Source organism: Streptomyces sp. NPDC005752, assembly GCF_040630715.1.
In the GTDB taxonomy this organism is placed as follows: domain Bacteria; phylum Actinomycetota; class Actinomycetes; order Streptomycetales; family Streptomycetaceae; genus Streptomyces.
On sequence record NZ_JBEXYB010000002.1, the window covers coordinates 112172 to 167757 of the forward strand.

The following is a 55586-nucleotide window of genomic DNA, read 5'->3' on the forward strand; positions in this document are numbered from 1 at the left end:
GGCCGAGCCCGCGCCCGGCCCGGCGGAACCGGACGGGCCGGCCGAGCCCGTGAAACCCCGCGCCGCGGGCGCTTCGGACGAGGGCGCGGATCCGGTCAGAGCGGGCGCACCCGACCGGGACGGCGGACAGCGCGACGCGGGGGTGCGGGCCGATCCGGACGATCCCGGTGCGGCCCGGGCGGCCCTCGCCCCCCGCGGACAGGTCGTCTCCGAGCCGTCGCCCGGCGGATCCGCGAGGCGCGCCGCCCCCGGAAGCCCCGACGTGACCGTCGGTCGCTACGGCCCGGCCGGGACCGCATCGCCCGTCCCCTCCATGCCACCGATCCCGTCCATGCCGCCCACCTTCTCCATCCGGCTTTCCCTCCCGTCCGTACCGCAGACACCACCCGCACCACCCGCACCACCGGTGACGGCCGCACCGGCTGCCCTGCTCACACCACCCGTGACGGCCGCACCGGCTTCACCAGCCGCACCAACCCCACCGCAGCCACGGAGCGCCCCGGCGGTCCTCCCCCGCGCCTCCTCACGTCCCGGGCCGCCCGTGCTCACCATCGCCGCCGACCACGCGTACGCCGCACGGCTCACGACGTCCGGGGAGACGGCAGGACCGGCGTGGTACCCCGAGCGCTGGACGCTGGACGGCCCCGAGCCCTACGCCGTGCCCCTCCCCCTCGACCAGCCGGAGGAGGCCGACTCGGACGTGCTGCCGCTCTCGGACGGACGGGTCCTGATCCGGCGACGGGTGGCCGCGGACCGGCACACGTTCTCGCTGCTCTATCCGACCGGGCCGGGCACGGGCGAACTCTTCCTGGGCTCCCTCGACTGCCCGGAACTCGCGCTCCTCCCCCCGTCCCCGGACGGCATGAGCGTCTTCGCCCTGCTCCCCGGTGCACGCTCCACCGGCATCTGGCTGGTGGCGGGCGGCGCGTTCGGCCCCGAGCACGTCGCGGACGTTCCCGGACGCTGTTCGGGCGGTGCCTGGCTCGACCGGGAGGGCCGGCTGCTCGCCCTGGACCGGCGGATGCCGGGCGGCGGCCCCGTGAAGACGGTCGTCGTGGACCTGGGGCGCGGGGGCGAGGTGACCCCGCTCCTGCAGATCGCGCCGGAGAGCGACGACCGGCTGCTGCTGGCCGACGCCGACAGCGGCCTGCTGCTGGTCCGGTCGGACGCGCCCGGCCGGGACCGGCTCGGCTGGGGCGTGCTCGGCAGCTGTCTGCCGGTGCGGTTCCCGGAGTGCCTGCGCGCACAGGACGAGACGTTGACGCCGTTCGCGGTGCAGCCGGGCCAGATGCTGATGCCCGAGAGCTGCGCGGTGGCACTGCGGATCGATGGCGCGGCGGGCAGCTGGGTGGGGCTGTGGCGTCCTGCGGGACGGCGGCTGCACCAGTTCGCGGCACCCGGCGGGTGGCTGGCGGGATCCGGTTTCTGGACCCGGGAAGGGGTGTTGCACCTGCCGTACTCGCAGGAGGGCGCCGCCTGCGCGGTGGCCTTGCTGGAGGCTCCGGTGGACGAGCCCCGCCCGGCCGTCACGAAGGGGACGGACGCGTCCACGGCCACGCCGGCCTTCGGTGTGTGTAAGCCCGTTCCACTGGGGCAGGCGCCTCTCACCGGACGCACCGCACCTGGATAAACTCTGCTCCGGGCTCCGCAGCCGTTCCGCGCGGGCGCCGAGGGTGAGCGTGCCGGACGACCGCGGGCCGCGACACACACGTAAGCGATTGCAACGGGGAGACTTCCCACATGCCTGAGGCCCGAACCGACACGACCCAGACGCGTCCGCCCGAGGCGGACACGGAAGGTGCCGACGCCGGCTACGGAAAGCACCGTGGAGGCGCGTCGGCCGAGAGCGTGCCCGCGCAGCCGCACGGCCGCCACCGCCGTCCCTCCCAAGGGGGTGCCGGCGCGGCGGCCTGAACCACTCCGCGACGCGTGGGCCGTCAACAGCCGTCCGGCTGTGACGGCCCACGCGTCGTACGGCAGCCGCAGCCCGCTCCCGAGAGCCCACGCACCCATGACATTTGTCCTCGCGGAGTCCGTACACACGCCCCTGCCACGACGGGCGCCCGTTCCGTAGCGTCGTCGTCATGACACGGACAACGGGGACCACGATGACCGGCCCTGCGGTGGAATTCACCGCGGCGGTCAAGACGTTCGGGAGGGCGGGACGCACCGTCCGGGCACTCGACGGCATCGATCTCACCGTCGCGCGGGGCGAGACCGTCGCCCTGCTCGGCCGCAACGGCGCGGGCAAGTCCACGGCCATCAGCCTCCTGCTTGGGCTGGACGAACCGGACTCCGGCACGGTGCGCCTGCTGGGCCGCGCCCCCGGCCGGGCCGTCCGCGCCGGGCTGGTCGGCGCCATGCTCCAGGACGGCCGTCCGATCCCCCGGGTGACGGTGGGCGAACTGGTCCGCTTCGTCGCGGCCCTCCACCCGCGTCCGCTGCCCGTGACCGAGGCACTCGCCCTCGCCGGGATGACGGAGTACGCGGGCCGCCGCGTCGACAAGCTGTCCGGCGGCCAGATGCAGCGCGTCCGCTTCGCCGTGGCACTGGCCGGGAATCCCGAACTGATCGTGCTGGACGAGCCGACGGCCGCGCTGGACGTGGAGGCGAGGCACGCCCTCTGGGGCTCGATCCGGTCCTTCGCCGAACGCGGCGCCACCGTCCTGTTCTCCACCCATCACCTGGAGGAGGCCGACGGGAACGCCGGCCGGATCGTCGTCCTGGACGGCGGCCGGATCGCCGCGGACGGCAGCGGCGAGGTGATCAAGCGCGCGGCGGGTGGCGGTGTGGTCTCCATCGACCCGGCCGGCCGGCCCGCCGCGGAGCTCGAGTCGCTCCCCGGAGTCGTGGGTGCCGAGGTGCGTGGGGGCCGTGTCCTTCTGCGTACGCACGACTCGGACGCGACCGTCGTCGCACTGGCCCGGATCGGTGCCGTGCGCGGCCTCCAAGTGGGCAGGGCCACCCTGGAGGACGCCTTCCTCTCCCTGACCGCGCCCGGGCCGGCGACCGCCGCGGCGTCACCGGCCGTCCCCGCAAGGGCCGTTCCCCGGAAGGAGGCCGCGTGATGTTCCCGTACATCGCCCTCGAGATCCGGCGGACCCTGCGCGATCCGACGTTCCTGGTCTTCGGGACGGGCATGCCGGTCATGATGTATCTGCTGTTCACGAATCTGGGAGGGGGCGGCACGTACGACGACTGGAAGGCGGCATCGATGGTCGGTATGGCGGCGTACGGGGCGCTCGGCTCCTCCATGGCGATCGGTACGGGCATCGCGTCGGACAAGTCCCTCGGCTGGCTACGGCAGTTGAGGATCACCCCGCTGGACCCCCGACGCGCGGTGGCGGGCCGGGCGATCAGCGGTTCGGTGACGGTCCTGCCGACCGTCCTGACGGTCCTGCTGGCCGGGGCACTGGTCAACGGGGTGCGGCTGGCGCTCTGGCAGTGGGGGGCGCTGGTGGTGCTGCTGTGGATCGGCGCGCTGCCCTTCACCCTGCTCGGCATCGGCAACGGTTACCGGCTGACCCCTCAGGGCACGGGCGTGGTCAACGTGGCCTGTCTGATGGGCTTCGCGGTCGTCGGCGGACTGTGGTTCCCGCTCGGCATGTTCCCCGGATGGCTGCGCGCCGTCGGCGAGTTCACCCCGGCGTACGGGTTCGCCGACCTGGGCTGGTCGACGATCGCCGGGCACGCCCCGCCGGCCGGCTCCCTTGCCGTGCTGGGTGTGTGGCTGCTGTTGTCAGGCGGCTACGCCGTGCTGTCCCACCGTCGGTCGGCGAGGACGGTGTGAGCGGAGTGGCGATGCCCCGGAGGACGGCGAGGATCAGACGGCCCGGACCGTACACCCTGCTGCCCACACTGCTGTTGGGCCTCGGCGCGTTCTCCAACCTCTGGCAGGGCGAGACACCGAACCCCTGGGTCGGCGCACTGGGACTGCTGGCCTTCAACTCCCTCTACATCTCGGTGATGTTCCGGGGTTTCGACAGGCGGGCACGGGAGACCGCCACGTCCTACGCGCTGCTGGCCGCGATGGGTGCCATCACCTTCGGTCTCGCGATCGGCTACGGCGGCAACTGGCTGCTGTTCTTCCCCCTGTTCTCACTGGCCTGCGGCACGATCCTGCGCGGCCGGCGGCTGGTCGTCGGCCTGTTCGTCCTGGCCGCGTGCGCGTGCGCGGTGGCGGTGTGGCGCGGCGATCACGTGTCGGAGCCCTGGACGATCGGCTACGGAACGTTCATCTCCGGGGGCGTGACGGCCGCGATCCTGACCCTGTCCGAGACGGTGACGGAGTTGCGGGCGACCCGGGAGGAACTGGCCCGCAGCGCGGTCGAGCAGGAACGGCTGCGCTTCTCGCGTGATCTGCACGATCTGCTCGGCCACACCCTGTCGGTCGTGGTCGTCAAGTCGGAGGCGGCGCGCCGGCTCGCTCCGCACGACATCGACGCGGCGGTCGCGCAGGTCTCCGACATCGAGTCCGTGGGCCGCCAGGCCCTCACGGAGATCCGTGAGGCGGTGACCGGCTACCGGGAGGGGAGCCTGGCCACCGAGCTGGACCGGGCACGCCCGGTGCTGACCGCCGCCGGGATGGAGACGGTCGTCCACCGCTCGGGCCCGCCGCCCGCCCCGCGGGCTGACGCGCTGCTGGGCTGGGTGGCGCGTGAGGCCGTCACCAACGTCGTACGCCACAGTGGCGCGACGCGCTGCGTGTTCGCGCTGGACTGCACACCCGAACGGATCAGGCTGACCGTGACGGACGACGGTTCCGGCACCGGGCCCGGACAGCCGGCGGGACGGGTCGGCGGTACGGGGCTGAAGGGCCTGGCCGAGCGGCTGGCCGCCGAGGGCGGCTCGCTGGAGTCGGGCCCCGGCGCGGGCGGTGGCTTCGTGGTGGCGGCGGAACTGCCGGCCGGGGCGTGGGGCGCCTCTGCGGAGGCCGGGGCGGGGCGTGCCCCTCGGAGGGGGGACTGGGCGGGGCGTGCCCCTGGGAAGCGGGACTGCGGCTGAGGTCGGACGGGCCCGCGAGGCCTGCGCTTCGACCTCAGGAGCCGGAAGCCACGCTCCGGCTTCGGCGGAATGAGCTGCCGTCAAGACATCCGGCGTCCGGGTCCTCGGTCGGGCACATCACGAGGTCGTCCTCGTCACCGAAGAAGTAGGCGACCACTTCGCAGTCGTCGCCGGAGAACGTCAGCGACATCATGCTGCCGTGCGTGGCGGCCTCGTCGGCCTGGACCGAGGAGTAGAAGGCCCAGCGGCCGGACGAGGGGTTCCAGCACTCGGACGCGACGGGCAGTGCACCGAAGTGCCCGGCAGTGAAGGTGTGGTCCTCACGGAAGGTCAGGGAGGTGCCCGCGTCGTTGTCCCATCGGCCCTCGACCTGCTCCGCCGACACCTCCGCGCCATAGATCGCCGCGGCCCAGCCGCAGGACGCCGTCAGCGCCACCGCCACCCCTGTGCATACGACCGAGTGCCACAACTGTCGGCTCACGCCGTCCCCTCCCCGTGACCCCGGGCAGCCCGCCCCCCATATTTGAACGCGCTCAAAATAGCACGGTGCACCGCCGTCAGCCGGTGCCCGTCACAGAGGCCGAGCCGGAACCGGGAGGGACGGACGGAGCCCGCTGGGCGCCCGCACGCGCCCCGCCGCGTCGCGCCGCCGCAACAGGCCGACGGCAATACCCTGTTGCTCGTGAACGAGATGCCGCAGGACCACCGCCCCACGGCTTCGGTACGCATCCTGCTCGCCGAGGACCAGGGCATGATGCGCAGCGCGCTCGCCCTGCTGCTCGGGATGGAGCCGGACTTCGAGGTGGTCTCCCAGGTGGCCACCGGGGACCGGATCGTTGACGAGGCACTGCTGTCCCGCCCGGACGTGGCACTGCTGGACATCGAACTTCCGGGGCGCAGCGGCCTGGACGCGGCCGCCGATCTGCGCACGGAGGCGCCGGACTGCCGGGTGATGATCCTGACGACCTTCGGCCGGCCGGGTTATCTCCGGCGTGCCATGGAGGCCGGGGCTTCGGCCTTCCTGGTCAAGGACGGTCCGGTCGGGGAACTGGCGAAGGCGATCCGGCAGGTGCTGGGCGGCGAGACGGTGATCGATCCGGCGCTGGCCGCGGCCGCGCTGGGCGCGGGCCCGAGCCCGCTGACGCCACGGGAGCGGGACGCGCTGAACGCGTCCGTGGACGGTGCGACGGTCGCCGACATCGCCGCGCGGCTGAGCCTGTCGGAGTCCACGGTCCGCAACTACCTTTCCTCGGCCATCGGCAAGACGGGTACCCGCAACCGCATGGAGGCGATGCGCGCGGCACGTCAGCAGGGCTGGCTCTGACGCCCGTGGGCCTGTCGCGGCCGCCGTGCCCCTCGCATCGGGAGGAAGGCCCTACGCCTCCGGCGAGTACAGCGCCGGTGCGGGTTCGCTCCCGGGGCGTGCCGCCCGGCCGCCGGCCGGCACGTCCGGCCGTCCGCCGGTCTTCTTCCCCACGCGTCGTCCAGGCAGCCAGAGCAGCATCATCACGGCTCCGGCCACCAGCACCACGGCGGAGGCGCGGAAGGCCAGCGCGTATCCGGCCGTGATCTCGGCGGCCCCTTCGGAGCCCGCCGTACGAGCCGCGGCGACCGTGGAGAGGATGGCGAGGCCCAGCGCGCCACCCATCGTGCGGGAGGTGTTGACCAGCCCGGAGACGAGTCCGGCGTCGCCGGGTGCCGCCCCGGAGGTGGCGAGCGTGGCCAGCGGGGTGGAGGCCAGTCCGGCCCCGGCCATCATGAGGACACCGGGGAGGCAGACCGAGATGAGGTAGGAGCCGTGCTCTCCCATGGTGGACTGCCAGCCGAAGCCGGCGGCGGCGACCAGGGCACCGGCGACGGCCAGGGGTTTGGCTCCGGTCCGCGCCATGATGACGGGGGCGGCCTTCGCTCCGACGAAGACGGCGGCGGAGCTGGGGACGAGTGCGAACCCGGCCTGCAACGGCGTGTAGCCCAGCACGTTCTGGGCGTAGACGGTCATGAAGTACCACATGCAGAAGGTCGCGGAACCCAGCAGCAGCATCGACACGTTCGCCGCCGAGACGGCGCGAACGCCGAGGACCCGCAGCGGCATCAGCGGCGCCGCCACCCTCGCCTCGACGAGGACGAACACACCGAGCAGGGCCAGTCCGCCCAGCAGGGGCACCAGGGTGGCGGCGGCTGTCCAGCCCGAGGCCTCGGTCTGCACTATGCCGTACGCGGTGGTCGCCAGGCCCGCCGTGACGAGCAGCGCGCCCAGCAGGTCCACGCGGCGCCGGTCGCCCGCCCGGCCCTCGGCCAGCCACACCGCCGCTCCGGCGAGGACCAGGACGCCGACCGGTACGTTGATGAGCAGGACCCACCGCCAGGAGAGGGCGTCGGTGAGTACCCCGCCGATCAGCCCGCCGGCCGCGCCGCCTCCCGCGCCGACCGCCATCCAGGTGCCGATCGCCCTGGTCCGCGCGGGGCCCTCGGGGACGGCGGCGGTGAGGATCGTGAGCGTCGCCGGGGACAGCACGGCGGCGCCGAGTCCCTGCCCGGCGCGGGCCGCGAGGAGCTGCCAGCCCTCCTGGGCGAATCCGCCGGCCAGTGAGGCCGCGGTGAAGAGGCCGAGTCCGGTCAGGAACATCCTCTTCCGGCCGTATATGTCCGCGGCCCGGCCGCCGAGCAGCATGAAGCCGGCGAAGGCGATCGAGTAGGCGTTGACGACCCACTGCAGTCCGGGTGCGCTCAGGCCCAGGTCGGTGCGCATGGACGGCAGCGCCACATTGACGACGGACACGTCGAGGACGACCAGGAACTGGCCGGTGCAGGCCGCGGCGACCACGGCCCACGTACGGGTCCTGGACCGGGCGGGCAGCGGCGTGGGCGGGGAGACGTCAACCATGGGTGTCATACTCGCAGGCCACCCGTGCCCCGTACATCGGTTTCGGGTCCCCCTCCCACCCCCCTCGGCCCGCCGCCCCTGGTCGTAGGACCTTCGCCGACTTTCCTCTTTTACGCCGCGTTCACCGGAATAACGCGGGCGTACGGAAGCGTTCAGCATGCACACACTTGGCGGTCGGCGCTGCCCGCAGGCATGCCGCCGCACACGCACGACCCCGCTCGAACTCCCGCTTCTCCCCCCGCCCCGGAGGCCACACGTATGCAACGGACGACGAACGGACAGCACACGGGAGAGCTCTCCGATCCGCCCAGGACCAAGGGCGGCGGGGTCGTTCCGGTGCTCGCGTTCGCGGGGATCACCGTCGCGGTGATGCAGACCCTGCTCGTCCCCGTCATCAAGGACCTGCCGTCCCTCCTCGGCACCGACCCCGCGAACGCGACCTGGGTGATGACCGCCACCCTCCTCGCCGGGGCCGTCGCGACGCCGATCATGGGGCGGCTCGGCGATCTGTACGGCAAACGGCGGATGCTGCTGGCCAGCCTCGCCGTGATGGTCGTCGGTTCGCTGGTCTGCGCCTCCACCGACAATCTCGTGATCATGATCGTCGGGCGGGCGCTCCAGGGCTTCGCCATGGGGGCCATCCCGCTGGGGATCGGCATCATGCGCGACGTACTGCCGCGCGAGAAGCTCGGCTCGGCCATGGCCCTGATGAGTTCCTCCATAGGCGTCGGCGGCGGACTCGCACTGCCCGCCGCCGCGGTCATCGCCCAGCACGCCGACTGGCACGCGCTCTTCCTCGGTTCGGCCGTGCTGGGGGTCCTGGCCATGACCCTGACCGTCCTCGTCGTGCCGGAGCCTCCGCTGCGCGCGCCCGGACGCTTCGACCTCGTCGGTGCGCTGGGGCTCTCCCTCGGCCTGGTCTGCCTGCTGCTGCCCGTCACCAAGGGCGGCGACTGGGGCTGGACCTCTCCTCTGACCCTCGGACTGATCGCCGCGTCCCTGCTGATCCTCGTGCTGTGGGGCGTGTTCGAGCTGCGCTCACCGGCGCCGCTGGTCGATCTGCGGACCAGCGCCCGCCGTGAGGTGCTGCTCACCAACCTCGTCTCGATCATGGTCGGGGTCGCCTTCTACGCCGTGTCACTGGTCCTGCCGCAACTGCTCCAGCTGCCCGAGTCGACGGGCTACGGCCTGGGGCAGTCCATGGTGACGGCGGGGCTCTGCGTGGCGCCGCTGGGTCTGACGATGATGTTCGTCGCGCCGCTGTACGCCCGGCTCTCCGCCCGCCGCGGCCCGAAGGTGACCCTGATACTGGGCATGCTCGTCATCGCCGTCGGTTACGGCGCGGGGCTCGGCCTGATGAGCGCCGCCTGGCAGACGGTGGTGATCGCGGTCGTGCTCGGGGCGGGGATCGGGCTCGCGTACTCCTCGCTGCCCGCCCTGATCATCGGGGCGGTCGACGCGTCCGAGACCGGCGCGGCCAACGGCCTGAATACGCTGATGCGGTCGATCGGCACCTCGATGTCGAGTGCGGTGATCGGCATGGTGCTGGCGAACACCTCGGTGCGGATGGGGTCGGTCGAGGTCCCCACCATGGAGGGCTTCCGGACCTCGTTCGTGATCGCCACGGGGGCGGTGCTGATCGGCCTCGTGCTGGCCGCGTTCCTGCCGGCCCAGCGGCCGCCCCGTCCGGTGCTGCTGGCCAGCAGCGCGGGCGACGCGCTCGCCGCGGCGGAGCGGGCCCCGGTCACCGTCGAGGCACCCGTGCGGCGCTGACCCGGCCGCTTCCCGTACGCCCCGCCGATCCGTACAACGGGGGCGTACGGCACCATGGGACGCCGTCCGATCCACCGCCCCACCAGGAGGAACCCCGTGGCCGCCGAGTCCGCCGCCCGTCCCGAGCCGGAGGTCCTCGCCGCCTTCGAGGCCGCGAAGGGCTTCATGCCGGTCCACGAAGGGCTCGCCCTGTACGCCGCCGCCGCGGAGGCAGCGGCACTGGGGCTGCCGCTCCTGGAGGTCGGCACCTACTGCGGTCGGTCCGCGATCCTGCTGGCGGACGCCGCCCGGGCGGCCGGGCTGACGGCCCTGACCGTCGACCACCACCGGGGCAGCGAGGAGCAGCAGCCGGGCTGGGAGTACCACGACCCGTCGGTGGTGGACCCGGAGACCGGCCTGATGGACACGCTGCCCACCTTCCGGCGCACCCTGCACCGGGCGGGCCTGGAGGAGCACGTGGTGGCGCTCGTCGGACGGTCCCCGCAGGTGGCGGCCGTCTGGGGCGGGTCGCTCGGCCTCGTCTTCATCGACGGCGGGCACACCGACGAGCACGCGAACGGTGACTACGAGGGCTGGGCCCCGAAGGTCGCCGACGGCGGTCTGCTGGTCATCCACGACGTGTTCCCCGACCCGGCGGACGGCGGCCAGGCCCCGTTCCGCGTCCATCAACGCGCCCTCAAATCAGGTGCGTTCACCGAGATCTCGGTGACGGACTCACTGCGCGTACTGCGGCGCACGGGGACGGGCGTCTGAACGTCACGAGTAGCATCGCGACGTGCGTAACGCAGACTTCGTTCCCCCCACACCGCGCCCGGACACGCGCCGGAGGCCCATGTCCGTGGTCGCGGCCCTGGCCTGTGCCTGCCTGACCGCCGCGGGGTGCGCGGGCGACGGCGGGCAGGGCCCCGCCGCCGGACCGGGGACGGCGACCCGGACCGGATCGCCCTCGCCGTCCTCCTCCCCCTCGTCCGCGACTCCGCAGGCTCCGGCCACGAGCCCGTCCGCCGAGCCCCTGCCCCGGGGTCCGCTCACGGGCCGCACCGTGGTGATCGACCCCGGGCACAATCCGGGCAACCGCGATCACACCCGGGAGATCAACAGCCAGGTGGACATCGGCACCGGGCGCAAGGAGTGCGACACCACGGGAACGGCCACCGACTCCGGTTACGCCGAAGCCCGCTTCACCCTCGACGTCTCCCGGCGGCTGCGCACGCTGCTGGAGGAACAGGGCGCCGAGGTCGTCCTCACCCAGGACGGCGACCGCCCCTTCGGCCCGTGCGTCGACGAGCGGGCGCGGATCGGCAACAAGGAGCGGGCCGACGCGGTCGTCTCGGTCCACGCGGACGGTTCCGCGACCGGGAACCGGGGGTTCCACGTCATTCTCCCCGCCGCGGTGGACGGAGGCGGTGCGGACACCGCGAAGATCGTGGCCCCTTCGCGTGAACTGGGAGAACGGATCGCCGGAAATTTCGTACGCGTCAGCGGAAGCGCCCCTTCCAATTACATCGGCGGTGGCACCGGGCTGGACACCCGTGACGATCTGGGCGGCCTGAATCTGTCGACCGTGCCCAAGGTGTTCGTCGAATGCGGCAATATGCGTGATCCGCAGGACGCCGCCCTGCTCACCAGCGCGGGCTGGCGCCAGAAGGCGGCTCTCGGCATCGCCGGGGGCATCAGCGGCTATCTGAAGAAGTAGTTCTGCGCGAACGGTGATGACATCGGGCGGAAAGCCGTTCCGAGGTCCGGGCAGCATCACAACCCGCCCGGGCAGACGATAGATTCAATCCCTACGATGGGGAGCCGCCCCCGAGCTTCGCGCCGTACCCGCCGTTCAGGCGGCATCGACGACCGCCCCGACGAGACGACCGACTAAGGACCTTCACGTGAATATCCGCTCCCTCTCCCGAGGCGACGGCGTGGTGATCGGAGCAGCGGTCGTGCTGTTCATCGCCTCTTTCCTCGACCTCTCCGGCTACGACTGCCCCTCGGACGTGGACTGCTCGGGCTACAGCGCGAACGCCTGGGACTCCCTTTCCGTCCTGATGGGCATCTACCTGGCCGGCATCATCGGTGCAGCGTTGCTGATCGTCAGCCGCGTGATGCCGGGCCGCAAGGTGGTCGGCTTCGAACTCGGCCAGTTCGGCGCCGCGTTCACCGTGTTCTCCCTGTGGACCATGTTCTGGACAATCATCGACGCCGGTGACGCGGGCGCCGGTCTGATCCTCGGCCTGCTGGCAACCCTGGTGCTGGCCGGCGGTGCCGTGGCCACTCCGCTGGTTCCGGCACTCAAGGCCCCGCTGATGGGTGCACCGCGCCCGGCGCAGGCCGTACAGCCGGCCTACGGCCAGCACCCCGGCCAGGGCTACGGCTACCCCGGTGGCCAGCAGACGTTCGGCGCCCAGCCGGGCCAGCAGCAGCCGTACGGCACCCAGCAGGGTCAGCCCGGCCAGCCCCAGCAGCAGGCGGCGGCGGCTCCGCAGAGCGGTGGAGCGCCGGCCGGTGACTTCACGCCCTTCTGGTTCGCGGTACCGGTGGCCCGCCCGCTGCACGGCGAGGACGGCGCCCCCAACCCGATCGCCGAACTCGCACCCGGCACGTGGTACCTCGCGGTCGAGCAGCGTGGCTCCGGGCTCATCGCCCAGACGCAGGACGGCCGCCGTGGTGTCCTCCAGGACACCTCCGGCATCCAGCGCGGCTGAGCCGTCGCTCGGCAGTGGCCCCCGCCCGGAAGGGCGGGGGCCACTGGCGTACCCGGCCGTGTGCCGCGTTCGTACCGGCTCTGTCAGCCGAAGGACGACCTGTCCAGCCAGAAGTCCAGCAGCTCCCGGTCCCCCAGGATCTCGAGTCGGCCCGCGTCAGGCTTCTGCCTGCGGTTGAAGGCCAGCATCAGTTCGGTCAGCGGCCCCCGGAGGGCGACGGTCGCCTTCTCGTGGGAATGGCGCCAGGTGAAGGCGTCCTCGCCGAATTCGATCAGCCACTCCGCCGCCGGGACATCCGTGGCGTGCAGGTGCAAGGTCCTTCCGCCGCCGCGCAGTTCGGCGGCCTCCGGGTCGCCCTTCGACTGGACGAAGGCGACGATCTCCAGCCATTCGGTGATCGTGTCGGCGGCCAGGTCGGGTGCGACCTCGAACGCCGCCCCCGTGGCGAGGGTGGCGTCCGCCCGGTGGACGACGGTCTCATGTGCCATGCGCCGGGCCCAGAAGGCGGTCCGGCGTTCCCATCCCCAGGTCCACACCTCGGTGTCCGGGCCCGCCTCGCGGAGAGCGTCCACGGCCGCGGCGGCACCCGCGGTCAGCCATCCCGCCAGGGCGGCCGCGTCAGCGCCCGCCGGGCCCGCGGCGTCGGCGACCTGGCCCTCCGGGAGCTCCTCGGCGGCCCTGCTGCGGACCATCTCACCGACCCAGCGGTGCGCACCGCCGACGTGGACGACGAGTTCGCGCAGGTTCCAGTCGGGACAGCTCGGGACCCGGCGCGTCAGGTCGGTGTCCTTGACCAGCGCGGCCAGCAGGTCGGTCTGGACGAGGATCTCGTCGCAGTAGCGCTCGTGCGCAAGGAGAGTCATCGTCGCACCCTATGCGGCGTCCGACGATCTGTTCAGCCGGTTTTCGGGGCATGACCCGGATACGGCAGGGACCCGCGCACAGGATGCTTTTGGCGTTGGGGCCGCCGCCTGTGCGCCCACCGGGTGCGACGGGCACCAACTACCCGAGGCCTTCTCGCTGTTCATCCACCCGCATGGAAAACATGACATGAGGGAGCGCATGCTCGGCCGCGGAACCGCCATGACGCTGCACCTGGCGACGCCTCATCTGACGGAGCCGTTCCTCTCCGCGTGACGCGCAGGGGTGCTTCAGCGGGGCCGGGTTCACCCGGGGAGGAGCGGTACGCAACCCGGCGCCATCCGCAGGGTTTCACTTTCGGTTAAGCGGCAATCCGGAGAGCATGTCTCCAAGAACTGGCACAGGAAGCAGTACCGCCGCACGCGTCATAGCCGTCGTCGCGGACATCATGGCCTTCATCATCATCCTCTGGATCCTGATGTACCTGCTCGACGCCAACCGGGGCAACGACCTGGTGCAGTTCGTCCAGGAGTCGGCCCACTGGCTGGCCGGCTGGTCCTACGACCTGTTCACCTTCGACGAGGCGTGGGCACGCGTCGTCACCGGTTACGGTCTGGCCGCCGTCGTCTACCTGTTCATCGGACACGCCGTGGCGGGACGCCTCCGCCGCTCCTAGCCGACGGGCTCCTCACGGCAGCAGTCCGGTTCCAGTCCCGCCGGCAGCCGTTCGCCGCCGAAGACCGCGGTGGTCGCCTCGTCCCCCCCGAGCGCGGCCACCGCGAGGAGCAGTGATCCGGCGGTCCAGGTGGTGAGTTCCTCCGGCCATACGGCGCGGTCGCCCTCGAAGACGTATCCCGTCCAGTAGAGGCCGCCCTCGGCCCGCAGGTGCTGGATGGACTGGAGGATCTCCAGAGCGCGGTCCGACTCCCCCGTGACCCAGAGCGCCAGGGCCAGTTCGCAGCTCTCGCCGCCCGTCACCCAGGGGTTGGGGAGCACGCAGCGCACGCCGAGACCCGGGACCACGAAGCTGTCCCAGCCCTCCGCGATCCGCCGCGTCGCGGCCGTGCCGGTCACCGCGCCGCCGAGGACCGGGTAGTACCAGTCCATCGAGTAGCGGCTCTTGTCCAGGAAGCGCTCCGGGTGACTGCGGATCGCGTGGCCGAGCGCACCGGCCGCCAACTCCCAGTCCGGCTGCGGTTCCTCGCGTCCCTCGGCCAGCGCCAGCGCGCAGCGCAGCGCCTGGTGGATGGAGGAGGAGCCGGTCAGCAGGGCGTCGGTGACGGGGGTGCCGTCGGGCTCGCGCTTCCAGCCGATCTCGCCGCCCGGCTGCTGGAGCCGCAGCACGAACTCGACAGCCGCGTAGACCGTCGGCCACATCCGGTCGGCGAACGCGTCGTCGCCGGTGGCGAGGTAGTGGTGCCAGACGCCGACGGCCACGTAGGCGCAGAAGTTGGTCTCGCGACCGAGGTCGGTCGGCCGGTCGGGGTCGCCGTCATGGTAGGCGGCGTACCAGGAGCCGTCCTCGTTCTGATGGCGGGCCAGCCACGCGTAGGCACGGGCGGCGGCCTCGTGCTCACCGGCCGCGTCCAGCGCCATCGCGGTCTCGGTGTGGTCCCAGGGGTCGAGGTGGTGGCCGCGGAACCAGGGCAGCGCCCCGTCCTCGCGCTGCACCGCGAGCAGCGCGGCCACGGTCTCGGCGGCCTGTTCGGCCGTCAGGACACCCGGCAGGACGAGGTGTTCGGTCTGCTCCGGCGTGCTCACGCCTCGGCCTTCGGCAGGTGCGGCTTCGTCGCGTACGCCACGAAGCTCTTGCCGACGACCGGGTTGAGCAGCTGCTCGGCGACCCGGGTGGCCAGGGGCTTCTTCATGATGTCCCAGACCAGCAGCTTGTGGTAGGCGCGCACCGGCAGCGCCTTCTCGTTGTCCACGCCGAACGCGCACTTCAGCCACCAGTAGGGACTGTGCAGTGCGTGCGCGTGGTGGGTGCCGTAGGGCTTGAGACCGGCCTCACGGATCCTGCCGAGCAGTTCGTCCGCCTTGTAGATGCGGATGTGGCCGCCCTCGACCTCGTGGTATGCGTCGGAGAGCGTCCAGCAGACCTTCTCGGGCCCGTAGCGGGGCACGGTGATCGCGATCCTGCCGCCGGGCTTCAGCACGCGGACCATCTCGGCGAGCACGCCCTTGTCGTCGGGGATGTGCTCCATCACCTCGGAGATGATCACGACGTCGAAGGACGCGTCGGGGAACGGCAGGTTGAGGGCGTCGCCCTCCATCGCGGTGGCGGTCGCGCCCGCGGGTGCCTCTCCGGCCTCCTTCATCGCGGCGAACCACTTCGCGACCTCGCGGATCTCCTCGGCGTTCTGGTCGAGGGCCACCACCTGGGCGCCGCGCCGGTAACACTCGAAGGCGTGCCGGCCGGCGCCGCAGCCCAGATCGAGCACCCGGTCGCCTGCGGCGAGCGGGAAGCGGGTGAAGTCGACGGTCAGCACGGGGGCCTGCCTTCGAGGTCGGAGGTACGGATTCCGGGAGTCGCGGGGGCGCTCACCTGCGGGCTCCCCGGGCTGCGATCGACTGACGGTACAGCTCGACGGTGCCGAGGGCGGCCCTGGCCCAGGTGAAGTTGGCCAGCACCCGGGCTCGGCCCGCCTCGCCGAGGCGGGCACGCAGTCGACGGTCGCCGAGGAGCCGGCCGAGCGCGGCGGCCAGGGCCCCCGCGTCGCCGGGCGGCACGGCCAGGCAGGTCTCCCCGTCGGGCCCGGTGACCTCGGGGATGGCGCCGCCGGTGGTCGCCACCAGCGGGGTCCCGGTGGCCATGGCCTCGGCGGCGGGCAGCGAGAAGCCCTCGTACAGCGAGGGGACGCAGGAGACCTGGGCGCTGCGGACCAGGTCGACGAGCTCGGCGTCGCTGATCCCCTTGACGAACTCGACGGCGTCCTGGAGTCCGTAGCGCTCGATGGCCTGGGCGACGGGACCGTCCTCGGCCCGCTTGCCGACGACCACGAGGTGCGCCGCCGGGTTCTCGGTACGGAGCTTGGCGAGGGCCTCCACGAGGTGGACGAGGCCCTTGAGCGGGACGTCCGCGCTCGAGGTGGTGACGATCCGGCCGGGGATCTCGGCGACCGAGGGGTCGGGCGACCAGAGGTCGGTGTCGGCGCCGATGTGCACGACCTGGATCCGGTCGCGCCGCACCCCGAGGTGCTCGGTGATCTCCTGCTGCGACGAGCCGGAGACGGTGAGGACGGAGGGCAGACGGCGGGCGACGCGCTTCTGCATCCGGGTGAAGCCGTACCAGCGGCGCACCGAGAGCCTGCGGCGCATCGACTCCGCGGCGTCCAGGTCCAGTCGGCGGTCGACGGTGATGGGATGGTGGATCGTGGTGACCAGGGGCGCGCCCAGGTCTCCGAGCAGGCCGTAGCCGAGCGTCTGATTGTCGTGCACGACGTCGAAGTCACCGCGCCTGGCGAGGAGATGACGCCGCGCCCGCAGGCTGAACGTGAGCGGCTCGGGGAAGCCGCCGGTCCACATGGTGGCGACCTCGGCGAGGTCGATCCAGTCGCGGTACTCCCCGCGCCCCGGGGTGCGGAACGGGTCGGGGTGACGGTAGAGGTCGAGGCTCGGCAGCTCGGTGAGCGGGACGCCCTCGTCGAGTACCGGGTAGGGCTGGGCGCCGATCACTTCGACGCTGTGGCCGAGGCGGGCCAGCTCGCGTCCGAGGTGGCGGACGTAGACGCCCTGGCCTCCGCAGAAGGGGTTGCCCTTGTACGTCAGGAGTGCGATGCGCAACGGCCGGTCACCGTCGGTGTCCGACGCGCCACCGCCCGCGAGGGGGCCCGACTCTATGGCCTCAGCGGTCACACTCGGCCCCCTTCATCACTGCGTTTTCGCCGGAGCGTAACCGGTCGCGCTAATCTAGAACAAGTTTCAGACTCGTTCGTTCAACCCGCACCGAATCTACCGGCAGGTAGCGTCGGCGTGACGGCCGGATCAGGTGATTCGCGCCACGACGGACGCCCTGGCATGCTGTGCGCGCCCGGATGCCGGCGCCCGACCGGACAGGGAACCGGTTCTCACTCTGCGACGGGGACAGACGGGGATGGGGACAGATGACAGCGGAAGCCAGGCCGGCAGCGCCTCCCCTGACGGAACGCCAGGAGGCCCGCCGCCGCAGCATTCTGCGGGCCGGCGCCCAGCTCGCCGGGCGGGGCGGCTTCGAGGCCGTTCAGATGCGCGAGGTGGCGGACGCCGCCGGAGTCGCCCTGGGCACGCTGTACCGCTACTTCCCGTCGAAGGTCCATCTGCTGGTCGCGATCATGCAGGACCAGCTCCAGCACCTGCACGTCACGCTCCGCAGGCAGCCGCCCGCCGGGGACGACGCCGCCCGGCGGGTCGCCGAAACCCTGATGCGGGCGTTCCGGGCGCTCCAGCGCGATCCGCATCTGGCGGACGCGATGGTGCGGGCACTGACCTTCGCGGACCGCGGGGTGAGTCCCGAGGTGGACGCCGTGTCCCGGCTGACGACGGCGATCGTCCTGGACGCGATGGGTCTGAAGGACCCCACGCAGGAGCAGCTGTCCGTGGTCCGCGTCATCGAGCACACCTGGCTCTCGGCGCTGATCACCTGGCTGTCGGGGCGGGAGTCGATCGCGCAGGTGAAACGGGACATCGAGACGGTCTGCGGGCTGATCGACCTCCCGCCCCGCACGCGCTGACACCGTCTCGCGCCCGCACCCGCCGCGACGCACCCATGTGCCGTGCGCACACCGGCACTTGCCCAGGTGAGGTTCCCTGCACCATGTCGACGGCGCCACGGTGTTCGTACGGTTCGGCCGACATCACCCGAACCCTCCCGAGGAGCCGGTCACCATGCGTCGCAGAGCCGTAGGCACCGCCCAGAGAAATTCCCTGACCGCCCTCACGCTCGGCGCCGCCGGCCTGCTCCTGGTCGGATGCACCGCCGCCGGGCAGGCGGGCGAGGGCTCCGGTTCGGGCAAGGGCGGGGACGAGGCCGTGAAGGTGGGGCTCGTCTACTCCCGTACGGGACTGCTCGCCGCGTACGGGAAGCAGTACCGCGACGGGTTCATGGCGGGCCTCGACCACGCGACGAAGGGCACCGGCAAGGCGGGCGGCCATCCGATCGAGGTCACCGAACAGGACGACGCGGGTGACCCCGGCAAGGCGGTCTCCGCCGCGAAGAACCTGATCGGCAAGGGCTACAAGGTGCTGGCCGGCACCACCGACTCCGGCGTCGCGCTCCAGATGGCCCCGCTGGCCGCCCAGAACAAGGTGCTCTACGTCAACGGCCCGGCCGCCACGGACGCAGTGACCGGGATCAACGACTACACCTTCCGGTCAGGACGGCAGTCCTACCAGGACATCCTCACCGCGGGCACCATCCTCGGGGACCCCAAGGGCAAGAAGGTCACCGTCCTCGCTCAGGACTCCACCTTCGGCCAGGCCAACGTCGCCGCCGTCAAGGCGGTCCTGGGTGCCCGGGGCGCGACGGTGGGCTCGGTGCTGGCTCCGCCCAGCGCGACCGACCTGACGCCCTTCGCCCGGCAGGTCAAGGCGGGCGGTCCCGATCTGGTCTTCGTCGCATGGGCCGGCGCGACCGCTCCGGCGCTGTGGACAGCGCTGGACCAGCAGGGCGTGCTGAACGCCGGCAAGGTCGTCACCGGGCTGGCCGGGACGGCCTCGTACCCGGTCTTCGGAGCGGCCGGCGCGAAGGTCTCCTTCCTCGCGCACTACTTCCCCGGTGCGGGCGGCGGCAACGCCGTGGAGAAGGCCATGATCGCCGGGGTGGAGAAGGCGGGCGGCACCCCCGACCTGTTCAGCACCGACGGTTTCACCGCGGCGCAGATGATCGTGCGGGCCGTCGAGGAGGGCGGTGCCACCGACACCGCCGCCATGGTGAAGGCCCTGGAGGGCTGGAGCTTCGACGGGGTGAAGGGCCGGCAGCAGATCCGTGCCGACGACCACGCGCTCGTGCAGCCGATGTTCGTGGCCAAGCTCAACGGCACGGGTGCGGCCGCGGAGCCCGAGCTGGTGAGCACGCAGCCGATGGATGCGGTGGCACCGCCCGCGAAGCCCTCGGCGGGCTGACCCGTGACGGTATCCGGCACCGCCACCACGCGGGTGGACACCCCGGTGCTGAGGCTGGACGGCCTCGGCTGGCGCGTCGGCGGGGCGACCATCGTCGAGGACATCACCCTCGATGTCCGGGAGGGCGAGTTCCTCGCCTTCATCGGCCCCAACGGGGCAGGCAAGACCTCCTTGTTCAACCTGATCAGCGGTATCGCCCTGCCCACCGCGGGCGCCCTCGCGCTGGACGGCGCCGACCTGACCGGCCTGCCGGTGCACACCCGTGCGCGCCGCGGGATCGGACGTACCTTCCAGACCTCCAGCCTCTGGCCGCAGATGACCGTGGCCGAGCACGTCCGCCTGGCCGCGCAGGCCAGGAGCGGCGGTTCGCACCGGCTCTGGCGGCGCGCGTCCCCGTACACCGCCGAGGTGGACGGCGTACTGGAGCGCACGGGCCTCGGCCACCGCGCCGGGGCCACGGCGGCGGAGCTCTCCCACGGAGAGAAACGCAAGCTCGAACTCGCCGTGCTGCTGGTGGGCGAGCCCCGGCTCATGCTGCTCGACGAGCCGATGGCCGGGGTGAGCGCCGAGGAGGTCCCGGCCCTCACCGAGCTGATCCGCACACTGCACCGCGAGGAGGGCCGCACCGTACTCATGGTCGAACACCACATGGACGTCCTGCTGGGTCTGGCGGACCGGCTGGCCGTGATGCACCACGGCCGTCTCCTCGCCCTGGACACCCCGGGCGCCGTGACCGCCGACCCGGTCGTGCAGCAGGCCTACCTCGGGGAGGGGCTGTGAGCACTCCCCCCGCGGACACACCCTCCGCGCCCCTGCTCGCCGTACGCGGCCTGCGCGTCCTCATAGGCGGCCGGCACATCCTGCACGGCGTCGACCTGGACGTGGCACGCCACGGCGTGACCGCTCTGCTCGGGCGCAACGGGGCAGGCAAGACGACGACCGTACGCGGCATCCTGGGGCTGGTGCCGCGGGGCGGCAGCGTGCTCCTCGACGGAAAGGAGACCGTGGGCCTGCCCACGCACACCCTGGTCCGCAGGGGCATCGGGTACGCCCCCGAGGACCGGGGGATCTTCGCCGGCCTCACCGTCGCGGAGAACCTGCGCCTGGCCGAGCGCCGGGGCGCGGACGGGCCCGCCTACGGCCTGGTCCATGAGCTCTTCCCCGAACTCAAGCTCCGGCGGGCGCAGTTGGCGGGGACCCTGTCCGGCGGCCAGCAGCAGATGGTGGCCATCGGCCGCACCCTGCTCAACGGCAACCGGCTGATCATCGCCGACGAGCCCACCAAGGGCCTGGCCCCCAAGGTCGTCACCGAGGTCGCCCAGGTCCTGGAGCGCGCCGCGGAGGCGGTGCCCGTCCTGCTCGTCGAACAGAACCTCGCCGTCGTCCGCCGTCTCGCCGAGCACTGTGTGGTGCTCGCCGACGGACGAACGGCCCACCAGGGCCCGGCGGCCGGACTGCTGGGCGACGCGGAGGCCACCCGCCGGCTGCTCGGCGTCGGCCAGGGCCCTCTCGCCCCACTCACCGCGGAGGCGGATTCCTGATGTCCACCATCGTGCTGCTCACCATGACCGGACTCGGTCTGGGAGCGCTGTACTTCCTCATCGCGTCGGGGCTCTCGCTGATCTTCGGCCTGATGGACGTGCTCAACTTCGCCCACGGGGCGCTGCTCTCGATCGGCGCGTACGGCACCTGGTGGGCGGCGTCCGGCCACCTGCCCGGCGCCGGCCCGGGCGGCTGGGGCTTCGCGCTGGCGGTCCTGTTCGGCACGGCGGTGGGCACGCTGGCCGCCGTGGTGCTGGAACTGGCCGTCGTACGCCCCCTGTACACCCGGCCGCGCGAGCAGGTGCTGGCGACGGTCGGGGTGGGGCTGGCCGTGCCCGCGCTGCTGTCGGGCATCTGGGGTTCGGACGCCCGGACCTTCCCGGGCCCGCAGGCGCTGTCCGGCACCTTCGGGCTGCTGGGCGCGGACGTGCCGGTCAACCGGCTGGTCCTCGTCGCGGCGGCGCTCGTCGTACTGGTCGCCCTGCGGGTGTTCCTCGGCCGGACCCGGCACGGCCTGGTCGTACGTGCCGGGGTCGAGGACAGGGCGATGGTGACGGCTCTGGGCATCGACGTCCGCAAGGCGTTCACGCTGGTCTTCGCGATCGGCGGCTGCGCCGCCGCGCTGGGCGGCGCGCTCGGCGGGCTGTACTTCGGCTCGGTCGACCCCCGGCAGGGCACCTCGCTGCTGATCTTCGCCTTCGTCGTCGTGGTCACGGGCGGCATGGGGTCGGTGACCGGCGCGGCCGTGGCGGCCGTGGTCATCGGCCTGGTCCAGCAGTTCGCCAACTACTACACCGCAGCGGGCCTCGGCGACCTGGCGGTCGTCGTCCTGCTCGCCGCGCTGCTGCTCGTCCGGCCGCGCGGACTGACCGGGAGGCTCGCGTGAGCACCGCCACCACACCCGCACCCACACCCACCGCCGTACCCCCGGCGCCCGGGCGCGACAGGGCCCGGGCGCTGCGATGGTGGCCCGCCGCCGTCCTCGTGCTCCTGATCGTCGCGCCCTTCAGCGCACTGCCCCTCCCCGGCTTGCTGGACGGTCCGGTCGGGAGCCCGGGGAGCCTGCAACTCCTCGCTACCTGCCTGCTGTTCGGCGCCCTCGCCACCGGCTACGACCTGCTGCTGGGGCGTACGGGGCTGCTGTCCTTCGGGCACGCCCTGTACTTCGCGGCGGGCAGCTACGCCACCAACATGTTCCTGCTGGAGGCGGGTCTGCCGTTCGCCGCCGCCGCCGCTCTCGGCCTGTGCTCCGGCGCCGCGCTCGCCCTGGTGCTGGGCTCGGTGAGCCTGCGGGTCACCGGCATCGGCTTCTCCATGGTGACGCTCGCCTTCGCGCAGGCCGGCTCGATCCTCGTCTCCCGTAACCCGGGAGGCCTCACCGGCGGCGAGGAGGGCCGGGCGGCCCCGGCGGAATTGTTGCCCTCGTGGCTCGTCGGCATCGACCACACCGCCAACCTGTACTGGATCACGCTGGCCTACCTCGTCCTCACCCTCGGCGTCGTCCACTGGGCGGTGCGCTCCCCCACCGGCCGGGTCTGGGAGGGCATCAAGGAGAACGAACGCCGGGTGGAGGTACTGGGCCTGAAGCCGTACGGCTTCAAGCTGACGGCCTTCGTCCTGGCCGGCGCGCTGGCGGCGGTGGGCGGGCTCGTACACCTGCTGCTGACGGGCGGCTCCACGCCCCAGACGACGACGTCGGACTTCACCCTCTCCCTGCTCGTGATGGTGGTGCTGGGCGGAACGGGCACCCGCTGGGGACCGATGGCCGGCGGCATCCTCTACACCTGGGCCGACCACCGGCTCGGTGACCTCGCCGGATCGGGCGCGGTCGCCGATCTGCCCGCCGTCCTGCGCGTGCCGCTCTCCCAGCCGCTGTTCCTGCTCGGGGTGCTGTTCGTGGCCGTGGTACACCTGCTGCCCGGTGGCCTGGCCCGGCTGCCGTCCCGTCTGCGCCGACCCCGCAAGGAGAACCAGTGACCTCGTACGAGGAGATCCGCGTCCCCGTCACCGGCGGTGAACTGGCCGCGCTGCGCTGGCCCGCCCGCGATCCCGGCGCACCGGTCGTCGTGGCCCTGCACGGCATCACCGCCAACGCGCTGTCCTGGGGCACGGTGGCCCGGCTGCTCGACCGCCGGGTCACGCTGGTCGCCCCGGACCTGCGTGGCCGGGCCGGCAGTGCCGGGCTGCCCGGCCCGTACGGCATCCCCGCCCACGCCGACGACACGGCCGCCCTGGCCGGCGCGCTCGGCCCGGACCGGGTGGTGCTGGCGGGCCATTCGATGGGGGCCTTCGTGGCGGCGCTCGCGGCCGTCCGCCATCCCGGACGGTTCGGTGAACTGGTTCTGGTCGACGGCGGGTTCGGCTTCCCCGCACCCACGCACCTGTCGGCGGACGAACTGATCACGGCCGTGATCGGGCCGGCCATGGACCGGCTGTCGATGACGTTCCCCGACCGGGACGCCTACCGGTCGTTCTGGCGGGCCCACCCCGCTTTCGGGGGCGACGCCTGGTCGCCCGAGGTCGACGCGTACATCCAGCGCGACCTGGCGGGCGAGGAACCCGCGATGCGCTCGGGCTGCCGGCTGGAGGCGGTCCGCACGGACGGGATGGGCCTCTTCCAGGACGAGGTGCTCGCAGCCACACGTGAACTCGCTCAGCCCGCGACGCTGTTGTGGGCGCAGCGGGGGCTGATGAACGAGGAGCAGGGGCTGTACGACGAGTCCCGGCTCGCGGCGGCGGGTCAGCCGGGCACGAACGTCGAAGCGGTGCGCGTCGAGGACGTCAACCACTACACGGTGCTGACGGGCGACAAGGGGGCCGGTGAGGTCGCCGGCGCCCTGCTGCGGGCGGCGTCCGTCCCGCGCTGAGGCCGGGCGGGCCGGCCGGGGCTCAGCGGCCCCGGCTGCCCGACAACAGATGGAGTCGCAGGGCGAGTTGCAGCTCCAGCGCGCGGTCCGGCTCGTTCCAGTCGCGGCCCAGCAGCACCTGGATCCGGTCGAGGCGCTGCACCACCGTGTTGACGTGGACGTGCAGTTCGTCCTTGGCCCGGATCAGGCTGCCGCCCGCGCCGAAGTACGCCCGCAGCGTCCGTACGAGGTGGGTGCCGCGCCGCTCGTCGTAACGCAGCAGCGGTCCCAGCACCGCGGCGACGAAACCGTCCACGTCCTTCGCGTTGCCCAGGACGACACCCAGGAAGCCGAGTTCGCCGACGCAGGCGCCTTCGCCCTCCCGGCCCAGCACCCGCATGGCGCCCAGGCAGCGCGCGGCCTCGGCGTAGGCGGCGGCGAGTTCGCGGGCGCCCCGGGCGGGTCCCGTACCGGCGACCGTGACGGGTGCCTGGACGAGGTGGCCGAGCTGTGCGGCCGCCGCGCGTGCGGCACCGGCCGCGGATGTGCCGTCGTCGTCGCAGTCGATCAGCAGCACGACGGTGCCCGCGTGTTCGGCGCTCACCCCGTGGATGTCCCCGCCGAACAGGTACCGCATCGCGGCGCCGCCGAGCCTCTCCCTGGCCGCCGCCTCCGCCACGAGCAGGACGTGGGGCCGGTCCAGATCGATGCCCAGGCGCCGGCCCCGCTCGGCCAGGCCGGCCGGGTCGCGGTCCGGGTCGCCGAGCAGGTCGCTGATCAGCTCGCCCCGTATCCGGTTCTCGGTCTCGGCGACCGTGCGGCGCAGCAGCAGGAGCAGGCCCGTGACGACGGCGGCGCGTTCGAAGAGCCGGCGGTCGGAGTCGTCGAGCCGGTCCGGCCGGTGCAGCACCAGGCTGGCGAGGAGCTCCTGGCCGGCGAGCACCGCGCAGATCCACCGCCCATCGCGGTGCACGGCCCGCGCCCCGTGGCGGGACTCCTCGGCGGTGCCGGCGAGCCACCCGGCGTCCATGCTGTCGACGGCGAATCCCGTGCCGTCGGGCCGTACGGCGGCCATGGGGCGGCCGCCGGGGTCGTGGATGGTCAGGGGGCTGTCGAGCAGGCCCGCGACGGACACGGCGACGTCCTTCACGTCGCCGCCGCGCAGCACCAGGTCGGTGAGCCGGTCGTGGGCCTCCTCGGCGCGCCGCATGGCGGCGGAGTGCGCTCGTACGGCGGCGTTGGCCTCGGCGAGTTCCGCGTTGGCCCCGGCGAGTTCCGCGAGGGCGGCCCTGGTGTCGTCCAGCGCCCGGGCCGTGTCGATGGCGATGGCGGCGTGCGCGGCGAGCGAGCAGAGCAGAGCCACCTCGTCGGGGCTGAAGACCCGTGCGGCCCGGTCGGCCGCGAAGAGGACACCGATGACCTTGCCCGTGCCGCCCCGGCTGGAGCCGAGCAGCAGGGGCACGCCGAGGATCGCCACCAGTCCTTCGTCCAGCACACCCGCGTTGATGTTGCGGGTGTGGCGGAAGCGTTCGTCGGTGCGGTAGTCGGGTGTGGCGTACGGGCTCGCGGTCTGCGCCACCAGTCCGCCGAGGCCTTCGCCCAGCTCGAGCCGGAGCCGCTGGAACAGCACGGACACCGACCCGTCCGTCACCCGCATGTAGGTGTCCCCGGCCTCCTCGTCGGGGAGCGTGAGATAGGCGGTGTCGGTACCCAGCAGCATCCTGGCCCGCCGCACGATCGCCTTCAGCACGTCGTCCAGGTCCCGGGAGGCCGCCAGGTCCCCCGCCGTGTCGAACAGGGCGGTGAGCTGGAGTTCCCTGCGCCGGTGCTGGCGCAGGGCTCCCCTGATCCGCAGGGCGGTCGCGGCCGCCCTCTCCACCTCGGCCAGCTCGGCCGCGGGCACACCGGCGGCCCTGGCCTCCGAGGTGACGGCGCCCAGGTCCTCGGCGGGGGCGTCGTCGGCCAGCAGGTCGAGGAGGCGGGCCAGGAGGGGCGTGGCGGAGGGGGACGGTTCAGACATGGGCGGCCATCGTTCTTCCGGCGTGTCGGGGGTGGGGGTCGGTGGTCAGTTGGCGGTCCAGCCGCCGTCCATCGTGAGGGAGCTGCCGGTCATGTGCCCCGTACCGGGCCCGCACAGCCACAGCACGGCACCCGCGACGTCGGCGGGCTCGATCAGCGACTTGAGGGCGCTGCGCTCCAGCAGCACCCGGCCCACCACCTCCTGCTCGGAGATGCCGTGGCTGCGGGCCTGGTCCGCGATCTGGTCCTCGACCAGGGGGGTGCGGACGTAGCCGGGGCTGACGCAGTTGCTCGTCACGCCGTGCGGCGCCGCTTCGAGTGCGACCACTTTACTGAGCCCCTCCAGCGCGTGCTTCGCCGATACGTAGGCGGACTTGTAGGGACTTGCGCGGAGCCCGTGCACGGACGAGATGTTGACCACGCGGCCCCAGCCGCGTTCGTACATGCCGGGGAGGGTCCGGCGCAAGATGCGGAACGGTGCTTCCACCATGACACGGTGGATCAGCGCGAAGCGGTCCGGCGGGAACTCGTGCACGGGCGCCACGTGCTGCAGCCCCGCGTTGTTGACCACGATGTCCGCGTCGGCGGGCAGCGCGTCCACCGCCTCGGCCACGGAGAGGTCCGCCACCCAGGCCGTTCCGCCGATCCGTTCGGCCAGGCTCTCGGCGGCGTCGCCCGCCTTGTCCACCACGTGGACATGGGCCCCCGCGGCGGCGAGGGCCTCCGCGCAGGCCAGTCCGATGCCGCTCGCGGCCCCGGTGACCAGGGCGGTGCGTCCGGCGAGCGTGTGGGGGTCGTGCTGGGGGGTCCGGGAAGTCTCCATGAGCGTCACCGTAAGGACGTCACCGCCCGCATCACACGGGGTCGGTGCACACACCCCGGCGCGTCCCCATGGTGGTGGCCGACATGGTGCGGCCGGGCGGGCCCTCCGCGTGCCCGCCCGGCCGCGGCGGGCGCAAGAGGAGCGCCGCACACAGCGGTGGGCACCGGGTGTCAGCCGCCCACATGGGCGACTGCGGCCCCGGCTCATAGGTTCCGGCAGCAGTCCGCATGCCCGCACGTCCGAACGAGGAGTCCCCACCGTGCGCCCACCGATCCTGCGACGCCTGCTCCGCCGCGTCGCCTCCACAACCGTCTGCGGCCTGCTCGCCCTGTTCGCCGCGCATCCGGTGTCCGCCGTCGCCGCACCGGCGGCCCCGGCCGCCGCAGGGCTCCAGCAGGTCACCGGCTTCGGCTCGAACCCCGGCGGTCTCCAGATGTTCGCGTACACCCCCGACAGCGTGGCGGCGGGTGCGCCCCTGGTGGTCGCCCTGCACGGCTGCACCCAGTCGGCCGACGCGTACTACACCCACTCCGGCTGGTCCAAGTACGCCGACCTGTGGGGCTTCGACGTCGTCTTCCCGCAGACCACCTCGGCGAACAACGCGCTGTCGTGCTTCGGCTGGTTCGACCAGGCCGAGAGCACGCGGGGCCGGGGCGAGGCGGCGTCCGTCGTGCAGATGGTCGAGTACGCGAAACAGACGTACGGCTCCGACGGCCGCCGCGTCTACGTCACCGGGCTGTCGGCGGGCGGCGGGATGACCGCCGATCTGCTGGCCGCCTATCCGGACGTCTTCGCGGGCGGGTCCGTGGCCTCCGGACTGCCCGCGCAGTGCGCCACCAGCCAGGCCGCCGCGTCCGGCTGCCAGACGGGCCCGCCGGCGCTGACGCCCGCCCAGTGGGGCGACAAGGTGCGCGGCTCCCACCCGGGCTGGACCGGTCCCTGGCCCCGGGTCGCCATCTGGCAGGGCACCTCCGACTACACGGTCTACCCGGCGAACGCCACGGCCCTGCGCGACCAGTGGACCGACGTCTGGGGCATCGGCCAGACCCCGTCCAGCACACAGAGCCTGCCCGGCAACACCACCCGTAGCGTCTACGAGGACGCGTCCGGCCGGCCCGCGGTGGAGACGTTCCTGGTGTCCGGCATGGGGCACGGTCTGCCGGTGAGCCCCGGCTCGGGCACCGAGCAGTGCGGGTCGACGGCCGCGTACTTCCTGAACACCATCTGCTCCGCGTACCACACCGGCGTGTTCTGGGGACTGGACAAGGGCGCGTCGGGCGGCGGGGACGGGCTGCCCGCGCCCGCCGGCCTGAAGGTCACCGGGGTCACGGACAGCAGCGCCTCACTGACCTGGAACGCGGTCACCGGCGCGGCCTCCTACGCGGTGTACCGCGACGGCGCGAAGGTGACCACCACGACCTCCTCGTCCTTCACCGACACCGGGCTGACCGCCGGCACCTCCTACCGCTACACCGTGGCCGCCGTCGGCTCCTCGGGGTCCGCCGGGGCGGGCTCGTCGGCCGTGACCGCGACCACCTCGGGCGGCACGGCCCCGGCCCGGTGCTTCACGGCGACGAACTACGCGCACGTGACGGCCGGCCGCGCCCACACCTCGGGCGGCCATGCCTACGCGAACGGGTCGGGGCAGGACATGGGGCTGTACAACGTGTTCGTCACCCACACCCTCCGGGAGTCCCCGGCGGGACACTTCGTGATCGCGGACTCCGGCTGTCAGGCCGGGTCCTCGTAGTCGCCCCTGATCGTCTTCGGCAGCCGGCAGCCGTCCTCGACGGCCGTGAGGGCCACGGTCTGCCCGGCGCCGGAGCCCTCCCCGGTGTAGTGCCGGGCGTACAGCTTCCAGCCGCGTTTGGCGAGGGTGCGGTAGGTGATCTCCTGCTCGGCGTGGCTGGAGACGATCTCCCAGTCGTGCTGCCGCAGCCGCATCACCGTCGCCTCGAAGGCGCCGGCCGCCCCGGCCGCCGGCGCGTCGCCGGTCCACGGTGCGACGCAGGTGCGCCAGGCGCCCTGCGGCAGTCCGGCCGTGGAGGTGTCGCCCTCCGGGAGCCCGCCGGCCAGGGCGAGGCCGGCTATCTCGTCGGCGACCGTCTGTGTGGTGAACGCCGGTGTGGGCTCCGGGGACGGGGCGGGGGCGCCTTCGCTCTCATCCGTGAGGCCGCAGCCCGCCGTCACCGTCATGAATCCGGCAGCCACGACGGCGACGGCCGCCGCGCCTCTTCTGGTTGTGCGCACTGGATGCTTCCCGCTCCGGTCGTTCCTCCCCCACGGGCACACGCCCGTGTGACCCCCGCCGGAGTTTCCCATGGCTCTGACCTGCTGGGAAGGCCTCCGGCACGCACGGTGAGGCTGTCCGCCCGGAGGGGTCCGGAAGTGCCCCGGTAGAGTGGGCGGGTCGTCATCTTGCCCGTACAGGGGGAAGCCGGTGCGAATCCGGCACCGACCCAACCCCTACGCGCTCGGCTCAGCTCGAGCAGGGGAAACCCATTCGAGAGGCCCAGCCCTTCATGTCCGTACGCCGTCGCGCGGCAGCGCTCGCGTTCACCGTCGTGCTCTGTGGAGCGGCCGCCCCGACGGCGATCGCCGCGCCGAGTCCGTCCCCCTCCGCTCCCGGCCTCCCGGCGGGGCTGTACGGCACCAAGGACCCGACGTACGACGGGGTGTGGCGGCAGTCGCTGGCCTTCCTCGCGCAGAAGATCGAGCTGGTGACGCCCGCCACGCAGTCGGTGAACTGGCTCGTCGCCCAGCAGTGCGACAGCGGGGCCTTCGCCTCGTACCGCGACGCCTCCGCGCCCTGCGACTCCAGGACGGTCGCGGACACCAACGCCTCGGCGGCCGCGGTCCAGGCCCTGGTCGAGCTCGGCGTGCACCGGGAGACCGTGGACAACGGGGTCGCCTGGCTGAAGTCCGTACAGAACAAGGACGGCGGCTGGGGCTACAACCCCGGCAGCGCGAGCGACGCCAACTCCACAGCCGTGGTGACCGGGGCGCTGGCACGGGCGGGTGTGCCGCTCGTCGAGGTCACCAAGGCGGGCGGGAAGACGCCGTACACGGCGCTCCGGACCTTCGCGCTGCCCTGCGGCGGCGAGGACGGCGGGGCGTTCGCCTATCAGCCGGGCAAGGACGGCGAGCTCACCGCCAACGCGGACGCCACGGCGGCCGCGGTCTTGGGATCGATGGGCAAGGGGATGGCCGCGGGGAACTACAACGCGGCGAAGGCTCCCGTCTGCCACAAGGGCACCGGCCTCACCGCGGAGCAGTCCGCGCAGAACGGCGCGTCCTACCTGGCGAAGGCTCTCGCCGGGTCAGGACATCTGAACCTGCCGCCGATGCCGGGCGCCGAGGACTCCGCGCCGCAGCCCGACTTCGGCAACACGGCGGACGCGGTCGTGGCGCTGGCGGCGGCCGGCCACAAGGACAAGGCGGCCTCGGCGGTCGCGTATCTGGAGAAGCACGCTCAGGGCTGGGCCAAGGAGGGCGGCCCCGCCGCCACCGCCCAGCTGGTGCTCGCCGCCCACGCGACCGGCACCGACGCCCGAGACTTCGGCGGCGTCGACCTCGTCCGGCAGCTGAACGCCACGGGCCCGGCGCCCGCCGCGACCGCCGTGCCCTCGCCGACCGCGACGGCCCCCGAGAAGCCGGCGGACACGAGCAGCGACGACGAGGGGCTCGGCCTCTGGTGGATCATCGGCATCGGCCTGGCCTTCGGCGCGGGCATCGGCTTCCTGCTCAGCGGACGCCGGAAGAACCAGCAGCTGTGAGGCGCCCGCCGGTCACAGCGGCGCTGCTTCTCCTCGTCGGCGCCGTCCTGGCCGTGCTGGGCGCGGGCAGCGCGCAGGCAGCCGGTTACCGCTACTGGTCGTTTTGGGAGAGCGACGGCGGGAAGGGCTGGACGTACGCCACCCAGGGCCCCTCCGTCGTCCGGCCGGACGACGGCGCGGTGCAGGGTTTCCGCTTCTCGGTGAGCGAGGACTCCCAGGACTCGGCGCAGCCGCGCCGCGCACCGGACTTCGGGGCCGTCTGCGCGGACACCCCGGCGAAGGACGGCCTCAAGCGGATCGCGCTGGTCCTCGACCCGGGCACGGCGGCGGACGCGCCGGCCGGTGAGGAGCCGCCCGCGCCGCGTACCGCCTGCGCCCAGGTCGCCCCGGGGGCGAGTACGGCGGAGGCCCTCGCCGAGGTGGCGAAGCCCCTGCGGTACGACAGTTCGGCGATGCTCTGCGCGATCTCCGGATACCCGCGGTCCGGCTGTGGTGAGCAGACCGGGGACAGCGGGCCCCGGGAGGCCACCGTCCCGGCCGGGACGCCTTCCGCCGACGACGGCGCCACCCCGGACGAGGGCTCCGCCTCCGACGGCGTGGGCCCGTCCGTGGGTGTGCTCGCCGGCGTCGGCGCGGTGCTCGTCCTCGGCGTAGCCGCCGTGCTGCAGGCCCGCCGCCGCCGATGACCCGCGCCACCGGCCCGGCCCGGCTCCCCCCTGCCCTGCGCGCTCCCGGAGCGACACGCGGCAACGCGCTGCCGGCCGGGGCCTGGTGGCTCTGGGCACTCGGGCTGGCGACCGCCGCTTCCCGTACGACGAACCCCCTGCTGCTCGGACTGCTGGTGGGAGTGGCCGGTTATGTGGTGGCGGCCCGCCGCACGGACGCGCCGTGGGCCCGTTCGTACGGGGCGTTCATCAAGCTCGGACTGGTCGTCGTGGCCGTGCGGCTGGTCTTCTCCGTCTTCCTCGGCTCGTCCGTCCCCGGCGCGCACACCCTGTTCACCCTGCCCGAGGTTCCGTTGCCCGACTGGGCCCAGGGGGTCAGGATCGGCGGCCGGGTGACGGCGGAGCAGGTGGTCTTCGCGCTGTACGAGGGCGCGAAGCTGGCCACCCTGCTGATCTGCATCGGCGCGGCGAACTCGCTGGCCAACCCGGCCCGCCTGCTGAAGTCCCTGCCCGGCGCCCTGTACGAGGTGGGTGTCGCCGTCGTCGTCGCGATGACGTTCGCGCCGAACATGGTCGCGGACGTCGCACGGCTGCGGACGGCCCGTCGGCTGCGCGGCCGTCCGACCGGCGGGATCAGGGCGGTGCTCCAGATCGGGCTGCCGGTGCTGGAGGGCGCGCTGGAGCGTTCGGTGGCCGTGGCCGCCTCCATGGACGCGCGCGGATACGGGCGCACCGCGCAGGTCCCGCCCGCCGTGCGCCGCACCACGCACGTGCTCACGCTCGGCGGGCTGCTGGGCGTGTGCGCGGGGACGTACGGGCTGCTCGCCGCGCAGGGCGCCGTGCACGGGCTGCCGTTGCTGCTGGCCGGACTGGCCGCGGCGATGGCCGGACTCAGGCTCGGCGGGCGCCGTTCGGTCCGCACCCGCTACCGGCCGGACCGCTGGGGCGTACGCGCCTGGCTCGTCGCGGCCTCGGGCGCCGCCGTCGCGGCGGCGATGATCCGGGCGGGCGCCGTCGCCCCGGACGCGCTGCGCCCCGGCGTCGTCCCGCTCTCGGCCCCCGTACTCCCGCTGTGGCCGGCCGCCGCCGTGCTGATCGGGCTGCTGCCCGCGGCTGTGGCCCCGCTTCCCCCTTCATCCTCGGACTCCAAGGAGCGCACGTGATCCGGTTCGAGCAGGTCTCGGTACGGTACGAGGGCGCCGAACGCCCCACCCTGTCGGGCATCGACCTCACGATTCCCGAGGGCGAACTGGTGCTGGCCGTCGGCCCGTCCGGTGTCGGCAAGTCGACTTTGCTGGGTGCCGTGTCCGGTCTCGTGCCGCACTTCACCGGCGGCGTGCTGACCGGCCGGGTCACGGTCGGCGGCCGTGACACCCGGACCCACAAGCCGCGCGAACTCGCCGATCTGGTCGGCACGGTGGGCCAGGACCCGCTCGCCCACTTCGTCACCGACACCGTCGAGGACGAGCTGGCGTACGGCATGGAGTCGCTGGGCCTGGCACCGGACGTCATGCGGCGGCGGGTCGAGGAGACGCTGGATCTGCTGGGTCTCGCCGAGCTGCGCGACCGGCCCATCGCCACGCTCTCCGGGGGCCAGCGGCAACGGGTCGCGATCGGCTCGGTCCTCACCCCGCACCCACGGGTCCTGGTCCTCGACGAGCCGACGTCCGCGCTGGACCCGGCGGCGGCCGAGGACGTACTGGCAGTCCTCCAGCGGCTGGTGCACGACCTGGGCACGACGGTGCTGATGGCCGAGCACCGGCTGGAGCGTGTGGTGCAGTACGCGGACCAGGTCCTCCTGCTGCCCGCGCCCGGCGCCGCACCGGTGATGGGGGCACCCGCGGACATCATGGCGCTCTCGCCCGTCCGGCCGCCGGTGGTGGCCCTGGGCCGGCTGGTGGGCTGGGACCCGCTGCCGCTCTCGGTGCGTGACGCCCGGCGCCGGGCGGTGGACCTGCGGGAGCGGCTGGCCGGGGTGGAACCGCCGGCGCGTGAGGACCCGGCGGACACGGTGGTGGCGCCGCTCCCCGCCCGGGCCGCGGCCCGCCCCGGTCTCCTGGGACGGCTGTTCGGCCGTCGTCCGGGGGCGGCCGAACAGCCGGCCCCGGTCCAGGACACCGTCACCCGGGTCGAAGGGCTCGGGGTGCGGCACGGGCGGGTCCAGGCGCTGCGCGGGGTGACGCTCACCGTCACGCCGGGCGAGACCGTGGCCCTGATGGGCCGCAACGGCGCGGGCAAGTCGACCCTGCTGTCGGCACTCGTCGGGATGACCGCGCCCTCCACGGGGTCCGTCCTCGTCGGCGGTCTGCACCCGTCCCGCACCTCGCCGGACGACATGGTGCGCCGGGTCGGGCTCGTCCCGCAGGAACCGCGCGACCTGCTGTACGCGGACACGGTCGCCGCCGAGTGCGCGGCGGCCGACTCCGACGCGGAGGCGCCCGTGGGCAGTTGCCGTGCGCTGGTCTCCGAACTGCTGCCGGGCGTACCCGACGACATCCACCCCCGCGATCTCTCGGAGGGCCAGCGGCTCGCGCTGGCCCTCGCCCTGGTGCTCACCGCCCGGCCCCCGCTCCTCCTCCTGGACGAGCCGACGCGCGGCCTGGACTACGCGGCGAAGGCACGGCTCGTCGGCGTACTGCGGCGGCTGGCCGGTGCGGGCCACGCGATCGTCCTGGCGACGCACGACGTGGAGCTGGCAGCGGAGCTGGCGCACCGGGTGGTGATCCTGGCCGACGGTGAGGTCGTCGCCGACGGCCCGGCCCGGCAGGTCGTGGTCTCCTCCCCCGCGTTCGCCCCGCAGACCGCGAAGATCCTGGCGCCGCGCGAGTGGCTCACCGTGTCGCAGGTACGCAAGGCTCTGGAGGACCTCATATGACGGCCGGGTCGGCCCGGCCGGTGCGGCTCGGTCCGCACGCCGTCGCCGCACTCGTCCTGATCAGCGCGGTCGGGCTGGTCGCGTTCGGCTGGCCGCTGCTGGCGGGAGCGGATTCCGGTCTCGCCCACGCGCAGGACGCGCCGTGGCTGTTCGCCGTCCTGCTCGTGCTGCTCGTGGGGGTGGTGCTCGCCACGATCGCGGACTCGGGCCTGGACGCGAAGGCGGTGGCGATGCTGGGGGTACTCGCCGCGGTCGGGGCGGCGCTGCGTCCGCTGGGCGCGGGCACCGCCGGCCTGGAGCCGATGTTCTTCCTGATGGTGCTGAGCGGCCGGGTGCTGGGTCCCGGCTTCGGATTCGTGCTCGGCTCGGTGACGATGTTCGCCTCGGCGCTGCTCACGGGCGGGGTCGGGCCGTGGATGCCGTTCCAGATGCTGTCGATGGGCTGGTTCACCATGGGCGCGGGCCTGCTGCCGCGGCCGGACGGGCTGCGCGGCCGGGGCGAGCTGCTGATGCTGGCGGGGTACGGGTTCGTGGCGGCGTTCGCGTACGGCACGGTGATGAATCTGTACGGCTGGACGATCGTTCCCGGTCTCGGCTCCGGCGTCTCCTTCGTCGCGGGAGACCCGCTCCACGAGAACCTGGTCCGCTTCCTCGCGTACTGCGCCGCCACCTCGCTCGGCTGGGACCTGGGCCGAGCCGCCCTCACCGTGGTCCTGACCCTGGCCGCCGGTCCCACGCTGCTGAGAGCTCTGCGCCGGGCCACCCGGCGCGCCGCTTTCGACGCACGCGCCGAGTTCGAGGTCCGCGCGGACTGACTCACTCGGCCTGGGCGTGCTGCGCGGCCAGCCGTACCGGGGCGTTCCGGGCACCGTAGCCGTCGTAGCCGCCGACGCGCTCGACGAGCTCGAAGAAGACGCGGCCGGTCGTCACGGTGTAGCAGTGCCGGAACTCCCCCTTCTCGTCGCGGTCGTAGAGGATCCCCAGCTCGCGGTAGGTCTCCAGCTCCCCGGGGGCGAACTCGTGGTGCGCGGCCAGGTCGTCGTAGTAGTTGGCGGGCACCGGCAGCAGCCGGGCGCCGGCCGCGCGGGCGAGGCGGACGGTGGTGACGAGGTCGTCGGTGATCAGTGCGACGTGCTGGGGGCGCCCGCCCCGGGCCGGGTCCTCGGTGGGCGACGCCCCGACGCCGAGGGCGATGCGCACCGTGCCGTCCTCGTTGCTGACGGCGCGGCTGCGGAGCAGTCCGTACGGGTCGGCGAGGTCGACGCTCGCGTGCGGGCGGAGGCCCAGCACGCCGCGGTGGAAGAGGGTCGCCTCGTCGAAGTGGTGCCAGGGCTGGGTCAGCGCGACATGGTCGATCCGCCTGATCCCGATGGGGGCGGGGGTGTGCGGGGCGGGCGTGAAGTCGCCGGTCCAGCCGGGGCTCGCGCCGTCTCCGACACCTCCGGGCCGCTCGGTGTCCCCGGGCCGCCCGGTACCCGCGGGCCGCCCGGTACCCGCGGGCCGCGCGGTGACGCAGAAGAAGAACTCGGTGCCGTCGGGCGCGGCCACCGCGTCCAGCGGGGCGTCGCCCGGGGCACGGCGCCGGGGCAGGACGGGGGCGAGCAGCGACTCGGCCCGCGCGGAGGCCCCGGCGGGGTCGGGACTCTCCAGGCCCACCGCGGTGAGCGAGGGGTCGGGCCGGTGGCTGCCGGTGTCGGTGTTGAGCAGGATGCGGGCCTCGCCCTGTTCCCAGAGGTCCACGGGCTTCCCGGAGTGCCTGGCCGTACGGGAGAAGCCCAGCGCGGTCAGCAGGGGCGCGATCCTCGCCGTGTCGGCCGTGGCGATCTCGACGAAGGCGAATCCGGTGGGAACGACCGGCGCCGGAGGCGCGGTGAGCCCCGCCGACTCCTGGAGCAGCGTCAGCGAGCGCCGGGCGTCCACCGCGGTGCGGCCGGCGTCGGCCTGGCGGAAGACGTCGTTGAACACCTCCAGCGAGAGCGGTCCGTCGTATCCGGCGCGGACGGCGGCGCGTACCGGACCAGCCACGTCGAGGTCGCCCTGGCCCGGGAAGCAGCGGTGGTGGCGGCTCCACTGCAGCACGTCCAGGGCCATCCGCGGGGCGTCGGCGAGCTGCAGGAAGAAGATCTTGTCGCCGGGGACGGCCTCGATCCCCGTGACGTCGGATCCCCTGGCCAGGATGTGGAAGCTGTCCAGGCAGATCCCGAGGGCGGGGTGGTCGGCGGCCTCGACGATGCGCCACGCGTGCTCGTACGTACTGACATGGCGGCCCCACGCCAGCGCCTCGTACGCGACCCGGACACCGGACTCCTGCGCGAGGTCCGCCAGCCGGTGCAACTGCTCGGCGGCGAGGCCGTCGTCGTCGACGGCGTACGGCGACACGCTGGAGCAGACCAGGACGGTGTCGGCGCCCAGGCTCCGCATCAGCCGGAACTTGTGCTCGGCGCGCCGCAGGTTGCGGGCGAACTCGCCTGCGGGGACGGCCTCGATGTCGCGCATCGGCTGGAAGAGGTCGATCGTCAGACCCAGATCGGCCGTCCGTTCCCTGATCTCCTCCGGGCCGAGCGGGCTGCCGATCAGGTCGTTCTCGAAGATCTCGACGCCGTCGAAGCCCGCGCGCGCGGCCGCGGTGAGTTTCTCGGTGAGCGTTCCGCTGAGCGAGACGGTGGCGATGGACGTGCGCATGTCGGTCCTCCTGCGGGCTTCAGCGCGCGGACGTGAGGTCGGCGATGTCGTCGAGCATCCGGGCGGTGTCGGGTTCACGGCCGGTGAAGAGCCGGAAGGAGTCGGCGGCCTGGTAGGCGGCCATGCCTCCACCGTCGAGGGTGGGACAGCCGAGGGCACGGGCGGTGCGCACGAGTGCGGTCTCCAGCGGCCGGTAGACGACCTCGGCGACCCACAGCCCAGGGTGCAGCAGCTCCGCGGGGAGCGGGAGTCCGGGGTGGGCCGCCATACCGATGGGCGTGGCGTTGACCAGGCCGTCGGCGCCCGCCGTCCGGGCCGCGATGTCCAGGAGGTCCGCGGCGGCGGCCCGGCCGGGTCCGAAGTGGTGGTTCAGGGAGGCCGCGAGGGCCGCCGCCCGGTCGGGCAGGGCGTCCAGCACGGTCAGCCGGCCGGCGCCGAGGGTGAGGAGGGCGTGGGCGACGGCGGCGCCGGCGCCGCCCGCTCCCAGCTGCACGACCCGCTCCAGCCTCGCGTCGGGGAGCCCGCGTGCGAAGGACGCGGCGAAGCCCGTCGCGTCGGTGTTGTGACCGATCGCGCGATCGCCCTCGAAGACCACGGTGTTGACCGCGCCGAGCGCCTCGGCCTGCGGGGAGAGTGCGTCGAGGTGGGCGAGGACCTGCTGCTTGCAGGGGTGCGTGACGTTGAGGCCGTCGTAGCCCATCTCACGTGCGGAGCGCACGAGTTCGCCCGTCCTCTCCGGCGGGACTCCGAGGGCGCCGATGTCGATGAGGCGGTAGAGGTAGCGCAGCCCCTGCCGGTCCGCCTCGCGCTCGTGGAGCGCGGGGCTGAGGGAGGGGCCGATGCCGGAGCCGACGAGGCCGACGAGATACGAGTCCGGGCTCACCGGTTCTCCTCCAGGAGGTGGGCGAGGTGGGTGAGCGCCAGGGTGTATCCGTGTGCGCCCGCCCCGCAGATGACGGTGTCGGCGACGGCCGAGACGTGGCTGTGGTGACGGAAGGGCTCACGCCGGTGGATGTTCGACAGGTGGACCCCCACGACGGGCAGCTCCACGGCGGCGAGCGCGTCACGGACGGCGACCGAGGTGTGGCCGTGGCCGGCGGGATTGATCACGATGCCCCGGTGCACGGTGCGGGCCTCGTGGATCGCGTCGATGAGCACACCCTCGTGGTTGCTCTGCCGGCAGTCGGCGCGCAGCCCGTGAGCCGCCGCGGTGCTCCGGCAGAGCTCGTCGACGTCGGCCAGGGTGTCCTTCCCGTGGACCTCGGGCTCGCGCAGGCCCAGCAGACCGAGGTTGGGTCCGTTCAGCACGAGGACGGGAACGCCGGGGGGCGGGACCGGTGGCTTCGGCATCGTTCACTTCCCGTGGACATGGCGACTTAATGTACGGACTGGTTAGTTAGTAATACCCAAAGACGGCCGCCCTGGGAAGCCCTCGGGCCGAATCGGCCGCCGGGCCCACCGCCTCTAGAATCGCGAGCACGCACCGCCTGCCGCGAAGGATCCGGATGACCAGCACCGAAGGACCCGCCCAGCCCGCCGCACGGACCCGCGACGCGGCGCGCACCAAGGACGAGATCCTCACCGTGGCGACGCGGGAGTTCGCGCGCATCGGCTATGCGGGCGCCCGGGTCGACGAGATCGCCGCCAGCACCCGCACCACGAAGCGGATGATCTATTACTACTTCGGCGGCAAGGAGCAGTTGTTCACCGCGGTCCTGGAACGGGCGTACAGCAGGATCCGGGAGGCCGAACAACTGCTGGACGTCGAGCACCTGGACCCCGTCGCGGCGGTCCGCCGGCTGGCCGAGCTGACCTTCGACCACCACGAGGACCACCCCGACTTCATCCGCCTGGTGAGTATCGAGAACATCCACGAGGCCGAACACATCGCAGCGTCGGCCGAGTTGAGCCGCATCGGCTCCCCCGCGATCGAGGTCCTGCGGCGCATCCTCGACACGGGGCGCGCGTCGGGGCTGTTCACGGCGGACGTCGACGCCGTGGACCTGCACGCGATGATCAGTTCGTTCTGCTTCTTCCGCATCGCGAACAGGCACACCTTCGGCGCGCTCTTCGGGCGCGACCTGGTGGAGGCGGGGCGCCGGGAGCACTACCGGGCCATGCTGGGCGACATGATCATCGCGTATCTCACGGCCGACCGGGCGGCGTAGGGCCGAAGGGACCGGCCGTGCGGCGCAGAGCCGGGCGGCCGGGACTCCACGGGGGCACGGGGGCACGGGGGCACGGACACCCGAAGGGGACCGGGGTCGATCCTGTGCGAACTCTTGACAGGGACGTCAACTGCTCGCACCATCCGTAGCCATCCACAACTAACTAACTGGTGCGTTAATTAGCCGGGTCCGCTCGCCTCTCCCCCGCACGGAACGTCCCCCGAAGGAGCCCGACGTGACAGCTCACGACCCTTCCGCCGGTCCACCCTCCGGGCCTCGGGCCCAGCCCCGTAAGGCCGCGCTCGCCGCCTGGATCGGCAGCGCGCTGGAGTACTACGACTTCTTCATCTACGGCAGTGCGGCGGCGCTGATCTTCCCCAAGGTCTTCTTCGACGAGTCCGACCCGGCCAACGCGACCCTGCTGTCGCTGGCCACCTTCGGTGTCGCCTACGCGGCCCGTCCGGTGGGCGCACTCTTCCTCGGCCACGTCGGGGACCGGCTCGGCCGCAAGAAGATCATGGTCTTCACGCTGATGCTGATGGGCATCTCGACCTTCCTCATCGGCTGCCTGCCGACCCGCGACCAGATCGGCGGGGCCGCGCCGGTTCTGCTCGTCGTCCTGCGGATCCTGCAGGGGATATCCGCGGCGGGCGAGCAGGCCAGCGCCAACTCGATGAGCCTGGAACACGCGCCCCAGCACCGGCGCGGCTACTTCACCAGCTTCACCATCAACGGGACCCAGGCCGGTCAGCTGATCGCGACCCTGGCCTTCATCCCGGTCGCCGCCCTTCCCGAGGAACAACTCCTCTCCTGGGGCTGGCGCATCCCGTTCTGGCTGAGCGTCGCCGTCGCCGTCACGGGTTACGTCATCCGCCGCACCCTGGAGGAGACCCCGGTCTTCACCGAGCAGGCGGCGACCGGGGGTGTGGCGAAGATGCCGCTGGCCGTACTGCTTCGCGACCACTGGGCCGACGTCCTGCGGGTCGTCGCCGCCGCCGTGATCGCGACGGTCAGCACGATCTTCACCGTCTGGGCCCTGTCGTACGCGACCGGCGACGCCGTCGGCATGAGCCGTACCGGCATGCTGTGGGTGGGCGCGCTCGCCAACGTGGTCGCCCTGTTCACCATCCCGCTGTGGGCCCGGCTCTCCGACCGCGTCGGAAGGCGGCCGGTCTTCCTCGTCGGAGCGGTCGGCAGCGCAGTGGCGATGCCTCTGTACCTGTGGGCGATCTCCACCGGCAGCTATCCGCTGACGCTGATCCTCGGAGTGCTGGCCTTCGGCGTCGTCTACAGCGCGGCCAACGGGATCTGGCCCGCCTTCTACGCCGAGATGTTCCCCACCCGGGTCAGGCTCTCGGGCATGGCGATCGGCACCCAGACCGGCTTCGCCATCGCGGGCTTCGCCGTTGCCTTCGCCTCGCAGATCGCCGGCCCCGACGGCGACAACTGGGCCGGGGTCGCCCTGTTCGCCGCCCTGCTCTGCGTCCCGCCGGTCATCGCCGCGTTCTCCGCACGCGAGACTGCCCACGTGCCGACGGACCGGCTCGGGGAGCGGCACCCCGGGGTGCCCGCGGAGGCCGACGCCTGACGCCCACGTCCCCCGGGGGACGTGAGGGGGCGATGCCGAAGGGGTGCGGGGGCGGCTCGTGTAAGCGCCCCCGCACCCCTCGGGCCCCTCCGCGGATGCGGTCCGGGTGTCCCTACGCCTTGCTGCCGGCGGCTTCCGGTGCCTTCGTGTCCACGGCGTCCCCGCCCTCCCGGTCCGGCTGTCCGGCCGCGCCGGTGCCGGTGCCGCTTCCCGCACTCGGGCCGGTCCCGGTGGCCACCTGGAGTCTGCGCGGTCCGGCCAGGACGTACGCCAGTCCGAAGCCGGCGGTCACCACCGCCGCCCCGCCGACCGCGTCCAGCACCCAGTGATTGCCCGTGGCGACGATGGCGGAGACGGTGAACAGGGGGTGCAGCAGCCCCAGTACCTTCATCCAGGCCTTCGGTGCGAGCAGCACGATCACGACACCGCACCACAGCGACCAGCCGAAGTGCAGGGACGGCATCGCCGCGTACTGGTTGGTGACGGCGGTCAGCGCCCCGAAGTCGGGGCTGTCGAGGTCCTGCACCCCGTGGACCGTGTCGATGAAGCCGAGTCCCGGCATGAGGCGCGGGGGCGCCAGCGGGTAGAACCAGAACCCGGCCAGGGCGAGGACCGTGGCGAAGCCGAGGGTGCTGCGGGCCCAGCGGTAGTCGGAGGGCCGGCGCACGTACAGCACTCCGAGGATCACCAGCGGCACGATGAAGTGGAACGTCGAGTAGTAGTAGTCGAAGAAGCCACGCAGCCAGGGGATGCCGACGACGGTGTGGTTGACCCAGTGCTCGATGTCGATGTGCAGCCACTGCTCGGCCGAGTGGATCTGCAGGCCGTGCTCCTCCGCGGTGGAACGCCCGGCGGTCGCCGCCAGCCGGACCTCCGCGTAGGCGGAGTAGACGACCCGGGTGAGCAGGAGCTCCAGCAGCAGGTTGGGACGGCTGAGCACCCTGCGCCAGAACGGCAGGAGCGGCACCCACGCGTAGCGAGCCCGCACCGGCTTCGCATGGTCCGTGGGGACCGGCTCGTGCCAGTGGGGCGAGGTGCGGGACAGGAAGGGCACCGCGCATGCGGCGCCGAGCGCGGCGATGAGCAGCCCGTTGTCGCGTACGGGAAGGATCACACCGATGTTCGGCAGCAGCACCTTCCCGGGCAGGGTGAGGACGAGCACCACGACCGCGGGCCAGACCAGCCGGTCCGAGGCCCGGGTCCCGACCCGGCCGACGACGGCGAGCAGCACCCAGAGCAGCTGGTGCTGCCAGGCGGTGGGCGACACGGCGACGGCGACGCAGCCCGTGACCGCAACGGCCAGGAGCATCTGCCCGTCCCGGGCGTAGCGGGCCGCGCGGCGCAGCCCGAGAACGACGACGACGGCGGCTAGGGCCAGGAACACGGCGATCTCGGCCGGCCCCTGGAGCCCGAAACGCAGCAGCGCGCCGTGCAGGGACTGGTTGGCCAGACCGTCCGGGCGCTCGCCGAGTCCCGCGCCCGCGAGATGGTGCACCCAGTACGCCCAGGAGTCACGCGGCATCAGCACCCAGGCCAGCGCGGTGCACACGGCGAACGTGACGCCGCCGCCCACGGCGGCCCGCCGCCTCCCGGTGAGCCAGAACAGGACGGCGAACAGCAGTACGGCGGGCTGGAGGGCGGCGGCGACACCGGTGAGCACGCCCGGGAGGCGCTCACCGCGTACCGCGAAACAGGCGAGGAGCACCAGCAGGACCGGCAGGATGCTGGTCTGGCCCAGATGCAGGGTGTTGCGGACGGGCAGCGACACCATCAGCAGGGTGATCGCGACGGGCGCGGCCAGGAACGCGGTGCGCCGGCTCACCGGTGCGGGCAGGGCGCGCACGACGACATGACCGAGCAGGACGACGAGCAGCAACGAGCCGAACGTCCATGCGACGCCGAGGGCCTGTTCCGCCGAGACCGTCAACGGCTTCAGCACCAGCCCGGCGAACGGTGTCCCGGTGAACCTGCCCGGGTCGTACAGGGATCCCGCGATGTGCAGGACCCCGGTCGCGCCCGTCCAGGTCTCCAGATCGGCGAGGCGTTCGCCGGGCGGCCGGCGCAGCACGACGGCCACCTGTCGTACCGCCAGGAAGCCGACGAGCAGCCAGAGGACGGCTCCGGCGGCCGCGGCCCGTGGGTCCTTCGAGCGGATCGCACCTGACCCGGTCCGGTCCGGCGCGAGCACCCCACTCCCCGGTTCCGCCGCCGCGTCCCCCCGCACACTGCGCTCCACATCAGTCACGCTGCGCCGAACCTCCCGTTTTCATGCACTGCCCCTCGGCCCGGGTATGTGCGGATGAAGCCTCGCATTGCCCTATGAGGTAGACACAATCAACCCCCTCTTCGCCTGACTGTCACCACCGATGTGCCGAAACAATGCCCGCTCCCGGCGGGCGGGCCCTCGGGTGTCGTCCGTGGCGCGGTCCTCCGGGGCGCCGGGTCAGCCCTCGTACCCGGGGGCGTCCGCCTGCCAGCCCGCGAAGAGAGGGACGTCCGTCGAGCCGTCCAGGACGACGACGCCGAAGGGCCGGTCGAAGGCGATGTGCCTGACCGCGCGCGGCCTCGGGGCTGCGGCCCTCGTCGCCACCACCGTGACCGCGGCGGCTTCCACGCCCTTCTCGCCGATCCTCACCACCGCCTCCTGGACCGCCTCCGAAATGTGGAGGCGTACGGGCGAGAGGCCGGAGAAGTCCGCCACGGCGGGGTCCGTGGCACGCCGCACACCGAGCGCCGGCAGCTGGTCCGTGATGCGGATCTTTGTCCGCAGGGTGAAGCGCGGCAGCGACAAGGTCACCCCGTCGGCGTCCAGGGCGTCCCGTTCCTCCTCGGGGGCCCACGCCAGGGGCAGGACCTGGGCGGCGCCCCCGCCCGCCTCACCCAGGACGAACCTGACCCGCGCCGGTGCCGGCCCGCCCGGCTCCGCACGGCAGCGCAGCTCCACGACCTGCGCGCCGGACACCGTCCACGCGTCCCGCGGCCGGACCGATGCGTGCATCGTCACCACCGGCAGGGTCGTACCCGCCGCGTCGGTGAAGGGGACGTCACGGGTTCGGGCCGTGTCGAACTGCACCTGCCAGAGCGCCTCCAGGGCCAGGACGTTGACCAGGGCGAGCGCGACGTCGCCACCGAGGGACAGCGGCAGCCGCTCGATCAGGTCACCGGTCCGCTCGCGCACCCACGCGTCGGCCTCCGCGACGTCCACCGGGCCGAACCCGACGTCGGGCAGCGAGCGTTCGTACTCCTCGTGGAGCGGCACGCTGTTCCACACCCTGGTCGCCGCGTTCAGCGCCTCGGTGCGCCCCCAGTCCCGCGCGGCCTCCGTCACGACGGCGGCGGCCTCGTGTCCGGCCACGCCGAGCAGGGCCCGCAGTTCCGCGGCCGTCTCCGTGCGGGCACCGGCGGCGACGGCGGTCAGGGCCAGCCACAGTCCGGCGGGCGAGCACACGAAGCTGCTCCCGCCCGGCCGGGCCAACTCCCGCGTCCACCGCTCTCCGAGCCGCTGGACCGCCGCTTCGAGGTCCATGTCCGCCGTCATCGTCTCCCCCTGCACGTTTATCGGTTCGTCTTCCTGTCACACCCTGGACAGAATGAACCAATGACCTGGACCGTGGCCCCCGAACACTTCGGCACCCCTGAGGCGACGCTGCTGCGACGCGACTACTACGACGAGGTGGCGAGCCGTTACTGGGGCCGGCCGGCGACCGCTGCGGAGATCGACGACGGCCTGAGGGACGACGGCGTCGATCTGCTCGCCACGCCGACCGGGGAGTTCCTGGTGGGACGGTACGACGGTGAACCGGCGAGCTGCGCGGGCCTGCTGCTGGTCGACGCGGCGACGGCGGAGCTGACCCGGGTGTTCGTCCGGCCCGGTTTCCGCTCGACGGGCGGCGGCGGCCGGTTGCTCGCTGGAATCGAGGGCGCCGCGCGGGCCTACGGGGTGCGGCACATCCGGCTCGACACCCGCGACGACCTGGTCGAGGCACGGGGGCTGTACGCGAAGCACGGCTACCGGCAGGTCCCGGCGTTCAACCAGGGCCCCTACGCGGAGCACTGGCTCGCCAAGGAGCTCTGAGCCCCGGGCGGGAGGGTCAGCCGGCCGAGTGGTCGCGCCGCGGTTCGGGCATGTGGGGCCGCTCCCTGCTCGATCCGCTCACCTCGGCCGACAGCTCCGTCACCAGGCGGACCAGGTCGGTGGGCCGGTCAGGACCCCACCAGTCGCCCAGCAGCTCGGCCAGCGACTCCTCCCGTGCCTGGGACAGCCGGACCACGGCCTCCGCACCCCGCTCGGTGAGGACCAGTTGCATCCCCTCGCGCCGGGCGTAGCCGAGCCCCTCCACCTGACGGGCGGCCGAGGTGATCACCCTCAGCGGCACCGGGGCGACCTCGGCCAGCCGGCCGGGTTCGACGGTGCCGTGCCGTTTGATGCGCAGCAGCAGCCAGCTGGAGGCGGGCTGCAGGTCGTAGCCCGCCCTCTCGGTGATCTTCTCGTAGATCTCCCGGCGCCCCTCGCGGGTGGCGAGCACCGAGAGGGCGCGGGCGCACTCGTCGTACGAGGAACGCTGGACAGGGTTCGAGGCCAGGGTCTCGCTGCTGTCGGGCGCCGTCACGGATCCGCGCAGGGGTTCCTCCTTGAGGAACCAGGCGAAGACGAACGCGACCAGGACGACGGGCGCCGCGTAGAGGAAGACATCGGTGATCGACGTCGAGTAGGCGCTGAGGACCGAGGGACGCAGATCCGCGGGGAGCCGGCCGATGGCCCGGGGATCGGCGGCCAGCGCCCCGGCGTCGACACCGGGTGGGAGGGAACGGCCGCTGAGCGCGTCCTCGAGCTGGCCGGTCAGTCCGTTGGTGAAGATGGTGCCGAAGACGGCCACTCCGAACGATGCGCCGATGGACCGGAAGAACGTCGCCCCCGACGTGGCGACACCGAGGTCCTCGTAACCGACGGAATTCTGCACGATCAGTACAAGCACCTGCATCACCAGGCCGAGCCCGGCCCCGAAGACGAAGAAGCAGAGGCTCATCGTCCAGGTGGAGCTGGTCTCGGAGAGCGTGTGGAGCAGCAGCAGACCGACCACGGTGAGGGCCGTACCGGCGATCGGGAAGACCTTCCAGCGGCCGGTCCTGCTCACGATCTGGCCGGACCCGGTCGAGGTGAGCAGCAGCCCGAAGACCATCGGCAGCATGTGCACACCGGACAGGGTCGGGCTGATGCCGTGCACGACCTGGAGGAAGGTCGGCAGATAGGTCATGGCGCCGAACATCGCGAAGCCGATGACGAAGCTGATGACGGCGACGAGGCTGAAGGTCCGCATCCGGAACAGCTTCAGCGGCAGCACCGGTTCGTCCGCCCTGCGCTCCGCCGCGACGAACGCCACGAGCAGCACCACGGCGAGGACCGCGAGGGCGACGATCTGCGGGGAGCTCCAGGCCCAGGTGGTGCCGCCGAGCGAGGCGACGAGGACCAGGCAGGTGGCGACGGAGGCGATGAGGAAGGTGCCCAGGTAGTCGATGCGGTGCTTGGTGCGGCGGACCGGGATGTGCAGGGCGGCGGCGATCACGAGCAGCGCGACGACACCGATGGGCAGGTTGATGTAGAAGACCCAGCGCCAGCTGAGGTGCTCGGTGAAGAAGCCGCCGAGGAGCGGACCCAGGACGCTGGTCATACCGAACACCGCACCGAAGAGGCCCTGGTACTTGCCCCGTTCGCGCGGGGTGACGATGTCGCCGACGATCGCCATCGACAGCACCATCAGCCCGCCGCCGCCGAGTCCCTGGAGTGCGCGGAACCCGATGAGCTGCGGCATGTTCTGGGCCATGCCGCAGAGCGCGGAGCCGACCAGGAAGATGACGATGGCCGTCTGGAACAGCTTCTTGCGTCCGTACTGGTCGCCGAGCTTGCCCCACAGCGGGGTGGCCGCGGTCGCCGCCAGCATGTAGGCGGTCACCACCCACGACAGGTGGTCCAGGCCGCCCAGTTCGCTGACGATGGTGGGAAGAGCGGTGGACACGATGGTCTGATCGAGTGCGGCGAGCAGCATGCCGAGGAGGAGCGCACCGATGGACACCAGGACGCTCCGCCGGGACCGCCCCTCACCCGCTGCAAGGGGTGGCGGGCTCAGCTGCTGGGCCATGAACGTCTCCTCGGGTCCGCTTCACCCCCATCCTGGCCGCTGTGTGCCGTTATGGCCTGCCGAGCGGCACTACGGGCGTTGGGCTTCCCTGCGACGGCCTGCATAATCGCAGGCAGTTCGAAGGGGAGGGGAACCCACGATGACCGGACAGGTATGCCCGGAGTGCGGTGGCGAACAGAGCGCGAGACCCGGGGCCGGGTGTGCCTGCGGCGCCGGTGCGGCCGCGTGGGACAGGCAGGCCGCCCGCTCGGCGGAGATCGCGGCGGCCGAGGACTTCCACCCGCTGCGGATCCGCCCGTACGTGACCCTGCACAGCGACGACACGCAGGACCACGGCGTCCCGGCGGCGGCCGTCACGACGCCGGTGTTCCTGGACGGTACGGCGGGCGAAGTGCCGGGGCCGGGCGCGACGCCCGGCGTCGTCGTCGCGGACGAGACCCGTGGGCGTACGGCCGCGGCCCATGCGGACGGTGGCCCCGACCCCGTGCAGCCCCGCCGTCGCCGGCCGTTCGCGGTGGTCGCCGTGGGGGCGGCGGTAGCCGCGGTGGTGGGCACGGCCGCGTTCGCCGGCGGGCTGTTCGACGGCGAGGACACCACGGACGCGGCACTGCCCGAGGTCGCGACGAGTGCGCCGGAGGTGAGCGGGGAGCCGGCCGCCTCCGTGTCCGCGTCCGCGTCCCCGTCCGCCTCCGCGAGCCCTTCGGCCACGCCGTCCAGGTCCGCCTCCGCGTCGACCTCGGCGACCGCGTCCCCGTCCGCGAGCCCGTCACCGTCGGGCTCGGCGGCCGCGTCGAAGTCACCGGCGCCCTCGGTGTCCGCGACCAGGGCCCCCACCACCGCGGCGGCGGCGCCGCCCGCCGAGGAGGAGTCCGGGACCACACTGCGGCGCGGGGACCGCGGCGCCGAGGTGTCCGAGCTCCAGCGTCGACTGCAGGAGGCCTGGGTCTACCGGGGGCCGGAGGACGGCGACTACTCGGAGCGCGTGGAGGAGGCCGTCGCCGAGTACCAGCGGTGGGTGTCGGTCAGGAGCGACCCGCCAGGGGTCTACGGACCGGAGACTCGTCGCGCCCTGGAGGCGCGGACGAGCGGCGGGGGACGCCGCTCCTGAGGGGGGTTCCGGATTCGCTCCGCCGCTTCCGGACCACCGGATTGGCGTTTCTGCGCAGGTTTTTGTATCGTGTGGGAACAAAGTAGCCTCCGCTCGTTCTCCCTGACCGGCGGGCGGGGCTACTTGTTTTCCTTCCTCCGCAGCCACGAGCTGTTCCCCCGCGCTCTGGAGCATGCCGATGCCGGCCACCGTCCTCGAAGCCCGCGCCCTCCTGCTGGACATGGACGGCACCCTCGTGAACTCCGACGCGGTGGTGGAGCGCTGCTGGCGCCGCTGGGCGGTCGCGCAGGGCCTCGACCCCGTAGCCGCGCTCAAGGTGGTCCACGGCCGCCAGGGCTACGCCACGATGGCCGCCCTGCTTCCGGACCGCCCCATGGAGCAGAACTACGCGGAGAACCGGATCATGCTGGCCGAGGAGACCGCCGACACCGACGGCGTCGTGCCCATCGGTGGTGCGGCCGCCTTCATGGCGGCGATCGCCGGCCTCCCCCACGCACTCGTGACCTCGGCCGACGAGGCGCTCGCCCGGGCCAGGATGACGGCTGCGGCCCTGCCGATGCCCGGGACCCGCGTCACCGCCGAGATGGTGGGCGCCAGCAAGCCCGACCCCGAGGGCTTCCTCAAGGGTGCGGCCGAGCTGGGCTTCGGCCCCGCGGACTGCATCGTGTTCGAGGACTCCGAGGCGGGCATCACGGCGGGCCGGGCCGCCGGCATGCGCGTCGTGGGCGTCGGCCCGCGTGCGGCCGCGCTCTCCCCCGACGCCCATGTGGAGGACCTGACGCGGCTCCGGGTGGAAGCGGGCGCGGGCGGTTCGATCCGCCTGCACATCGACGCTCCGTAGCCCTTCCTCCGGCGGCCCGTCCCGGATCCTGAACCCCCGGCCCAGGACCGCCCACCGATACACCTCGTGCGGCGCCTCACTCCCGGTGCAGCAGCCCCCGCGCGACCAGTTCCAGCACCAGTGCGACCGCGACCACCTGCACCGCCAGCAGGGCCACCAGGACGAACAGCTGCACGGCGCCCGCCTCCACGGGTGAGGCGCCGCCCAGCAGCATGCCCACGAACGCCCCGGGCAGGGTGACGAGCCCCACGGTCCGGGTCTGGTCCAGCCCCGGCAGCAGCGCATCCGACGCCGCGGGGCGGGCGATCTCCAGCCGGGCGTCCCGGTCCAGCAGGCCGAGCGCCATGCCGGCCTCCACCTCCCCCCGCCGCGTGCCGAGTTCGTCCAGCGCGCGCCTCCCGCCGAGCACGGTCGCGGTGAGCGCGCCCCCGATGAGGATCCCGGTGACCGGGATCAGCGCGATGCCGCGCACCGGGAGGAGCCCGGTGAGCAGCAGCACCAGGACGACGGGCGCGACGCCCGCACCGATCGGCAGCGCGGCCCGCCACCAGGTGCGGTTACGGGTGATCCGCCGGCCCGCGGTGCGCACCGCGACGGCGAACATCAGCAGCAGGAAGCCGAGCAGCGTGCCCAGGGAGCGCACCACCCAGCCGATGAGCAGGGAAACGGCCACCAGCTGGACCGCGGCACGCAGCCCGGCGGACGCGATCCCGCGGGCCCGGCCCAGCGAGGCCCACGCGGCGACGGCGACGGCGGACACCAGGAGCAGGGCGAGCACGACGCCCAGCAGGGGACTGACCGGAAGCAGCACCCGGCCACCCTAGAGGCCGCACACCGGCCCCGGACCTCCCCCGGAACGGTCGGCCCGTCAACACCGCTCCTCGAACACCTTTCGGACGGGACGTCAGCCCGATCGTCCAAACCCTTGATGTGACGTGCGCATGTCGTCACTCTGTTACCTGGCGACCACCCCACCGAAACCCGGCGCCGCCACGATGGCCTGGCTCCGCAGGTCACCGACGCAACATCCCCCCACGTCAAGGGAGTTCACATGTCAGGTATCTACGCGCGTCGCATAGCCGTCGTCGCCGCCTCGGCCGCGCTCGCCGCAACCACGGGGCTCCTCACGGCCCCGACCGCCCAGGCCGCGATGCCCACCCCGGTCAGCGCCTCGACCGCCCGTACGTATCTGGGCCAGCTCAGCGTCTCCGCCGAGGGCTCGTCGTCCGGCTACAGCCGCGACAAGTTCCCCCACTGGATCACCCAGTCGGGAGCCTGCAACACCCGTGAAGTGGTGCTGAAGCGCGACGGCACCGGCGTCGTGCAGGACTCCGCGTGTGCCGCGACCAGCGGCAGCTGGTACTCGGAGTACGACGGAGCCACCTGGACCGCCGCGTCCGATCTCGACATCGACCACATGGTCCCGCTCGCCGAGGCCTGGCGTTCCGGCGCCAGCGGCTGGACCACCGCCCAGCGGCAGTCCTTCGCCAACGACCTGACCCGCCCTCAGCTCATCGCGGTCACCGACAACGTGAACCAGTCCAAGAGCGACCAGGACCCGGGCGAGTGGCTCCCGTCACGCACGGCCTACCGCTGCACCTACGCCCGCGCCTGGGTGCACGTGAAGCACTACTACGACATGACCGTCGACTCCACCGAGAAGAGCGCCCTGCAGTCCGTGCTCAACGGCTGCTGACCCCTCCCGCCGCCGGCGGAACCACCCGCCCTCCTCCGTCGTTCCGTACCCTACGGAGCCATCGGTCACGGCGACGCGAGGAGGGCACACATGGCCGGGCTACGCCTGGGACCACTGCTGAGGTACGTCGACTGGGAGTCCGGCTCGCGGGCGACGGTCTGGGTGGAGGCGACCAGGCCCTGCACGGCGGAGGTGCGCTGCGCGGACGGCGCGGCCGGCGCCGCCCCCACGTTCGCCGTCCAGGGGCACCACTACGCCCTCGTCGTGGTGACGGGTCTGACACCCGGCTCGACCACGCCCTACGAGGTGCTGCTCGACGGCCGCCGCGTGTGGCCGCCCGAGGACTCGCGCTTCCCGCCGAGCACCATCAGCACGCCCGCCGTACCGCAGCCGGACGAGGCGGGCCCGGTGCGGGTCGCCTTCGGTTCCTGCCGGTGGGCGGCCCCGCCCGCACACGGGCACGACCCGATCGGCCCCGACGCGCTGGACGCGCTCGCCACACACCTCGCCGCCGACCCCGCAGCCGTGCGCCCGGACGTCCTCCTGCTGCTCGGCGACCAGGTCTACGCGGACGAGACCTCGCAGGCCACCCGGCGACGGCTCGCGGCGCGCCGCGATCTGGACGAGGCCCCCGGCGCGGAGGTCGCGGACTACGAGGAGTACACCCACCTCTACGACGAGTCCTGGCGCGACCCGGACGTGCGGTGGCTGCTGTCCACGGTCCCCAGTTGCATGATCTTCGACGACCACGACGTCGTGGACGACTGGAACACCAGCGAAGCCTGGGTCCGCGACATGCGCCGCACACCGTGGTGGCACGAGCGGATCGTCAGCGGGCTCATGTCCTACTGGGTCTATCAGCACCTCGGCAACCTCTCCCCCGACGCCCTGGAGGCCGACCCGGTCTACGCCGCCGTGCGCGCAGCGCCGGACGGCACCGAGACGCTGCGCGACCACGCCGCGGCCGCGGACGCCGATCCCACGCGGGTCCGGTGGAGCTACCGGCGCGTTTTCGGCCGAGTACGACTGTTGATGGTGGACACCCGTGCGGCCCGGACCCTCGAGGAACAGCAGCGGTCGATGCTCCGCGACGAGGAGGCCCGGTGGCTGCGCGACGAGATGCTCGCCGACCCGGGCGCCTACGACCATCTGCTGATCGGCACCTCACTGCCGTGGCTGCTGCCACCCCTCGTCCATGACGCGGAGACGTGGAACGCGGCACTGTGCCGCGGCGAGCGGGGCGAACGCTGGGCGCGCCGCGGGGAAAAGGTGCGGCGGGCGGCGGACCTGGAGCACTGGGCCGCGTTCCCGGAGTCCTTCCGCCACCTTTCGGAGCTCTTGAGGGAAGCGGGGCGCGGGCCGGACGCACCCGCGACGGTGTGCGTGCTCTCCGGTGATGTGCATCACGCCTACATCGCCGAACCACAGTGGTCCGATGACACCCCGGACGGCACCCGCACCGCGCGCGTCCTGCAACTGACCTGCTCCCCCGTCCACAACTCCGTCCCCGGCTACATACGCGCCGGCTTCCGCTTCGGCTGGAGCCGGGCGGGCCGATGGCTCGGGCGCGCGCTGGCGCTCCACGGGCGGACGGGGCGCCCACCGATGCGCTGGAGCAAGACGGGCGGGCCCTGGTTCGGCAATCAGCTCATGACCCTCACAATGCACGGCCGGAAAGCCGCACTGTCATTGGTTCAGGCCAGAGCCAGGCCCACGGGAGCACAGCTCGAGCCCGTTCTGGAGTGCACGCTGACATCGAACGGATGACCAATTTTCAGCCAGTCGACAGAATGTTGAACTTGCAAGCACAATTCAGGTCACCCTAACCTGATGGGCCCCGATCGGTTCACGTCCCCAGACCGAAGGAGCCCCACCCCCCATGTCCATACGTCTGAACCGGGCCCAGCCCTACGCACTCGCCCTCTTCCGTGTCGTCATCGGCTTCCTCTTCGCCTGCCACGGCGCCGCCTCGCTCTTCGGGGTCCTCGGCGGTTCCGCGGACGGCGGCACCGTCCCCGCCGGCACCTGGCCGGGCTGGTATGCCGCGGTCATCCAGCTCGTCGGCGGCACCCTGGTCGCGCTCGGCCTCGGCACCCGGATCGCCGCGCTCGTCTCCTCCGGCTCCATGGCCTACGCGTACTTCAAGGTGCACCAGCCCGAGTCGCTGTTCCCCCTGCAGAACGGCGGCGAGGCCTCAGCCGTCTTCTGCTGGGCCTTCCTGCTGCTGGTCTTCACCGGCCCCGGCGCCGTGGCCGTGGACCGGCTGTTCTCCTCGCGCGGCGACTCGGAGCCCGAGAGGGAGCCCGCCCGCGAGAAGTCCCGGGCCGTCTCGGTCTGACCCACGTCCCGCGCTCCGGCCCCCTGCCTCCGAGGCGGGGGGCCGCAGTCGTACGTGAGCTGCGCGACATCGGCCGCCCGCCCGGTGAATACCAGGTGAACCGGGCGAACGGCAGGCGTACGCTGTACAGCTGGCCCTGCCGCTCCCACCGCTTCCCTTGCGGCGTCGTGGCGTCGTGGCTCTCCGCCCTGCGACCACGCAGCGTCGGCACGGAAACCGGGGAACGGGGAGCGGACAGTGCTCGAGAGTGTGGGTGCGCTGACCGGCAGCCCATGGATCTACGCAGTGGTCGCCCTCTCGGTACTCCTGGACGTCTTCCTGCCCGTCCTCCCCAGCGGCGTCCTGGTCATCACCGCGGCCACAGCGGCGGCCGCGAGCACGACCACGGTCACCGCCGCTGCCGGGGAGGCCGCCCGACAGGTCCCCTCGCTCCTGGTCCTGACCCTCTGCGCGGCCACCGCCTCGGTCATCGGCGACCTCGTCGCCTACCGCCTGGCCTGGCGCGGCGGCGAGCGCCTCGACCGGGCCATCGCCCGGTCCCGTCGGCTCACCTCCGCGCAGGAGCGCCTCGGCGCGGCGCTCAGCCATGGCGGTGGGGTCCTGGTCGTCATCGCCCGTTTCGCCCCGGCCGGCCGGTCCGTCGTCTCCCTGGGCGCGGGCGCCGCTCACCGCAAGATCAAGGAGTTCCTGCCCTGGTCGGCCGTGGCCGGAGTCGCCTGGGCGGTCTACAGCGTGGGGCTCGGCTACTTCGGAGGCCAGTGGCTGGGCGCGGGCTGGCTGGGCACCGCCGTATCGGTCCTCGCCCTGTTCCTGGCGGGCACCCTGGCGGCCCTCGTCGTCCGTCGCCCCGCCCACACCCCCGCGGCTGCGGCCGGCGGAGCCCCGGCAGGAGTCTGAGACCCGGGCAGGCCGGTCCCACCACTCAGGCCCGGGCGGCGCCCCTTATCTCCAGACCGTCGAGCAGCCGCCCGGTCGCCTCGGCGATCTCTGCCACGGCGCGGTCGAAGACCTCCTGGTTGTGCGCGGCGGGCGCGCGGAAGCCGGACACCTTGCGCACGTACTGCAGGGCGGCGGCTCTCATCTCCTCCTCGGTGGCCTCTTCGGGGATGGCCGGCGGACGAAGCGTCTTGATGCTGCGGCACATGCCTCCAGTGTGCGACGTACCACTGACAACGTGCCTCAGGACCTACGCTCCCGGTCCGTCCCCCAGCGGATCCACCGGCGGGATGACGTAGCTCCCGTCGAGAACGGACTGGTCGGGAAGGTGGAGCCGCATCACCGGCAGGAAGCCGCCCGCGGGCACCGGAAGCCAGTTCGCCGCCTCGACCGGGTCCGCCGGGCGCTGCGCGGAGAGGTGCAGGGTCAGCGAGCCGTCGGGACCGTGGACGAGCCCGGGTGTCCGGTCCCCGATCACGTACCGGTCGGCGGCGTTCACGACCAGGTGCCCCCCGGGGCTGTCGTACGCGGTCAGCGACCAGAACGCCCGGACCGGCGGCGGCTGCGCGAGGCGCAGCACATAGCGGTGGGCCCCGTGGAGGGGACGGCCCCGGGAGTCACGGGAGGTGTGCGCGTACACCGCCTCGTACCCGTGGGGCAGCCAGTGGCCCCGCCGGGCCGCGACGGCCCTGACCAGGTACGACGCCTCCCGGTCGGAGATCACCCACTCCGGTGGTCCGAGCGTGCCGACCCCGAAGTGGTCCAGGTTGTAGTCGCGCAGGTGCGGGTGCTTCTGCCAGGCGCCCGGCGGGCCGTCGGCGGCCACCGCGGTGCGGCGGGCGACCTCCTCCACCCGGAGCCTGCCCAGCGCGAGCCCCCGGCCCAGCGCGCGCACGAGGCCGGGCCCGGCCGAGACGTACGGCGAGATGCCTTCCTCCAGGAGTCCCAGGGGCTGGAACCGGTCCTGGTAGGCGCGGTCGGCCCGGGAGGGCGGGAAGTCGCCCATCCACACCCGGAGCTCCTCGAAGAACCGCAGTTCCCCCGGCACTCCCGGCTCGGTCGCGGGGAGCCTGGTCCGGTGGGCCCGGTCACCCAGGTGAGTGAGCGTGAGCTCCTGCTGGAGGGACCTGACCCGGGGCATGTCCTCGGGCCCGTCGCACGCGAGGCGGCCGACGACGGAGACGACGGAGGTCGGCGCGTCGATCACCCCGGACACCCCGTCGGGCACGGTGCCGGCCCAGCCGGGCGGCACGATCATCCAGTCCCCCTCCCCGGCGCCGGTCACCCGGGGCCCGAGGTAGGCGAAGGCGTTGCTCCACGCGTCCACGAACTGCAGGACGAAGTACGCCCCGGCGGTGTCGGGGACGTGCAGCCTGACCGGTCCTCCGGACAGGTCGAGCTGGGCGAGTGCGTCGACGAGGTCCGCCGGGGCGAACGGGACGTGCGCGCCGGGCGTGGCGGGCCCGTCCGCGTGGGCGAAGTCGTTGAACTCCACGGGCGAAGGCGCTCCGCGGCCGTCCCGCAGGCAGGCCTGGACGGCCGACAGCCGGCGGACGAGCGGCGAACCGTAGACGTACGCGTCGGCGGCCAGCGCCGTGACCACGTCCGGCTCCAGGCCGCCTCGCCCCGGGGCCACGTCAGATGACCGGCTTCGTCCGGTGGGCGCACAGGGCCCAGATCACGAAGGTGTCCAGCGCGATGGAGATGACCGCCCACACCGGCTGGTGCGGCAGCCAGACGAAGTTGGCGACCAGGTTCAGCGCGGCCAGCCCGATACCGACGCCCCAGGCCCAGGCCGCGCCCTTGAGGACGCTCCACCCGACGAACGCGAGAACCACCCCGAGGATCAGGTGGATCCATCCCCAGGCGGTGACGCCGAACTCGAACGTGTAGTTGGTGATGCGCGTGTACACGTCGTCGGACGCGATGCCCGCGATGCCCTTGACGACGGCGAGGACACCGTCGACGAGGAGCACGACCCCCGCGAACATCACGCCGCTCGCCGCCCAGGGGCTGTCGGAGCCGGGAGCGGAGGGGCGCGACGGGCCGGGGGCGGATGCTGACTGGGCCATGGGATTCCTCCACTCGGTCGGAGCTGCCCCCACCGCTACGGGCAGCTCCGACCCTCCGCGACGTCCTCACGGGCCACGACCCGGACGCATCCGTTCGGGTGACAGCCGTGCCCTGCTCAGGGCGCCCCCACGGTGATGACCCGCCCCTGCGCGT

Annotated in this window: 53 protein-coding genes (1 of these 53 cut by a window edge); 33 read left to right on the forward strand and 20 right to left on the reverse strand. The window is 72.9% G+C overall.

Annotated features, from left to right (window positions below; all coding sequences use genetic code 11):
• Positions 1-541 precede the first annotated feature (541 nt).
• The 5 genes from ABZ441_RS02190 to ABZ441_RS02210 all read left to right on the forward strand — a co-directional run bounded on the left by ABZ441_RS02190 (position 542) and on the right by ABZ441_RS02210 (position 5004).
• Positions 542-1630 (forward strand): hypothetical protein, encoded by a 1089-nt coding sequence (locus ABZ441_RS02190; RefSeq protein WP_358967530.1) that lies wholly within the window; start codon positions 542-544, stop codon positions 1628-1630.
• Positions 1631-1740: 110 nt separating this feature from the next.
• Positions 1741-1914, forward strand: a complete 174-nt coding sequence (locus tag ABZ441_RS02195; RefSeq protein WP_358967062.1) for a hypothetical protein — start codon at positions 1741-1743, stop codon at positions 1912-1914.
• A 170-nt stretch (positions 1915-2084) separates the two neighbouring features.
• The gene (locus ABZ441_RS02200) at positions 2085-3068 is read left to right on the forward strand and encodes an ABC transporter ATP-binding protein (RefSeq protein ID WP_358967065.1); all 984 of its coding nucleotides are present in this window, start codon (positions 2085-2087) and stop codon (positions 3066-3068) included.
• A complete protein-coding gene (locus ABZ441_RS02205; RefSeq protein ID WP_358967068.1) occupies positions 3068-3790 on the forward strand; it encodes an ABC transporter permease in 723 nt (240 codons plus the stop codon). The genes ABZ441_RS02200 and ABZ441_RS02205 overlap by 1 nt, the downstream gene beginning before the upstream one ends.
• Positions 3791-3801: 11 nt before the next feature.
• Positions 3802-5004: a sensor histidine kinase gene (locus tag ABZ441_RS02210; RefSeq protein ID WP_358967071.1), complete on the forward strand. Its 1203-nt coding sequence runs from the start codon at positions 3802-3804 to the stop codon at positions 5002-5004.
• Positions 5005-5038: 34 nt separating this feature from the next.
• Here the strand turns inward: ABZ441_RS02210 and ABZ441_RS02215 are convergent, their stop codons facing one another.
• Positions 5039-5485, reverse strand: coding sequence for a hypothetical protein (locus tag ABZ441_RS02215; protein WP_358967073.1), 447 nt, complete (start codon positions 5483-5485; stop codon positions 5039-5041).
• 210 nt (positions 5486-5695) lie between these two features.
• Between ABZ441_RS02215 and ABZ441_RS02220 the strand changes: the two genes are divergently transcribed.
• Entirely contained in the window at positions 5696-6328 is a 633-nt protein-coding gene (locus ABZ441_RS02220; protein ID WP_358967533.1) for a response regulator transcription factor, read from the forward strand.
• Positions 6329-6379: 51 nt separating this feature from the next.
• Here the strand turns inward: ABZ441_RS02220 and ABZ441_RS02225 are convergent, their stop codons facing one another.
• Positions 6380-7897, reverse strand: a complete 1518-nt coding sequence (locus ABZ441_RS02225; RefSeq protein WP_358967076.1) for an MFS transporter — start codon at positions 7895-7897, stop codon at positions 6380-6382.
• Between the two features lie 249 nt (positions 7898-8146).
• Between ABZ441_RS02225 and ABZ441_RS02230 the strand changes: the two genes are divergently transcribed.
• The 4 genes from ABZ441_RS02230 (at position 8147) to ABZ441_RS02245 (ending at position 12360) form a co-directional block, all read left to right on the forward strand.
• On the forward strand, positions 8147-9661 hold the full coding sequence (locus tag ABZ441_RS02230; RefSeq protein WP_358967079.1) for an MFS transporter: 1515 nt from the start codon (positions 8147-8149) through the stop codon (positions 9659-9661).
• A gap of 96 nt (positions 9662-9757) precedes the next feature.
• A complete protein-coding gene (locus ABZ441_RS02235) occupies positions 9758-10414 on the forward strand; it encodes a class I SAM-dependent methyltransferase (RefSeq protein WP_358967082.1) in 657 nt (218 codons plus the stop codon).
• 79 nt (positions 10415-10493) lie between these two features.
• Positions 10494-11357 carry an N-acetylmuramoyl-L-alanine amidase gene (locus ABZ441_RS02240; RefSeq protein ID WP_358967536.1) on the forward strand — a complete coding sequence of 288 codons (864 nt, stop codon included), beginning with the start codon at positions 10494-10496 and terminating at the stop codon, positions 11355-11357.
• A 187-nt stretch (positions 11358-11544) separates the two neighbouring features.
• Positions 11545-12360 carry a DUF5336 domain-containing protein gene (locus ABZ441_RS02245; protein ID WP_358967084.1) on the forward strand — a complete coding sequence of 272 codons (816 nt, stop codon included), beginning with the start codon at positions 11545-11547 and terminating at the stop codon, positions 12358-12360.
• 83 nt (positions 12361-12443) lie between these two features.
• Here the strand turns inward: ABZ441_RS02245 and ABZ441_RS02250 are convergent, their stop codons facing one another.
• The gene (locus tag ABZ441_RS02250; protein ID WP_358967087.1) at positions 12444-13223 is read right to left on the reverse strand and encodes a maleylpyruvate isomerase family mycothiol-dependent enzyme; all 780 of its coding nucleotides are present in this window, start codon (positions 13221-13223) and stop codon (positions 12444-12446) included.
• 380 nt (positions 13224-13603) lie between these two features.
• Here ABZ441_RS02250 and ABZ441_RS02255 point away from each other — a divergent pair, with 380 nt between their 5' ends.
• A complete protein-coding gene (locus ABZ441_RS02255; RefSeq protein WP_031099239.1) occupies positions 13604-13897 on the forward strand; it encodes a hypothetical protein in 294 nt (97 codons plus the stop codon).
• Here the strand turns inward: ABZ441_RS02255 and ABZ441_RS02260 are convergent.
• From ABZ441_RS02260 to ABZ441_RS02270, 3 genes are read right to left on the reverse strand one after another with little or no spacing between them, the layout of a single operon-like run.
• Positions 13894-14982 (reverse strand): prenyltransferase, encoded by a 1089-nt coding sequence (locus tag ABZ441_RS02260; RefSeq protein WP_358967090.1) that lies wholly within the window; start codon positions 14980-14982, stop codon positions 13894-13896. The two genes, ABZ441_RS02255 and ABZ441_RS02260, sit on opposite strands and share 4 nt — an antisense overlap.
• Positions 14979-15710 (reverse strand): class I SAM-dependent methyltransferase, encoded by a 732-nt coding sequence (locus tag ABZ441_RS02265; RefSeq protein WP_358967092.1) that lies wholly within the window; start codon positions 15708-15710, stop codon positions 14979-14981. Before ABZ441_RS02265 ends, ABZ441_RS02260 begins: the two co-directional genes overlap by 4 nt.
• A gap of 52 nt (positions 15711-15762) precedes the next feature.
• A complete protein-coding gene (locus ABZ441_RS02270; RefSeq protein ID WP_358967095.1) occupies positions 15763-17076 on the reverse strand; it encodes a glycosyltransferase family 4 protein in 1314 nt (437 codons plus the stop codon).
• A gap of 248 nt (positions 17077-17324) precedes the next feature.
• Between ABZ441_RS02270 and ABZ441_RS02275 the strand changes: the two genes are divergently transcribed.
• From ABZ441_RS02275 to ABZ441_RS02305, 7 genes are all read left to right on the forward strand, one after another.
• Positions 17325-17930, forward strand: coding sequence for a TetR family transcriptional regulator (locus ABZ441_RS02275; RefSeq protein WP_358967098.1), 606 nt, complete (start codon positions 17325-17327; stop codon positions 17928-17930).
• 154 nt (positions 17931-18084) lie between these two features.
• Positions 18085-19320, forward strand: a complete 1236-nt coding sequence (locus ABZ441_RS02280) for a substrate-binding domain-containing protein (protein ID WP_358967101.1) — start codon at positions 18085-18087, stop codon at positions 19318-19320.
• A 3-nt stretch (positions 19321-19323) separates the two neighbouring features.
• A complete protein-coding gene (locus ABZ441_RS02285) occupies positions 19324-20100 on the forward strand; it encodes an ABC transporter ATP-binding protein (protein WP_358967104.1) in 777 nt (258 codons plus the stop codon).
• Positions 20097-20861 (forward strand): ABC transporter ATP-binding protein, encoded by a 765-nt coding sequence (locus ABZ441_RS02290; RefSeq protein WP_358967107.1) that lies wholly within the window; start codon positions 20097-20099, stop codon positions 20859-20861. The genes ABZ441_RS02285 and ABZ441_RS02290 overlap by 4 nt, the downstream gene beginning before the upstream one ends.
• Positions 20861-21748 (forward strand): branched-chain amino acid ABC transporter permease, encoded by an 888-nt coding sequence (locus ABZ441_RS02295; RefSeq protein ID WP_358967108.1) that lies wholly within the window; start codon positions 20861-20863, stop codon positions 21746-21748. Before ABZ441_RS02290 ends, ABZ441_RS02295 begins: the two co-directional genes overlap by 1 nt.
• Positions 21745-22839: a branched-chain amino acid ABC transporter permease gene (locus ABZ441_RS02300; protein ID WP_358967111.1), complete on the forward strand. Its 1095-nt coding sequence runs from the start codon at positions 21745-21747 to the stop codon at positions 22837-22839. Before ABZ441_RS02295 ends, ABZ441_RS02300 begins: the two co-directional genes overlap by 4 nt.
• The gene (locus ABZ441_RS02305; protein WP_358967113.1) at positions 22836-23729 is read left to right on the forward strand and encodes an alpha/beta hydrolase; all 894 of its coding nucleotides are present in this window, start codon (positions 22836-22838) and stop codon (positions 23727-23729) included. Before ABZ441_RS02300 ends, ABZ441_RS02305 begins: the two co-directional genes overlap by 4 nt.
• A 22-nt stretch (positions 23730-23751) precedes the next feature.
• Here the strand turns inward: ABZ441_RS02305 and ABZ441_RS02310 are convergent, their stop codons facing one another.
• Both ABZ441_RS02310 and ABZ441_RS02315 read right to left on the reverse strand, forming a co-directional pair.
• On the reverse strand, positions 23752-25728 hold the full coding sequence (locus ABZ441_RS02310) for a GAF domain-containing protein (protein WP_358967116.1): 1977 nt from the start codon (positions 25726-25728) through the stop codon (positions 23752-23754).
• A gap of 45 nt (positions 25729-25773) precedes the next feature.
• Positions 25774-26550 carry a 3-hydroxybutyrate dehydrogenase gene (locus tag ABZ441_RS02315; RefSeq protein ID WP_358967119.1) on the reverse strand — a complete coding sequence of 259 codons (777 nt, stop codon included), beginning with the start codon at positions 26548-26550 and terminating at the stop codon, positions 25774-25776.
• 259 nt (positions 26551-26809) lie between these two features.
• On the opposite strand from ABZ441_RS02315, the gene ABZ441_RS02320 reads away from it, so the two are divergent.
• Positions 26810-28300, forward strand: coding sequence for a PHB depolymerase family esterase (locus ABZ441_RS02320; protein WP_358967122.1), 1491 nt, complete (start codon positions 26810-26812; stop codon positions 28298-28300).
• Here ABZ441_RS02320 and ABZ441_RS02325 read toward each other — a convergent pair.
• Positions 28282-28800, reverse strand: a complete 519-nt coding sequence (locus tag ABZ441_RS02325; RefSeq protein ID WP_358967125.1) for a hypothetical protein — start codon at positions 28798-28800, stop codon at positions 28282-28284. The genes ABZ441_RS02320 and ABZ441_RS02325 overlap by 19 nt on opposite strands.
• Before the next feature lie 272 nt (positions 28801-29072).
• On the opposite strand from ABZ441_RS02325, the gene ABZ441_RS02330 reads away from it, so the two are divergent.
• From ABZ441_RS02330 to ABZ441_RS02350, 5 genes are read left to right on the forward strand one after another with little or no spacing between them, the layout of a single operon-like run.
• Positions 29073-30326, forward strand: coding sequence for a prenyltransferase/squalene oxidase repeat-containing protein (locus ABZ441_RS02330; RefSeq protein WP_358967128.1), 1254 nt, complete (start codon positions 29073-29075; stop codon positions 30324-30326).
• Complete coding sequence (locus ABZ441_RS02335; protein WP_358967131.1) at positions 30323-31012, forward strand: SCO2322 family protein; 690 nt, start codon at positions 30323-30325, stop codon at positions 31010-31012. Before ABZ441_RS02330 ends, ABZ441_RS02335 begins: the two co-directional genes overlap by 4 nt.
• A complete protein-coding gene (locus ABZ441_RS02340; protein WP_358967134.1) occupies positions 31009-32154 on the forward strand; it encodes an energy-coupling factor transporter transmembrane protein EcfT in 1146 nt (381 codons plus the stop codon). Before ABZ441_RS02335 ends, ABZ441_RS02340 begins: the two co-directional genes overlap by 4 nt.
• Positions 32151-33866 (forward strand): ATP-binding cassette domain-containing protein, encoded by a 1716-nt coding sequence (locus tag ABZ441_RS02345; protein WP_358967136.1) that lies wholly within the window; start codon positions 32151-32153, stop codon positions 33864-33866. Before ABZ441_RS02340 ends, ABZ441_RS02345 begins: the two co-directional genes overlap by 4 nt.
• Positions 33863-34681, forward strand: a complete 819-nt coding sequence (locus ABZ441_RS02350; RefSeq protein ID WP_358967137.1) for an ECF transporter S component — start codon at positions 33863-33865, stop codon at positions 34679-34681. Before ABZ441_RS02345 ends, ABZ441_RS02350 begins: the two co-directional genes overlap by 4 nt.
• 1 nt (position 34682) lies before the next feature.
• On the opposite strand, the gene ABZ441_RS02355 is transcribed toward ABZ441_RS02350, so the two are convergent.
• From ABZ441_RS02355 to aroQ, 3 genes are read right to left on the reverse strand one after another with little or no spacing between them, the layout of a single operon-like run.
• Positions 34683-36548 (reverse strand): TIM barrel protein, encoded by a 1866-nt coding sequence (locus ABZ441_RS02355; protein WP_358967139.1) that lies wholly within the window; start codon positions 36546-36548, stop codon positions 34683-34685.
• 19 nt (positions 36549-36567) lie between these two features.
• Entirely contained in the window at positions 36568-37431 is an 864-nt protein-coding gene (locus tag ABZ441_RS02360) for a shikimate dehydrogenase (RefSeq protein WP_358967141.1), read from the reverse strand.
• Positions 37428-37898: a type II 3-dehydroquinate dehydratase gene (aroQ, locus tag ABZ441_RS02365; protein WP_358967144.1), complete on the reverse strand. Its 471-nt coding sequence runs from the start codon at positions 37896-37898 to the stop codon at positions 37428-37430. Before aroQ ends, ABZ441_RS02360 begins: the two co-directional genes overlap by 4 nt.
• Before the next feature lie 155 nt (positions 37899-38053).
• Here aroQ and ABZ441_RS02370 point away from each other — a divergent pair, with 155 nt between their 5' ends.
• Positions 38054-38716, forward strand: coding sequence for a TetR family transcriptional regulator (locus ABZ441_RS02370; RefSeq protein ID WP_358967147.1), 663 nt, complete (start codon positions 38054-38056; stop codon positions 38714-38716).
• Positions 38717-38951: 235 nt separating this feature from the next.
• Complete coding sequence (locus ABZ441_RS02375) at positions 38952-40304, forward strand: MFS transporter (protein ID WP_358967150.1); 1353 nt, start codon at positions 38952-38954, stop codon at positions 40302-40304.
• 112 nt (positions 40305-40416) lie between these two features.
• On the opposite strand, the gene ABZ441_RS02380 is transcribed toward ABZ441_RS02375, so the two are convergent.
• Together ABZ441_RS02380 and ABZ441_RS02385 are read right to left on the reverse strand one after the other, a co-directional pair.
• The gene (locus ABZ441_RS02380) at positions 40417-42549 is read right to left on the reverse strand and encodes a bifunctional glycosyltransferase 87/phosphatase PAP2 family protein (protein WP_358967153.1); all 2133 of its coding nucleotides are present in this window, start codon (positions 42547-42549) and stop codon (positions 40417-40419) included.
• A 198-nt stretch (positions 42550-42747) separates the two neighbouring features.
• Complete coding sequence (locus ABZ441_RS02385; protein ID WP_358967156.1) at positions 42748-43842, reverse strand: serpin family protein; 1095 nt, start codon at positions 43840-43842, stop codon at positions 42748-42750.
• 60 nt (positions 43843-43902) lie between these two features.
• Between ABZ441_RS02385 and ABZ441_RS02390 the strand changes: the two genes are divergently transcribed.
• The gene (locus ABZ441_RS02390; protein ID WP_358967159.1) at positions 43903-44379 is read left to right on the forward strand and encodes a GNAT family N-acetyltransferase; all 477 of its coding nucleotides are present in this window, start codon (positions 43903-43905) and stop codon (positions 44377-44379) included.
• A 16-nt stretch (positions 44380-44395) separates the two neighbouring features.
• Here the strand turns inward: ABZ441_RS02390 and ABZ441_RS02395 are convergent, their stop codons facing one another.
• Positions 44396-46441, reverse strand: a complete 2046-nt coding sequence (locus tag ABZ441_RS02395; RefSeq protein ID WP_358967162.1) for an MDR family MFS transporter — start codon at positions 46439-46441, stop codon at positions 44396-44398.
• Positions 46442-46580: 139 nt separating this feature from the next.
• Here ABZ441_RS02395 and ABZ441_RS02400 point away from each other — a divergent pair, with 139 nt between their 5' ends.
• Both ABZ441_RS02400 and ABZ441_RS02405 read left to right on the forward strand, forming a co-directional pair.
• Positions 46581-47549: a peptidoglycan-binding domain-containing protein gene (locus tag ABZ441_RS02400; protein WP_358967165.1), complete on the forward strand. Its 969-nt coding sequence runs from the start codon at positions 46581-46583 to the stop codon at positions 47547-47549.
• A gap of 178 nt (positions 47550-47727) precedes the next feature.
• Entirely contained in the window at positions 47728-48390 is a 663-nt protein-coding gene (locus ABZ441_RS02405) for an HAD-IA family hydrolase (protein WP_358967168.1), read from the forward strand.
• 76 nt (positions 48391-48466) lie between these two features.
• Here ABZ441_RS02405 and ABZ441_RS02410 read toward each other — a convergent pair whose 3' ends face one another.
• Positions 48467-49201, reverse strand: coding sequence for an ABC transporter permease (locus ABZ441_RS02410; RefSeq protein ID WP_358967171.1), 735 nt, complete (start codon positions 49199-49201; stop codon positions 48467-48469).
• A 240-nt stretch (positions 49202-49441) separates the two neighbouring features.
• Between ABZ441_RS02410 and ABZ441_RS02415 the strand changes: the two genes are divergently transcribed.
• The 4 genes from ABZ441_RS02415 (at position 49442) to ABZ441_RS02430 (ending at position 53321) form a co-directional block, all read left to right on the forward strand.
• Positions 49442-50086, forward strand: a complete 645-nt coding sequence (locus tag ABZ441_RS02415) for an HNH endonuclease family protein (protein ID WP_358967174.1) — start codon at positions 49442-49444, stop codon at positions 50084-50086.
• Between the two features lie 90 nt (positions 50087-50176).
• Entirely contained in the window at positions 50177-51853 is a 1677-nt protein-coding gene (locus ABZ441_RS02420) for an alkaline phosphatase D family protein (RefSeq protein ID WP_358967177.1), read from the forward strand.
• 112 nt (positions 51854-51965) lie between these two features.
• Entirely contained in the window at positions 51966-52424 is a 459-nt protein-coding gene (locus tag ABZ441_RS02425; protein ID WP_358967180.1) for a DoxX family protein, read from the forward strand.
• A 237-nt stretch (positions 52425-52661) separates the two neighbouring features.
• Positions 52662-53321: a VTT domain-containing protein gene (locus tag ABZ441_RS02430; protein WP_358967182.1), complete on the forward strand. Its 660-nt coding sequence runs from the start codon at positions 52662-52664 to the stop codon at positions 53319-53321.
• Positions 53322-53346: 25 nt separating this feature from the next.
• Here ABZ441_RS02430 and ABZ441_RS02435 read toward each other — a convergent pair whose 3' ends face one another.
• The 4 genes from ABZ441_RS02435 to ABZ441_RS02450 form a co-directional block, all read right to left on the reverse strand.
• Positions 53347-53568, reverse strand: a complete 222-nt coding sequence (locus tag ABZ441_RS02435) for a DUF2277 domain-containing protein (RefSeq protein WP_358967189.1) — start codon at positions 53566-53568, stop codon at positions 53347-53349.
• A gap of 42 nt (positions 53569-53610) precedes the next feature.
• A complete protein-coding gene (locus ABZ441_RS02440; RefSeq protein ID WP_358967191.1) occupies positions 53611-54996 on the reverse strand; it encodes a DUF1254 domain-containing protein in 1386 nt (461 codons plus the stop codon).
• A 1-nt stretch (position 54997) separates the two neighbouring features.
• A complete protein-coding gene (locus ABZ441_RS02445; protein ID WP_358967194.1) occupies positions 54998-55432 on the reverse strand; it encodes a hypothetical protein in 435 nt (144 codons plus the stop codon).
• A gap of 116 nt (positions 55433-55548) precedes the next feature.
• On the reverse strand, positions 55549-55586 hold the end of the coding sequence (locus ABZ441_RS02450; protein ID WP_358967196.1) for a hypothetical protein. It continues 307 nt past the right edge of the window; only the last 38 of its 345 coding nucleotides appear in the window; its start codon lies off the right edge, out of view — the gene reads right to left on this strand; its stop codon occupies positions 55549-55551.

What these genes read in the sequence shown, in the direction of transcription:
- ABZ441_RS02195 (WP_358967062.1), top strand. Translation starts at nt 1,741, where the DNA reads ATGCCTGAGGCCCGAACCGACACGACCCAGACGCGTCCGCCCGAGGCG.
- ABZ441_RS02200 (WP_358967065.1), top strand. Translation starts at nt 2,085, where the DNA reads ATGACACGGACAACGGGGACCACGATGACCGGCCCTGCGGTGGAATTC.
- ABZ441_RS02205 (WP_358967068.1), top strand. Translation starts at nt 3,068, where the DNA reads ATGTTCCCGTACATCGCCCTCGAGATCCGGCGGACCCTGCGCGATCCG.
- ABZ441_RS02210 (WP_358967071.1), top strand. Translation starts at nt 3,802, where the DNA reads ATGCCCCGGAGGACGGCGAGGATCAGACGGCCCGGACCGTACACCCTG.
- ABZ441_RS02220 (WP_358967533.1), top strand. Translation starts at nt 5,696, where the DNA reads ATGCCGCAGGACCACCGCCCCACGGCTTCGGTACGCATCCTGCTCGCC.
- ABZ441_RS02225 (WP_358967076.1), bottom strand. Translation starts at nt 7,897, where the DNA reads ATGACACCCATGGTTGACGTCTCCCCGCCCACGCCGCTGCCCGCCCGG.
- ABZ441_RS02230 (WP_358967079.1), top strand. Translation starts at nt 8,147, where the DNA reads ATGCAACGGACGACGAACGGACAGCACACGGGAGAGCTCTCCGATCCG.
- ABZ441_RS02240 (WP_358967536.1), top strand. Translation starts at nt 10,494, where the DNA reads ATGTCCGTGGTCGCGGCCCTGGCCTGTGCCTGCCTGACCGCCGCGGGG.
- ABZ441_RS02250 (WP_358967087.1), bottom strand. Translation starts at nt 13,223, where the DNA reads ATGACTCTCCTTGCGCACGAGCGCTACTGCGACGAGATCCTCGTCCAG.
- ABZ441_RS02255 (WP_031099239.1), top strand. Translation starts at nt 13,604, where the DNA reads ATGTCTCCAAGAACTGGCACAGGAAGCAGTACCGCCGCACGCGTCATA.
- ABZ441_RS02275 (WP_358967098.1), top strand. Translation starts at nt 17,325, where the DNA reads ATGACAGCGGAAGCCAGGCCGGCAGCGCCTCCCCTGACGGAACGCCAG.
- ABZ441_RS02280 (WP_358967101.1), top strand. Translation starts at nt 18,085, where the DNA reads ATGCGTCGCAGAGCCGTAGGCACCGCCCAGAGAAATTCCCTGACCGCC.
- ABZ441_RS02295 (WP_358967108.1), top strand. Translation starts at nt 20,861, where the DNA reads ATGTCCACCATCGTGCTGCTCACCATGACCGGACTCGGTCTGGGAGCG.
- ABZ441_RS02310 (WP_358967116.1), bottom strand. Translation starts at nt 25,728, where the DNA reads ATGTCTGAACCGTCCCCCTCCGCCACGCCCCTCCTGGCCCGCCTCCTC.
- ABZ441_RS02315 (WP_358967119.1), bottom strand. Translation starts at nt 26,550, where the DNA reads ATGGAGACTTCCCGGACCCCCCAGCACGACCCCCACACGCTCGCCGGA.
- ABZ441_RS02330 (WP_358967128.1), top strand. Translation starts at nt 29,073, where the DNA reads ATGTCCGTACGCCGTCGCGCGGCAGCGCTCGCGTTCACCGTCGTGCTC.
- ABZ441_RS02340 (WP_358967134.1), top strand. Translation starts at nt 31,009, where the DNA reads ATGACCCGCGCCACCGGCCCGGCCCGGCTCCCCCCTGCCCTGCGCGCT.
- ABZ441_RS02350 (WP_358967137.1), top strand. Translation starts at nt 33,863, where the DNA reads ATGACGGCCGGGTCGGCCCGGCCGGTGCGGCTCGGTCCGCACGCCGTC.
- ABZ441_RS02355 (WP_358967139.1), bottom strand. Translation starts at nt 36,548, where the DNA reads ATGCGCACGTCCATCGCCACCGTCTCGCTCAGCGGAACGCTCACCGAG.
- aroQ (WP_358967144.1), bottom strand. Translation starts at nt 37,898, where the DNA reads ATGCCGAAGCCACCGGTCCCGCCCCCCGGCGTTCCCGTCCTCGTGCTG.
- ABZ441_RS02370 (WP_358967147.1), top strand. Translation starts at nt 38,054, where the DNA reads ATGACCAGCACCGAAGGACCCGCCCAGCCCGCCGCACGGACCCGCGAC.
- ABZ441_RS02385 (WP_358967156.1), bottom strand. Translation starts at nt 43,842, where the DNA reads ATGACGGCGGACATGGACCTCGAAGCGGCGGTCCAGCGGCTCGGAGAG.
- ABZ441_RS02390 (WP_358967159.1), top strand. Translation starts at nt 43,903, where the DNA reads ATGACCTGGACCGTGGCCCCCGAACACTTCGGCACCCCTGAGGCGACG.
- ABZ441_RS02395 (WP_358967162.1), bottom strand. Translation starts at nt 46,441, where the DNA reads ATGGCCCAGCAGCTGAGCCCGCCACCCCTTGCAGCGGGTGAGGGGCGG.
- ABZ441_RS02400 (WP_358967165.1), top strand. Translation starts at nt 46,581, where the DNA reads ATGACCGGACAGGTATGCCCGGAGTGCGGTGGCGAACAGAGCGCGAGA.
- ABZ441_RS02405 (WP_358967168.1), top strand. Translation starts at nt 47,728, where the DNA reads ATGCCGGCCACCGTCCTCGAAGCCCGCGCCCTCCTGCTGGACATGGAC.
- ABZ441_RS02415 (WP_358967174.1), top strand. Translation starts at nt 49,442, where the DNA reads ATGTCAGGTATCTACGCGCGTCGCATAGCCGTCGTCGCCGCCTCGGCC.
- ABZ441_RS02420 (WP_358967177.1), top strand. Translation starts at nt 50,177, where the DNA reads ATGGCCGGGCTACGCCTGGGACCACTGCTGAGGTACGTCGACTGGGAG.
- ABZ441_RS02425 (WP_358967180.1), top strand. Translation starts at nt 51,966, where the DNA reads ATGTCCATACGTCTGAACCGGGCCCAGCCCTACGCACTCGCCCTCTTC.
- ABZ441_RS02435 (WP_358967189.1), bottom strand. Translation starts at nt 53,568, where the DNA reads ATGTGCCGCAGCATCAAGACGCTTCGTCCGCCGGCCATCCCCGAAGAG.
- ABZ441_RS02445 (WP_358967194.1), bottom strand. Translation starts at nt 55,432, where the DNA reads ATGGCCCAGTCAGCATCCGCCCCCGGCCCGTCGCGCCCCTCCGCTCCC.